Below are 54,928 nucleotides of genomic sequence, written 5' to 3' on the forward strand. Positions count from 1 at the left end.
GAACGCGCCCGAGATACTGAAGAACGCCGCCGCGCATGTGCGCTACGCGCCCTGGCTGGTCGCCAACATCCACCTGCGCGGCCCGCTGGCCGACCGGCCCGGTGCCGCGCCGAGCTGGGACAACGTGATCTACGGCACCAGGGGCCTGGGCTACGTGGACGCGCGCCATCAGACGCTGGACCCCACGCCGCGCGGCACCGTGCTGAGCTGGTACCGCCCGCTGGGACCGAGCGGCTACGACACCGCCGACGGCCGCAAGCTGCTGCTGGAGCGCCCGTGGACCGGCTGGCGCGACGACCTGCTCGCCGAGCTGTCGGTGCCGCACCCCGACCTGCCAGCGCTGGTCTCGCGCATCGAGATCACGCGCTACGGGCACGCCATGTCCATCCCCAGGCCCGGCCTGCTGGCGCAGATCGCCTCGCAGCGCAGCGCACCCGATGCGGAGCATCGCGGCAGCGTGGCGGCGGGCCGGTTGTCGTTCGCGCATGCGGACTGGTCGGGCTATTCGATCTTCGAAGAGGCGTTCACGCGCGGGCACGTTGCCGGAACGGACGCGGCGGCGGCAGCATGAAGACGCTGGTGCTCGGCGGCTATGGCAACTTCGGCGCGCGCATCAGCCGCGCGCTGGCCGGCAGCCCCGGCATCGAGCTGCTGGTGGCGGGGCGCGATGCGCAGCGCGCGTCGGCTTTCGCTTCATCGCTGGGCGCGGCCGCCAGCGGCGTGCGCATCGACGTGCAGGCCGCTGATCTCGCCGGCACTCTGCGTGGCCTGGGCGTGGAGCTGGTGATCCACACCGCCGGCCCCTTCCAGAACCAGGACTACCGCGTGCCGCAGGCCGTCGCTGCGGCGGGCGCGCACTACATCGACCTGGCCGACGGGCGGCGCTTCGTGTGCGACTTTCCCGCAGCGCTGGGCGCGGCGTTTCGCGCCGCCGGCCGCACTGCGGTGAGCGGCGCCAGTACGGTGCCCGCGCTGTCCTCGGCCGTCGTCGACCATCTCGCGGCCGGCTGGCAGGGCATCCGAAGCATCGACATCTGCATCGCCCCCGCGCAGGGCGCGCCGCGCGGCGAGGCCACTCTGGCTGGCGTGCTCGCGTACTGCGGTGAGCCGATCCGCGTCTGGCAGGGCGGCCGCTGGATCGAGCTGCCTGGCTGGGCTGATCCGGTGAAGGTGGAGTTCGCGCGCATGAAGCCGCGCCGTGGTGCGCTCTGCGACATTCCCGACCTGGAGCTCTTTCCGGCGTGCTACGAAGGCGTGCAGTCGGTGATGTTCCGCGCCGCGCTCGAGGTCGGGTTGACACAGCGCGCCTTCGCCTTCCTGGCCTTCATGCATCGCGCGGGCCTGCTGCCGGCGCCGCAGAAGCTCGCGCCGCTGCTGCATGCCACTGGCGGCATGTTCGATGCACTGGGCACGGCGCTGGGCGGCATGGTCGTGCGCGTCGAAGGCACCGATGCTCAGGGCCGGCCGTCGCGGCGCGCCTGGCACATTGCGGCCGACGACAGCCACGGGCCGGAGATTCCATGCATGGCTGCGATCCTGCTGGCGCGCCGGCTTGCGAACGGCGACACGGCGCTGCCCGTCGGCGCGCATGCCTGCATGGGACTGCTCTCCTTGCCCGAATTCGAACCCGAGTTCGCGCGCTGGGGCATGGTGACCGACGTGGTCGACGAAGAGAGAAGCGCAAGCCCCCTCGCCAGATGACCCGCCCCGCCGACGAGACCGATCGCCTGCTGCGCTACAGCCTCGTCGCCGTATGGCTGTTCACTGCCGTCGCCAGCTTCGTCGAACTGAACGGCCAGAGCCGCGAGGTGCTGGCCGCCGCCGGCATTGCATCGCCGCAATGGCTGGTGCAGGGGCTGATCGTCGGCGGCGCGGCGGCCGATCTTGCGGTCGGCATCGCGCTGTGGCGATGGCCCGGCCGCGCCAGCTATGTGGCGGCGCTGGCCCTGATGCTCGTCATGACCGTGGTGGCGACGGTGCTGCAGCCGGGGCTGTGGCTGCATCCGCTCGGCCCGCTGCTCAAGAACATCCCCATCGCCGCCCTCCTCTGGCACCTGTACCGGCGCCGCACCGTGACATGAACACCTATCTCGTCCTCAAGTGGCTGCACATCGTCTCCAGCGTGCTGATGGTCGGCACGGGGCTGGGCTCGGCCTTCTACCTGTTCTTCGCCAACCGCAGCGGCAGCGTGCCCGCGCAGGCGGTGGTAAGCCGGCTGGTGGTGCGTGCGGACTGGTGGTTCACCACGCCCACCGTCATCCTGCAGCCGGCCACCGGCTTCGCGCTGGCGCACATGGCGGGTTGGCCGCTGTCCACGCCGTGGCTCGCGGTCTCGCTGGCGCTGTTCGTTTTCGCGGGCGCCTGCTGGCTGCCGGTGGTGTGGCTGCAGATCCGCATGGCGGCGATCGCGGCGCAGGCGCATCGCGATGCGGCGTCGCTGCCTCCGCTCTACGCGCGCTACCAGCGCTGGTGGGAGTTGCTGGGCTATCCGGCCTTCGCGGCCATGGTGGTCGTGTTCTACCTGATGGTGAACAAGCCCCAGCTATGAATCGTTGAATGCGGCCCGGCGCGGGCCTGTGCGGTTTTCACGAAGACTTCACACACAGCGCGATTGCTTCACAGATGGCTCGCACACTCGCGGGCGCCAACAAAAACAGTGGGGAGTTTCCATGCTTCAAGTCGCCAACAGAAAACTCGCGTCGATCAGCGACGTGTTCTTCACCGGGCTGGGCCGCGCGCTCGGCTTCCTGCGGCCATTGGCCCGCGGGCTCATCGGTTCCTGGCGACCGCCGGGTTGGCTGCGAATCCTGGGCGCCTTCCTTCTTCTGGGATTTCAATGGCTGCAGAAGCGGCTTGCATGGCTGGTGCTGCTTGCACTGCTGGTGCTGGCCGGCTGGGTTGCCCATCCCCATGTCATGAAGTGGTGGCATGGCCTCACGCCCGATCGCGTCGAGCCCGTGGTCGCCACCGCGAAGACCGACTCGCCGCAGCGCACGCAGATCGAGCTCGACAGGGGCCCGAACCCCTTCGTCATCAATTTCTCGGCCTCGGTCGCGCCCATCGCGCGCGTCGGACAGGAGGCCACCGGCGTCAGCATCGAGCCCGCCATCGCCGGGCGCTGGACGTGGACCAAGCAGAACCGCCTCGAATTCCTGCCCACGCAGGACTGGCCCGTCGGCCAGCCCTACAAGGTGCAGCTGGCCGACAGCGCCCTCGCGCCGCACATCGAGCTGGCGCAGCGCAAGTACGAGTTCAGCTCGCCGGAGTTCACCGCGCAGTTCATCGGCGCCGAGTTCTACCAGGACCCGGTCCAGGCCAACGTGCGCCGCGCGCTCTACCAGGTGCGCTTCTCGCACCCCGTCAACACGACCGAGTTCGAGAAGCGGCTGGTGCTGACCTACGACCAGCCCTGCAGCAGCTCCTTCTTCAGCGTGGGCAAGTGCGCGAGCGAGAAGTTCACCGTCAGCTACGACAAGCTGCGCCTCATCGCCACGCTGCAGTCGGAGCCACTGCCCATTCCCGAGAAGACGCGACCCGCGATCCTGAGCCTCACGGCCGGCACGGTCGCGCAGAAGGGCGGACCGGCACTGCGCAACGACCAGTCGCGCGCGGTCGACATCCCCGGCCTCTACAGCCTGGCCATCGCGGGCATCGAGCCCACCATCGTCACCGGCGAGAACGGCGAGCCCGAGCACGTGCTGCAGGTCAATGCCTCCATGCCGGTGCACGAGCGCGAGATGGCCCGTGTGGTGCAGGCCTGGCTGCTGCCCGCCACGGAAGAAGCCAAGGGCGACCCCGAGGAGAAGTTCGACTGGTCCGCCGATCCGGCGAAGATCACCGACGCCGTGCTGCGCCGCGCGAAGAAGCTCAACCTGCAGCCGATCGCCAGCGAGCGCGAGGTGACCGAGATGGTCAGCTTCCGTATGCCGCAGGCCGAAGGCGGCCGCTACCTGCTGGTGCGCGTGGCCAAGGGCCTGAAGACGCCGGGCGGCTACCAGCTCGGCGCCGCGCGTCAGGACGTGCGCCTGCTCAAGACCTTCGCGCCCGAGCTCACCATCATGAGCCAGGGCTCGCTGCTCGCGCTCTCGGGCGAGCGCAAGTTGCCGATCCTGGTGCGCGACCTGCCCGGCATCCGCCTCGAGATCGGCCGCCTGCTGCCGCAGCAGCTGCAGCACCTGGTGACGCAGACCAACGGCGACTTCGCCCATCCGCAGTTCTACGGCGGCCTGCAGTCTGACAACCTCGTCGACCGGTTCCAGAAGGAGATTCCGCTGAGCATCCCCGCCGGCAAGGCGCACTACGAGACCGTCGACTTCGCCGAATACCTGCGCAGCGACGCGACCGACCGCCGCGGCGTGTTCCTGCTCAAGGTGCAGGGCTACGACCCCAAGGCGAAGAAGAAGCCCGAGGGCGAGGCCCAACCCGAAGAGGCACAGCAGCAGGAAGAGCAGTCTTCCGAAGAGGAAGGCAGCGGCGACAACGGCGAGGGCGGCAGCCCCGATCAGCAGATCGACCAGCGCCTGGTTCTCGTCACCGACCTGGGCATCGTCGCCAAGAAATCGCTCGACGGCACGCGCGATGTGTTCGTGCAGAGCATCGCCAGCGGCCAGCCGGTGGCGGGCGCGATGGTCGAGGTGTGGGGCCGCAACGGCATGATCGTCGCGTCGCAGGCCACCGACGCCACGGGCGCGGCCAAGCTGCCCAACCTCGCCGGCTACCAGCGCGAGAAGGCGCCGGTGGTGCTGGTCGTGCGCAAGGACGGCGACCTGAGCTTCCTGCCCTTCAATCGCAGCGACCGCACGCTGGACATCTCGCGCTTCGACGTCGGCGGCCTGCGCGCGGCCGGCGTGCCGAACCAGATGACGGCTTACGTCTTCAGCGACCGCGGCATCTACCGGCCCGGCGACACCATGCACATCGCGATGATGGTGAAAGCCGGCAACTGGGCCACCTCGCTGCGCGACCTGCCGCTGGAGGCCGAGATCATCGACGCGCGCGGCCTCAGCGTGCGCCGCGAAAAACTCAGGCTCGGCCCGGGCGGCGCGGCCGAGATCGCCCACACCACGCAGGACACCTCGCCCACCGGCAACTACGCCGTCAACCTCTACCTGCCGCGACAGTCGTCGCCCGGTGCGCCGGAGGTAGAGAGCCTTCTGATCGGCAGCACCACGGTGAAGGTGCAGGAGTTCCTGCCCGACCGCACCAAGGTCACGGCCAAGCTCAGCAGCGAAGTGGCCGAAGGATGGGTGAGCCCCAAGGACCTGAAGGCGCAGATCGACGTGCAGAACCTCTTCGGCACGCCCGCGCCCGACCGCAAGGTGGAAGGCACGCTCACGCTGAGCCCCGGCTTCCCGGTGTTCCGCGCCTTCACCGACTACGCCTTCTTCGACCCGCAGCGCGCCACCGAGAAGCAGGTGGACGACCTGGGCAGCGTGCAGACCAGCGCCGACGGCAAGGCCGAGTTCGACCTGCGCCTCTCGCGCTTCGACGCCGCCACCTACCAGGTGCACGTGCTGGCCAAGGCCTTCGAGCCCGAGGGCGGGCGCAGCGTGTCTGCCGAGGCGCAGACGCTGGTGAGCGACATGCCTTACCTCGTCGGCGTGAAGGTCGACGGCGACACCAGCTACGTGAGCAAGGGCGCCGCGCGCAACGCCACGGTGATCGCCATCGACCCGCGCGCAAAGAAGACGGCCGTGGCCGACCTGAAGATCGAGCGCGTCGAGCGCAAGGTGCTGTCGGTGCTCATCAAGCAGGACAACGGCCTGTACCGCTACGAGTCGCGTCGCAAGGAGATCGTGCTCGACGAGAAGCCCTTCGCCATCGCGGCCGCGGGCAACAACGTGGTGCTCGACACAGCCGCGCCCGGCAACTTCGCCTACGTGGTGCGCAACGCGCAGGGGCTGGAGCTCAACCGCGTGGAATACAGCGTGGCGGGCAATGCCAACGTGTCGCGCTCGCTCGACCGCAATGCCGAGCTGCAGCTCACGCTGGACCGCAAGGACTACGAGCCGGGCCAGGAGATCTCGGTGAGCATCCGAGCGCCGTACGTGGGCGCGGGCCTCATCACCATCGAGCGCGACAAGGTCTACGCGCATGCGTGGTTCAAGGCCGACAAGACCGCCTCGGTGCAGAAGATCACCGTGCCGAAGGACTTCGAGGGCACCGGCTACATCAACGTGCACTTCGTGCGCGACCCGGCCTCCGACGAGGTCTACATGAGCCCGCTGTCGTACGGTGTGGTGCCCTTCGCCACCGCGCTGACCAAGCGCACCGCCAACCTGCAGCTCACCAGCAGCGAGCTGGTGAAGCCGGGGCAGACGGTGAAGATGAAGCTCACCAGCGACAAGCCCACGCGCGCCGTGGTGTTCGCGGTGGACGAAGGCATCCTGCAGGTGGCGCGCTACAAGACGCCCGACCCGCTGAAGCACTTCTTCCAGAAGCGCGCGCTCGAAGTCGGCACGCTGCAGACGCTCGACCTGATCCTGCCGGAGTTCAAGAAGCTCATGCAGGGCGCCGCACCCGGCGGCGACGGCGAAGGCGAGCTCGGCAAGCACCTGAACCCGTTCAAGCGCAAGCGCGACAAGCCGGTGGCCTACTGGTCGGGCCTGGTCGACGTGAACGGCAGCCGCGAGTTCAGCTACACCGTGCCCGAGAGCTTCAACGGCAGCCTGCGCGTGATGGCCGTGGCCGTGAACGACGAGACCACCGCCGCCAAGAGCACTCGCACCGTGGTGCGCGGCGACATGGTGATATTGCCGAACGCGCCGCTGGCGATGGCGCCCGGCGACACCGTCGAGGTGGGCGTGGGCCTCGCCAACAACATCGTCGGCTCGGGCAAGGAGGCGCCCATCGCGCTCACGCTCACCGCCTCGGGCGGACTCGAAGTGGTGGGCGATGCCACGCAGACGCTCAAGGTCAACGAGCGCGGCGAAGCCAGCACCAGGTTCAACGTGCGCGCCAAGCCGGGCGAGCAGGCGGTGCTGGGCTCCTCGGCGCTGGTGTTCACCTCCACGCACAAGAACTACAGCGCGCGCTTGTCGACCGAGGTGAGCGTGCGGCCCGCATCGCCCCTCGTCACGCTGGTGCAGGCCGGCAGCTTCCAGCGCTCGGGAGAAATCTCGAGCCAGGCCGACCTATACCCGAACTTCCGCCAGAGCGACGTGGCCGTGTCGGCCGCGCCCTGGGCCTTCGCGACCGGCCTGATGCAGTACCTGGAGGCCTATCCGCACGGCTGCACGGAGCAGATCACCAGCCAGACCTTCCCGGCGGTGCTGCTGTCGGGCCGACCCGAGCTGGTGAAGGAAATGTCGCGCGGCCGCACGGCCGAGCAGGGCCCGCTGCCCGAGGCGCGCAAGACCTTCGAGCGCTACCTGGTGCAGCTGCGCGCGCGGCAGACGGCCGACGGCGGCTTCTCGCTGTGGCCCGGCGCCGGCACCGACGCTTTCGCGACGCTGTATGCGGTGCAGCTGCTGGTCGAGGCCAAGGATCACAAGCTGCCCGTGCCGCAGGACCTGCTGCAGAAGGCCAACACCTACCTGCAGGGCTGGCTGGGCAGCGGCGACAACACGCTCGACGGCTGGCGCCAGCGCACGCAGGCGGCCTACCTGCTGACGCGCCAGGGCATCGTCGCGCCGGCCGCGCTCGCCAACCTGCGCGAAGCGCGCCGCAATCAGCTGTCGCGGCAGACTGTGGGCTGGGGCGACGACCTCGGCGCCGTGTACCTCGCCGCAAGCTACCAGCTCGTGAAGCAGGAGCAGGTGGCCAACGAGCTGCTCGACCCGGTGTGGGCCGACCTGCTCGCGCGCACCGAGAAGAAGCAGCGCCGCAACGTCTGGGGCGCCTACTACGACCCGCTGGTGCACGACAGCATGACGCTGCACCTGGTGGGCCGCCACTTCCCCTCGCGCCTGAAGACGCTGAAGCCCGCGGTGTGGGAAGGCATGGCGGCGATGGTGCGCGACGGTTGGTACAACAGCCTGTCGTCGGCCTCGATGCTGCTGGCGGTCGACTCCTACTTCGAGGCCGTGGGGCAGAACGTGGAAGGCAAGCTCTCGGCGAGCACCGTCAATGCCCAGGGCCAGGCCGCGGCGCTTGCGCTGGGCGCAGTGAACCCGATCACGCGCGCCTCGGTGCCGGCCGGTACCGCGAAGCTGAAACTGTCGAACGACAGCGACTTCAATCTCTACTACAGCTGGGCCGAACAGGGCTTCGAGCGCAACGTGCCAAGCACGCCGGTGAACAAGGGCCTGGAGATCTTCCACGAGGTGCTCGACGCCAAGGGCAACCCGATCACCAAGGCCAAGCTCGGCGAGGAGGTCACGGTGCGGGTGCGCGTGCGCAGCCTGGAGCGCGCGCAGATCAACGACGTCGCGCTGGTCGACGTGCTGCCCGGCGGCCTGGAGCCCGTGCTGCAGGCCGTGGGCGACGACGACGATGCAGCCAACGCTGACGCGCCCATCTGGAAGAAGCGCCTGGGCGGCGGCGGTTCGTGGAAGGTGCAGTATGCCGACATCCGCGAGGACCGCGTTGTGTTCTACGGCGGCGTCAACAAGGACCTGCTCGAAGTGACTTACAAGGCACGCGCCACCAACGTGGGCGACTACGTGGTGCCGGCGGCCTACGGCGAGGCGATGTACGACCGGCGCGTGTTCTCGCGCTCGGCGGGGGCGCGCTTCCAGGTGGTGGCGAATTGGTCGTGACGCGCTCTTGCCTTGTCCCCTCTCCCGCTTGCGGGAGAGGGTTAGGGTGAGGGTGCGGCGCTTCCTATGACCTCCGCGCTCGATCCATCGCCGACGCCCTCACCCCAGCCCTCTCCCGCAAGCGGGAGAGGGAGGAAGGCCGTCATCGCCCTTGCGGTCTTCGTCGTGCTGCTTGTCCTTCTTCGCCTGTGGCCCCACGCCCCGCTGAGCGAAACCGTCGGCAGCTCGCGCGCCGTCTATGCGCAAGGCGGCGAGCTGATGCGGCTCACGCTCGCGGCCGACGAGCAATACCGGCTCTGGGTGCCGCTGGAGCGCATCTCGCCCACGCTGGTCGATGCGGTGCTGCTATACGAAGACCGGCGCTTCCACGCACACCCCGGTGTCAACCCCGCAGCGCTGTTGCGAAGCGCATGGCGCATCGCCAGCGGCGAGCGCAGGCAGGGCGGCTCCACGCTCACCATGCAGCTCGCGCGTCGCGTGTACGGTATCGACAGCCGCACGCCCACCGGCAAGGTCGCGCAGATCTTCGCGGCGCTGTGGCTGGAGGCACGCTTCAGCAAGCACGACATCCTGGAGGCGTACCTCAATACCGCGCCCTACGGCGGCAACATCGAGGGCGTGCAGGCCGCGAGCCTCATCTACTTCCGCAAGGACGCCGCCAAGCTCAGCCTGCCCGAGGCGCTGACGCTCGCGGTGATTCCGCAGAACCCCGTCAAGCGCATCGCCGAGCGCGGGCGCAATGCCGAGCTGCAGGCCGCGCGCGAGCGGTTGTGGGCACTGTGGGCCGAGCGCGATCCGGCCGCGAGGCAGCATGCACCCGATGCGCAGCTTGTGCTGTCCGCGCAGTCGCGCGGCAGCCTGCCCTTTCTCGCGCCGCACGCCACCGACATGCTGCTCGCGCAGGAGCGCGGCGTGCAGGAGGTGCACACCACCATCGACCTGCGCATGCAGGCCACGCTCGAGCGCGTGATGGCGCAGTACCTGCGCGCGCATGCCGACGTGGGCATGAACAACGCGAGCGCGCTGCTGCTCGATGCATCGACGATGCAGGTGCGCGCGATGATCGGCTCCGCCGACTTCCGCAATGACGCCATCTCGGGCCAGGTCAACGGCGTGCTGGCCAAGCGCTCGCCGGGCTCCACGCTCAAGCCCTTCATCTACGCGCTGGCGCTCGACCAGGGGCTGCTGCATCAGAAGACGATGCTGAAGGACGCGCCCACCTCCTTCGGCCCCTACACGCCCGAGAACTTCGACCACCGCTTCGCCGGCCCGCTGCCGGCGCAGGAGGCGCTGATCCGCAGCCGCAACGTGCCCGCGGTGGCCGTGGCGGCGAAGCTCTCGAAGCCGGGCCTCTACGACTTCATGCGGCTGGCGGGCGTGCAGAAGTTGCAGAGCGAGCAGCACTACGGCCTTGCGCTGGTGCTGGGCGGCGGCGAGGTCACGCCCGAGGAACTGGCCGGCATGTACGCGGCGCTGGCCAACGGCGGCATCTCGCAGCCCATCCGCTACACGCAGCCAGAGCCCGACGAGAAGCCCGTGCAGCCGCTGCGCCTGCTGAGCGAGGAGGCCTCGTTCATCACGCTCGACATGCTGCGCCACACGCCGCGCCCCGACACCACGCTGCCCGCGCGCCCGGCCATCGCATGGAAGACGGGCACCTCCTGGGGCTTTCGCGATGCATGGACCGCGGGCGTGTTCGGCCGCCACGTGCTGGTGGTGTGGGTCGGCAACTTCGACGGCAGCAGCAACCCCGCGCTGGTGGGCGTGGATGCCGCGGCGCCGCTCTTCCTGCGCATGGTCGATGCGCTGCGCGCCGAGCGGCTGGACCCGGGCGAGATGGCATCGCGCCGGCCGCCCGACCTGCGCCAGGTGGAGGTATGCGCGGCGACGGGCGGCCTGCCCGACGCGCTTTGCCCGGTGCGCACCATGACCTGGTTCATTGCGGGCAAGTCGCCCATCCAGGTCAGCAACCTGCATCGCGCGGTTTGGGTCGACGAGACCACGGGCAAGGTCGTCTGCGGTCCGCAACCCAACGCGCGGCAGCAGGTGGTGGAGCAATGGGGCAGCGACATGCGCCGGCTGTTCCGGCAGGCCGGCCTGCCGCGCGCTAGCGCGCCCTCCGACGGTTGCGAGAAGGCGCAGGGCGGCGAAGGCGATGCGTCTTCGGACAGCGCGCCGCTCATTACCTCGCCGCTGCGCGGCGTGCGCCACACGCTGCGCGCGAAGAAGCCCGAGCCGCTGGTGCTGCGCGCCGAGGCCGCGGCCGGCACGCAGGCAATCTACTGGTTCGCGGACGACGCACTCATCGGCCGCGCCGCGCCGGGCGAAGGCATCACCTGGATGCCTGACCTCGCGAGCTCGGGCCGGCGCTATCTGCTGCGCGCCGTCGACGACCAGGGACGGGCGGAGTCGCGGGAAGTGACGGTCGACATCGCTCCCTGAAGGGGGGGCTTGGGGGGCTGATGCCGTGGGCGATGTCATGGTTGTGTCATGCCCTGTGGGCATGGTCACGCGTTTTCCACTTGAAGACTTTCCCGCTCATGACGCGCCTTGCCTCCCTGTCATTCGTCGCCCTTGCCGCAGCCTTCGCATGCGGCACGGCCGCGGCGCAGACCGCCTTTCCCGCCACGCTCGCCGGCCACGCGGTGCTGCCAGCGCAGAGTTTCGTCGCGGCGCCCAAGGACGCACCGGCCGACCTGCAGGTCAGCGGCAAGTTCACCAGCGGCAAGCGCGTCGAGGCCGTGGGCTCGGTCGAAGGCCTCTCGGGCGGCCGCGGCACCGGCGTGTCGCTGCCCTTCAAGGGCCAGCCGCTGCAGGGCCATTCCGGCATCAAGAAGATGGACGACGGCAGCTTCTGGATCCTCACCGACAACGGCGCCGGCGCCAAGGCCAACTCGCCCGACTTCATGCTCTACCTGAACCACTACAAGGTGGACTTCAAGAGCGGCAAGTTCAACCGCATCGAAACCGTCTTCCTGCACGACCCCGACAAGAAGGTGCCCTTCCGCATCGTCCATGAAGGCACCAGGCAGCGCTACCTGACGGGCTCCGATTTCGACCCGGAGAGCTTCCAGTTCGCTGGCGGCGCACTGTGGATCGGCGAGGAGTTCGGCCCCTTCCTCATCAAGGCCGACCTCAAGGGCAAGGTGCTCGCCGTGTACGACACGCTGGTCGACGGCAAGGCCGTGCGCTCGCCCGACCATCCGGCCGTGACCACGCCAGGCGCCCCGGGCGGCGCGGTCGACTTCCAGATCAAGCGCTCCAAGGGCTTCGAGGGCATGGCCTCGTCGAAGGACGGCAGCAAGCTGTACGCGCTGCTCGAAGGCCCGGTGTGGAACGCCGAAGCCAAGGACTACGAGAAGGTAGAGGGCAAGGAAGCGCTGCGCGTGCTCGAGTTCGACGTGGCCACCGAGAAGTGGACCGGCCGCCACTGGCAGTACGTGCTCGAAGCCAACGGCAACGCCATCGGCGACTTCAACATGATCGACGGCAGCACGGGCCTCATCATCGAGCGCGACAACGGCGAAGGCACCAGCGACAAGGCCTGCCCCGAAGGCCAGAAGCGCACCGACTGCTTCCACGATATCGCGAAGTTCAAGCGCGTCTACAAGGTCGAACTCAGCGACGCCAACGTGGGCGGCCCGGTGCGCAAGATCGGCTACGTCGACCTGCTGAACATCGCCGACCCGAACAAGCTCGCACGCAAGCCCCTGAACGACGGCGTGCTGAAGTTCCCCTTCTTCACCATCGAGAACGTCGACGTGGTCGACGCCACGCACATCGTGGTCGGCAACGACAACAACCTGCCGTTCTCGAGCAGCCGCGAGCCGAACAAGGCGGACGACAACGAGCTGGTGCTGCTGGAGGCTGCGGCGCTGCTGCAGGCGAAGTAAGGCTACGGCTGGAACGCGATGTCCGCGACGATGCGGGCGACCTGGCGTTCCACCAGCCTGTGTTCCGCCGCCAGGGCCCGCACCGACTTGCCCGTGCTGAAGTCGGTGCGGATGCGTTCGTTGCGGATCGCGTCAAAGGCCCGCTTGGCCTTCGGCAGCACGAAGCGCAGGCCGATGCCGTCGACGGCGTACTCGTCGCTCAGCGCGCGCAGCTTGTCGAAACCGATCAACCCCGCCAGCGGATGGTCCGGCGCCGGATGGGCCGGGATGTAGATCCGCAGGCCGCCGTAGCGCTCGATCAGCCGCAGCGTCGCGGGCAACCCGATCAGGCGCACGAACTCGCGCAGCCGGGGCGGCAGCAGTTCGCTCGCCAGCGCGGTGGCTGCCTGCCGGAAGCTGCTCGAAGCTCGTGACGACGGGGCTGCATCGATCCTGTTCGACGGAAACGGTGCGCTGCTGACGAATTCGTGGGCGTGCATGGTCGTGTGTTCCTCTGATCCAGATAGGGGCGTGTTGTTGTTGTCTGCGTTGTTCCTCAAGCTGCTGTCGGACAGCTTGCGTGCGCCTGATTCGAGCCGCCCCAGTAGTCGCTGCGATGGCCCAGCAGCAGGCTCGGGATGCGCGCGAAGTCCATGGCACCCGGCCTGATGACCGGGACGACCTCGGGCTCGTAGACGCTGGAGTCGAGCAGCATCACCCGGCGGCCCTTGGCGACGCGCCCGGCCACGGGGCCGGGGCCCTGCTTCCAATGCGGCGTGCCGCCGACGGCCACGCTGTGGACGTGGCCGCTGCTGGCCAGCTTCGCCAGGTGCTGCCGCAACGCAACGTTGCCGGGCTCGGGCCGATAGCCCTCGACGCGCTGCGCCAGCATGTTGTCGAGCTCCTTCGCGGACGCGGCTTCGGTGGCTTCGAGATGCGCGGCGACGGCGCGCTGAACTTCGCCGGCGAGGTCTCGATCGGGTGTGACGCTCATTCGGTGGCTCCTTCTTCCGTTTCGTTCGTCGGGGTGGTGCCGAAGGTGTCGAGCACCCGGCGGGCGATGCGATCGGTGCTGGCCTTGCCGGCCCCGTACTTGCCGCTGCCGTTCAGGACCTGGCTGATTGCGGCCGCGCTCAGGTGCAGCCGCGCCGCGATCTCGGAGCGTCGGTGGGCGATGCAGGCATCGCGCAGCAGGGCGAACCAGGCTTCCTTCATGTATGAGGGCGGCGCACTGGTCACGAGGTGCAGCCTCCGCGCGGTGCCGGGGGCGTGGCGCCGATGTCGCGCAGCAATGCATAGCGCTTGAGCCCGTCCACCCGCCGCGCTTCCACGCGCACGGCCCGTGGGCATTGCCGCGACCAGGACAGCATGAGCGCGCCGGCCTGGCGGCGGCCCTGGGTGAGGTCGTCGTCCTCGCCGGCCAGCAGGGCCGCGGCTTCGTCGGCCGTCAGCGCGCGCCGGATGCGCAGCAGGTTCCACAGGCGCTCGGCGAACGGGTCTGCATCGCGGACCATTGCGTCGGGCGCGGGTTCGGAGGCGGCCGATGCTTCCTGCCCAGCCTCGGTGCGGCGCTGCGCGAGCGCCATCAGCGCCTTGGCGACGAACCATTCGAAAGTCGTGTTTTCCTGCATCACTCGCCCCCTTGCTGGCGCGCCGGGGCGCTGGTCCTGGCTTGGTCTCTTCTCACAGTACGTTCCTCCTCGCTCGTGGCACTGCTGCTCGGTTTGCCGGTGTCGACGCGCGTGCTCTGGTGTCTTTTCAAACCGGATCGGGTTGTTTTGACCAGCTGCACACACGCCTTTAACCCAAACGGGGTGTTAGTTCATATGAATACCCTGTTTTGTGTTTGTTGCCTCGATTATGCACATCGTGTGAGTTTTTGCAATCAAGAAAAACATGAAAACGAACTTTTTGAAATTCTTTAACCTGAAATGGGTTGCAAAAGTGCTTCCAGATGTCTAGCATCTGCGCGTTCACACAAACCAGAGTTACCGTGACGCCGCAAATCAACACTCCACCCGACGACACCGAGGTGAAGGCTCGTGTCGGTGAACTGGCCTTGGCGCAAGGCGCGCGCGTGCGCGATCTGCGCAAGCAGAAGGGACTGACCATCGACGACCTCGCCCAGCGCAGCGGGCTCCACTTCAATACCGTGGGACGCATCGAGCGGGGCGTCAGCGATGCCAGCCTCGAGCAGCTGTACGTGATGGCCATCGCGCTCGGGGTCGATCCCGCCGAGCTCAACCCGTTTCAGTCGGCTCATCCGCCTAGCCAGCTGTCGACCGGGCTGGACGACGAGGCCTTCGTGCTGGTCGACCTGCTCGACGTCCGCGTGAGCGCCGGCAACGGCGCCGTCAACGGGTCGCAGGACCACATGGGTCGCTTTGCGTTCAGCCGTTCGTGGATGGCGCGCAAGGGCGTGAAGCCGGCGCATGCGCGCATCGTCCATGCGCGCGGCGACTCGATGGCCGACAAGATCAACAACGGCGACATCCTGCTGGTCGACACCGCGACCAAGTCGCTCGACCAGGACGGCGTGTACGTCATCCAGCTCGATGGCCACGACTACGTGAAGGTGCTGCAGCGCGACTTCTCCACCGGGGGCCTGCAGATCATCAGCTACAACCCCGCGTACAAGCCGCAGGTGCTGAGTGCCGAGCAGGCGGCGGAACTGCACATCAGCGGCCGCGTCGTCTGGCACGGCGGCGAAATCTGAAGCCTCGCGACAGGCGTCGCAGTGTAGGAAGCAACGCTTCCTGAAGCCGAGGCCGGCCGATGTCGGCCTCAGCCATTTGACCCTTGCGCCCGACGATTCGGGCCATGGGCAAAGACACTTCCCGAACACCTTTCTTCTTCATCAGGCATCGCTGCGGGCGTGAGCGGGGCCAGACCCCGCGGCAGATGCTCGCCGTGCTCGCGCTCAGTGCCGCCGGGCTCGTCGGCATCGTCGCGCGCGAGGGCTACAGCGACAGGGCGTACCCCGACCCTGTTCATGGCTCGGCCGTGCCGACCATCGGCTTCGGTACGACCGAGGGCGTGCGCATGGGCGACACCACCACACCCGTGCCTGCATTGCAACGCGCATTGCGCGATGTGCAGACCTACGAACACGCGCTGAAGCAATGCGTGAAGGTGCCGCTGCACCAGAACGAGTACGACGCGTATGTGAGCCTGGCCTACAACATCGGCGCATCCAACTTCTGCACCGGCGGCCGCAAGGGCGGCACCTCGGTGCTGGTGCAGCGCCTCAATGCAGGCGACTACGCGGGTGCGTGCGACGCGATCCTCGGCTGGAAGTATGCGGGCGGAGTCGACTGCTCCGCACCCGGCAACAAGACCTGCGCCGGTCTCTGGAAAGACCGCCTCAAGCTGCACGCGCAGTGCATGGGGAATGCGCCATGAACCTCACGGCCAGGGCCTGGGCGGGCCTGATCGCCGGCGTGCTGATTGCGCTGCTGCTGGCAGCAGCCGGCTTCGCGATCCACGGCGCCGGTCGCATGCAGGAGCGTGCGGCCTGGCAGCAGAAGGAAGCGCAGCGCGCAACGCAGCTCGCGCAAGACCTGCAGGCCGAGTACGAGCGCGGACGCGCCGCCTCGGCGCAGTACCAGCTCGGCGCGAGCGCGCTGCAGTCCAGTTACCTCTCCCTGGAAGGCCCGACCCGTGATCTACGTCAGCGCGTTTCTCTTGTCATTCCTCCTGCTGTTCCTGATCGCCGCGCTGAGCGGCCTGCCCGTTCTGCGCAGGCTGCCGCATTCGGACCGGCACCGGATGCTGCGCCGCCTGGCGACGCGCAGCGCGACGCTGTCCGCGGCCCTCATCGCCTCAGCCTTGCTGCTGTCTGGATGTGGAACAGCGCCCTCACGGGCACCGACGTACCCGCGGGTGCCTGCGGACTTGCTGACACCTCCGGCGAAGCCTGTGCTGCTGATGCCGGCCTCACCGTCGACGACGCCTGGACCAACCACGACATCAACGCCAGGTCATGCGCCGCGGACCGTCTCCGGTATCGCGCGCTGATCGAGTTCCTCACAGAAAGACCCACTCAATGAGCGATCTCCACGCACGCACTCAGGAGCTCCTGCTGCTCGGCCAGATCCACGGCCTGGTGCAGGCCCTGAAGGACGGACAGGACAGGCAGAACCGCCGCATGGACGGCTTCGACACACGCTTCGATGCGCTCGACGGGCGGCTTCGCACCGTCGAGCAGCGCGCGGCCGTGTTCGGTGCCGCATCGGGCGGCGCGATGGCCGTCGGCACCGCGCTGCTCGCCGAGGCCGTCAAGCAGTGGTTCCGCAACGCGCCCGGCATCAACTGATTTTTTTGATGCATCGATGCAAGGGGCCGGCGGATGTCGGCCTCAGCCAAACAAGCCTTCGCCGCGACAGTTCATACACCAACCAACGAAGCAATCGATGCAACTCCCCAACCGCAGTCACTCGACTTCCCACACACGCAACGGAGCCCAGGCATGAGCCGTCTCGACACCCTTCGCAGCGCCATCGTGCAGACGCTGAGCAACGTGCCCCAGATCGGCCGCGTTCACGACCGCGAGCGCTCCCTGGTCGACGAAGCCGCGCAGCGCGCGCTCTTCATGTACGACCTGCCGGGCGGCGGCCAGCAGCTGCGCGGCTGGTGGCTGCGCCGCATCGCGACAGAGGAGCGCAGCGTGAATGCCGCAGGCCGCGCGATGAGCGTCGACACCTGGACCGTGCACGGCTATCTCGCCTTCGACGATGCCGCCGCCACGGAGCTGGTGTTGGATGCGCTCGTCGAAGACATCCGCGACGCCGTGCGCGCCGACCCCACCTTCGGCGGCGCATGCGCCTCCGGCCCGCTCACCGACGACAAGCGCACCGACGGCGTGCAAGTCGACGGCACCGGCCTGGTCACCTTCTGCGGCGTGCGCTGTCACGGCGTCGCGCTGCAGCTGCGGACCTGGCGCTACCTCTGACTGCACGCAGGCAGACCTTTCCTTTCGACAACCCAAGTCAATCAACCAACCAACTGACGGAGAACGCCGACATGGCAAAACTCATGCGCAAGATGGCCATCCTGGCCAAGGCTGAAACGGTACGCGGCACCGACGCGCTGCCCACGGGCGCGGCCAACGCGATCCTGGTGAGCGAAGTCACGCTGACCCCCATCGAAGGCGACGTCGTCCAGCGCGACAACGTGCGCCCCTACTTCGGCTCGCGCGGCTCCGTGCTGGTCACGCAGTACAGCAAGATCGCGTTCTCGGTCGAGATCGCGGGCGTGGCCGCGGCCGGCGACGTGCCCGCGTACGCCGCGCTGATGCGCGGCTGTGCCATCAGCGTCAACACCGCGCCTGGCGTCAGCACCACTTTCACGCCGGCCACCGACGCGCTGGAGTCGCTCACCATCTACGGCAACGTCGACGGCACCGTCTACAAGATGACCGACGCGCACGGCAACGTGAAGGCCACCATCAATGCCAAGGGCATCCCGAAGTGGCAGTTCGAGTTCACCGGCCTGTTCGTGCCCGCCGAAGACGCACCGCTGCCCGTGGCCGACTACGCCAAGTTCATGGACCCGCTGGGCGTGAACAAGGCCAACACCACCCTCACGCTCGACGGCCTGGGCGTGGCCGCCAATGCCTTCAGCTTCGATGCGGGCAACACCGTGATCAAGCGCGACCTGATGACCGTGGATGCCGTGGACATCACCGCGCGCGTGTCGACCGGCTCGGTCACTTTCGAGAACACCTCCGTCGCCACCAAGGACTGGATCGGCATGGCCCGCGCCAGCCAGCGCGTGAACCTGGCGCTCAAGCACGGCCAGGGCCCGACCAACGTCGTCGAGTTCGTGTCGCCGCACGCGCAGATCGGCAAGCCGACCTTCAGCGACGTCGACGGCGTGCAGATGATCACCGTGCCGCTCGAGTTCGTGCCCACCGGCGCGGGCAACGACGAGTGGCTGATCGTCGTTCGCTGAGCTTCGTCGTCATCACCATTCCCACTGGACAGAGGAACAGACAGAGATGCCCCAGAAACTCAAGATCGCTGTGAAGCCGACCTTCGTCGCGCCGGTGGTGATGCGCGTGCCGGGCGACGGCCAGGTCGAGGAAGTGCGCTTCAGTGCCGTCTTCAAGCGCCTGACCAAGTCCGACAACGACACCCTGCAGTCGCGCCTCGAAGGCCGGACCCTCACCGACAGGGAACTGCTCGACATGGTGCTGGCCGACTGGAAGGGCCTGGACGGCGACGACGGCGCGCCCTTCATCTGCACCACCGAGAACCGCGCCGCGGCGGTGGAAGAGTGGCCGTCCTTCGAGGCTGCCATTGCCTACAGCTACTTCGAACACGCGTACCCGGCCGCAGTAAAAAACTGAGAGGCGCCGCGCGCCTCGTGCTCGGAGCAGCGCATCGCGTCCACGACGAGCTGGACGACGATCTCCGCAGCCAGTGCGCGTCGCTCGGTCTCGACCCGGTCAGGCTCGTCTCTTCGACGGCCAGCGGCGGCGGCCCGCCACCCTTCGAGCTATGGCCCGAACACCAGGAAGCATTCGAGGTGTTCCATGCCTGCCGAACGCAGTGGCGGGTCGTCGCGGGGGCGGCGGGCGCGTGGTTCCAGGGCCTTGACTTCGGCGCCGTCGACGTCGCCATGAAGCGCCTTGGCATTCCCCGCGCACGCCAGCGCGAAGTGTTCCTGCAGCTGCAGGTGATGGAAGACGAAGGCATCGCGGTGCTGAACGTCTAGCGGCGCCGCGAGGGCCTCCGGCCATCGAGGAAGCATGGGGCCGGCGGATGTCGGCCTCATTTTTTTCTTAGCTCACACGGACCATACAGACATGGCTGCTGAACAAACAAACGGAGCTCTTGCGGGCTCTTCGCTGGTGACCAAGGAGTTGCCTGCCGCAACGAACGCACTGAAGGAGCTTGCGGGTGCTGCCACCCAGATGACCGCTGCCCTTCGAGGTGGCACACGCATCCAGCTTGCCGCGAAGACGGCTCGCTTCGTGGCCGAAGGCGCTGTCGATGGAATGAGAGAAGACGCGACTTACTCCCGAGCAAGGACATCGAGTGGCAACTATGCCTCCGTGACGAACGACGACCTTCGGAGAATGGAAATAGAGATCGCGGGGCCCACCGGATCGCGAGCGAAAGCGGCAGAAGCCCTGAGCGGCATGGTTGCGTCGGGCCAGGTGCAACTTCAAGTCTTGCAGCAAGCGGCCAAGGCAGCCTTCGAACTCAATCGACTGGGTACTCCGATCAACGATACCGTGGGGGAGTTTCAAAAGCTGGCAAGCGATCCACTGGGGCGTTCCAAGGAGCTCAACGAAAAGAGCAACTTCCTGACTCCTCAAAATGCCAAGCAGATCGCAGACTTCGTGATTCGAGGCGATAACCAGGCCGCCGCTGTCGTCGCGCAAAGGGCGTTTGCTACAGCCTCGATCCAGAAGACCGGACAAGAGATCAAGGACATGTTTTTTCCGGATCGGGTTCTCATGCTTGCGCGTGAGCTGCGCGATCTGCCTAACGACCTCGTGCGCAATGTCGGCCGAGGGACCACGACGCGGCAAGACTACGAGCGCGCCGCAACGGCGCGTGACAACCGCATGCGCCGGGATGGCGGTGCCGGCAGTCCCATGGCCGAGACGGGAGGAGGTGCTGTCGTCGGCTTCCCGCGCAGACCCGCATCGCAGTACTGGGTCGATGAACCCGAGAGGCAGAGAGAACTGGGCCTGCTGAAAGGCAGGCAGGCGATGGCGCAAGGCGCGCGCGCAAGTGAAGCCAAGTCCGCGGTCGACGCGGCCGTGGAGGCCAAGGAAACCAGCGACGTCGAAAGAGTTGCCGATGTTTTTGTCGCCAAACTGGCGGCTCACCAGAGCAAGAGGGCTCCAGCTCCATCGGTATCCGGCTCCGCGGAGCGCTCACGCAGCTCGTCGGCAGCTCGCGGTCTGGATGCTGGCATCCAGCATGCCGAGCGCGATGGCTTGCGGTCTCGCGTCCAGGTCGTCTGCTGCGACTGCAAGGCTGGCGCAGGGGATTCGTCGAAGCAAGCTGCAGACAAAGGTCGCGCGGAAGGCGGCGAAGCGCGCACCGAGCAGTCACCGCTCGAATCCGCAAAGACGCGCCAGGGCGAGTTGCTCGAATCGATGCGCAAGTCGACTTCCAGTGTTCTTGAGCAAACGACGGCGCTGGAAGCGCAGAACGTCGCACACGGCAAAACCAAGTCGACTCTGAAAGAGCTGACGATCGCTCAACTCGAGCGCCAGTACCAGGACCTCGACAACACCGAGCAGGTCATTCCCGGCTACCTCGATGCCTTGGAGGCACGTATCGACGCGGAAAAGAAGCTGCTGACAGTCACGCGCAACGCCGAAGGCATTGAAGCCGCCGATAAGGAAAAGAAGAAGAACGAGGACAAAGCCAAGAAGATGTCTGACGACATCGGCGGCGCCTTCCGTGAGGGCTTCGTGAACCTGCTGGAAGGCAAGGACAATGCACTCGACAAGCTGGGCGAATCGCTCAAGAAGAAGATCACCGCGTCGGTTGCCGACGCGCTCTACGACGCGACGCTGAAGCCGGCCGTCGAGGCGTTCTCCAGCTGGCTTCCCGGCGCGTTCAAGGGAATCTTTTCCGGCGGCAGCGGAGGCGGCAGCACTGGTTCGAGTTCAGGCTCCGGCGGAAGCTGGTTCGGCAGTCTCGTGAGCGGCGTGCTGAGCATCTTCGGCATCGCCAGCGCCAAGGGCAACGTCTTCGCCTCCCCAGGCCTGCACGCATACGCCAACAGCGTCGTCAGCCAGCCCACGTTCTTCCCTTTCGCCAGCGGCATCGGCCTCATGGGCGAAGCCGGCCCCGAAGCAATCATGCCTCTGCGCCGCGGCGCGGACGGCCGCCTCGGGGTCAGCGCGCCTGGCGGTGGCGGCAATGCCGTGCCGACGATCCAGTTCGCGCCCTCCAACGTCTTCCATATCGACGCGCGTTCCGACCGCGGCGCGGTGATGGCCGACATGCAACGCCTGCTCGCGGAGAACAACCGCGGCCAGATGGAACAACTCAAGCGTGTGAAGGTGCTGCCCCAATGAACATCGTGACACTTCCGTCCGACCTGCCGGTCAAGCGGCAGGACTTCGGCCTCCAGGCCTACGACCTGACTTTCAGCAACAGCGAATCGGGCGCGATGCAGGTGGCGGTGCTCGGCCCGGCGCGCCGCACCTGCACGCTGGTGAGCGAGGAGCGCATTCCGCTGATGCGGGACGCCGCCGCCTGGCGCTCGCTCGTGCATTCGATGCGTGGCCAGGTGAACTTGCTGGCCGTGCACGACATGCTGCAGCCGGTGCCGCGAGGCACGGCGCGCGGTGCGTGGACCGCGGTGGCCGCTGCTGCCGGCGCCTCCGAGCTGACGATCCGCATGGGCGTGTCCGAAGCGGGCAAGAGCCTGCTGCAGGGCGACTGGATCGGCGTCAACCAGGGCTCGAACCAGCGGCAGATGTTGCACGTGCAGGCCGATGCGGTGGCCGACGCCGCAGGCGTGATCACCGTGCGGTTCGAGCCCGTGCTGCGCACGCCCGTGGTGGCCGGCAGCGCGGTCATCTGGGACCGGCCGACCTGCCTGATGCGGCGGGTCGATACCAAGACCACCTGGGCCTCGGAGTCGCGCACGCAGGGCGGCTTCAGCCTGGACCTGATGGAGTCCTGGGAACAATGACCATCCTGACCAGCTCCGGCTTTCAAGCAGCCGCGCGCTCCCAGACCTACGGCCAGCTGGCCCTCGTCGAGCTCAAGCTGCGCAGCGGCACCGCGCGCTTCACGAACTGGCCGCTCAGTCTCCAGCTGATGGGCGAGACGTGGCAGGGCGTGGGCCATCTCGGTTCCATCGGCGAGCTTCACGAGAGCGAAGACGGTGCGGCGGAGAAGCTCACGCTCACGCTGTCGCCCGTCGACATCGGCACGCGCGCGCTCGCGCTCGGTGACCCGAGCGAATACCAGGACAGGGGCGTGCGCGTGTGGATCGCGCTGCTCGACGCCGGCACCTTGCAGGTCAGCGGCGAGCCGGTGCTGCGCTTCGCGGGCGTCATGGACCAGATGAAGGTCGAGCGCGACGGCACCACCGCAAAGATCGCAATGGAGTGCCGCACGGCCTCCTACGACGTGCGCTCGAACCCCGCTTCCCTGCGGACCAACGATGCCCAGCACCAGGTCAGGCACCCCGGCGAGCGCGGCTTCGAGTACCTGAATTCCATGATCGGGTCGCCCACCGTGTGGGTCAACAAGTACCTGCAGATGGCACTGAACTACTGGGCCCGAGCACGAGGCAAATGAACATGACGAAGAACCTGGACGATTTCATCGCGGCACGAAGAGACGTGCCCTTCGAGTACTTCCGGCACGACTGCGCGCACATCGCGGCCGACTGGATCATTGCGTGCACGGGCAAGGACCCGCTGGCGGATCTGCGCGCCGCCGATGCGCCTGTCGGAAGAAAGAACCTGCTGGCTGCGATGCGTGTCGTGCGTGCGGCCGGTGGGTTCCTGTCGGCCGCCACCGCGCGGCTCGGCCCCTCCCTGCCTGGGGCGATGGCGCAGCGCGGCGACGTGGTGCTGGCGCGCAGCGGCGGCAAGGTGGGGCGTGTGTCGGGCTACAGCTTCGGGATCTGCACGGGGTCGCATATCGCGGCGCCCGCGGCGGATCGGCTGGTGTTTCTGCCACTTGGTGCGGGGGTTGCGACATGGCGTATCTGATTCGACGTGCATTTTTCGCCATCGCATTGCTCTCGGTCTGCGGCGCAGCCAATGCGGACGTCATCTCGGGGATAAGCGCGATCGTCGGACTGCTCGGCAGCGGCGCTACTGCCGCGTGGGTTGCCGTCGGACTGTCCATCGTGTCGAGCGCCTACGGCAACATGCAAGCCAAGAAGCAGGCCAAGGCCGCTGCGGCACGCAAGCTCGCCGAAGACGTCGCGAACATCAAGGAGCGCACCACCACGATCCTTGCATCCGACGCACCGCACACCGTCATCTACGGTGAGCCCGCACCGGTCGGCGGCGCCGTGGTCGCAGTGCTCACTGGCGGCGAATACAGCCACCTGAAGCACGTCGTGATGGTACTGGCCGCGCACCCCTGCGAAGCCGTGACCGACATCCAGATCGACGGTGTTTCCATCGGCGCTCTCGACGCCAACGGCTACTCGTCGAACCCGGAATTCATCGTCACCGATTCGGAATCGATCGGCGGCGGCATTCCTGGCGTCAACGTGCAGATCCACCTGTCGCCCAATGGCGTCGACACGGCCGATGCGTACATGCGTGCGAACCTCGATCCGTGGCCCGCGAGCAAGGGCCTTTGGACCGAAGCACACAAGCTCAGCGGCTACACGTACATCGTGGTCACGCTCAACCTTTTCGTCGAGCGCTTCCAGGGCGGCCTGCCAACCATCACCGCGAACGTGAAGGGCAAGAAGGTCTACGACCCGCGCACCGGCGCGACCGCGTACAGCCGCAACCCCGCGCTGTGCCTGGCCGACTTTCTGCGCTCGGAAGAAGGCTACCTGGCCTCCAACGACCAGATCGACCAGAACGCGCTGATCGTTGCCGCCAACGCCTGCGACACGGCCATCTACAACCCTGCCACTGTGGCTGCCGACCGGCCCAACTACGGCGGCAGCGTGGCGCGCTACACCTGCGACGGCATGTTCCGATCGGACCAGGACCGCGACAGCACGCGGCAGCAGCTCGAGGACACGATGGCCGGCTACAGCCTCGAGTCGGGCGGCGTATGGCGCATTCTGGCTGGCGCCTGGACCACGCCGGTGCTCTCGCTGACCGACGACGACCTGCTGGCGCCCATCACCGTGGTGCAGACCTGCAACCCCGGCACCGCGCGCTACAACGGCGCGAGGGGCACGTACGTCAACCTCACGCGCAACGGCGTGTCGGAAGACTTCAAGCAGTACCAGAACGCGGTCTTCCGCGAGAACGACCAGAAGGACAAGTTCCTCGACCTCGTGCTGCCCTTCACTACGGCTCATGCCCGCACTCACCAGATTGCGCGCGTGCTGGTGGAGCAGAGCCGCGGCGGCTTCGTGCTGCAGGTCCATCCGAAGATGCTGGCCTGGCACCTGCAGCCAGGCGACCGCATCGTGCTCACCAGTGCGCTGTACGGCTTCGCCAACAAGCCGTTCCGGGTGCAGGACTGGACCTATTCGATGAGCTCGCCGCTCTCGTTCCAGGTCATCGAGGATGAAGAGGCCTTCTACGACACTGCCGACGAGGTGCTGCGCGATCCGTCGCCCAACACTAATCTGCCCAACCCCTTCCTGCTGCCGCAGCCCCCGCTCGACCTGCAGGTGCGCAGCGGCCAGGAGCAAATGGTGCAGCAGGGCGGCACGTTGGTGATCCGCGCGCGCGTGAGCTGGTCCGCGTCGGCGGAGGATGCAGTGCGCCGCGGCGGGAACGTGCAGGTGCAATGGCGCACGACCACGCCGGTCGGCGATTGGCAGAGCGTCACCCTGCCCGGCACGGCCACCGAGACCTTCCTGCTCGGCCTGGAAGTGCACGGCGAGTACCAGGTGCGCGCGCGCTTCATGACGGCCTATGCGTCCAGCTACTGGACGATGGTCACGCACACGCTGCAGGGCGCGAGCGTGAAGCCAGGCGACGTCGAGGGGCTGAGCCTTTCGGTGGAAGCGAATGGCGTGATCGCGCGCTGGTCCGCCCCCGCAGGCATCGACCTGCTCGAATGGGGTGCGACGCGGATCTTCATCGGCCCGACCTTCGAGACGGCGGTGGAGCGCTGGACCGGCAAGGCCCTCACCGCGAACATCGGCTGGCTGCCCACGGGCACGGTGAAGGTCTGGGCGCAGCATGGCAACACGCAGGGGGTGTGGGGTGTGCCGATCTCGACCACGATCGAGATCGCGCAGCCTGCGCAACCAATCGTGCGCGGCGAGGTGTGGGGTTCGCAGATCGAGATGGCCTGGCAGCCCTGCGGCACGACGCAGCCGATCTCGGCGTACATCGTCAAGGTGGGCCCGACGCTGGCCGAGGCGACCGAGATCGGGCGCACGGGCTCGCTCAACTTCGTGCGCAACGAGCCGGTGGCTGCGACGCGGGTCTATTGGGTGACTGCGTTCGATGCGGCGGGCAATGCGAGCGATGCGGGATATGTGCAGCTTGCTTCGTTGCCTTCGATCGACGATGCGATCAAGGAACTGCAGGAGGGTCTCGACGAGCAGATCGCGGACCTGCTGAACGTCAATTCGGGCATCAGCGAGCGCCTGGTCGATGAGGCCATCGAGCGCGGCACCGCGATCACGCACGTGGAGAAGGTGGTCAGCGACACGGCCGACCAGCTGGCGCAGCGCATCGACATCGTCTCGGCGCGTGCTGTGGGCTACGTGCGCGCCAACCTGGTGTTCAACGGCGGGTTCGAGTTCGATCTCGACAAGTGGGACCAGCAAGGCAATGACTGGAATGTCGTGGAAGACGACTGGGGTACGTCGGCACGTCTGCATGGCGCGAATCCCGCCGATGGGCGATTGGCGAGCAGCAGCTTTATCGCGAAGCCCGGTACCTGGTATGCCGGCTCAGGGGACTCTGTGTTCGAGAGCGATGCAGGCAGCAGTGGTTTTGCGCTCGAGTTCTTCGATGCGATGGGTGCGTCGTTGGGCCTGACGAGCAACATGAAGGACGGCCGGCACGGCTTCATGAATGAGCAACTGCGCCGCAATGATTTCGCGGTGGAGGCACTTGCGCCAGCCAGTGCAGCTTCCGGCAGGATCGTGTTCCTGTGGAGAGGGTTTGCCGCGGGAGGAGCGATTGGCGTGCGGTTCGTGAAGGTGGAACAGGGACGTTTCCCGGTCACGCCTTTCACCTCCGAAGCCAGTGACCGAGGTGCCGTTGCAGCTATTCGGCGCGAGGCGACCGCGCGCGCCTCAGCCGAAGCCGCGGCTGCCCTCGAGCGTTCGTCTTTGTTTGCACGTGTCAACGACGCGGAGACGTCGATTCAGGAGGAAGCAGAGGCGCGCGCTACTCGAGATGGTGAGCTCTGGTCTCGATGGAGTCTGAAAGTTACTTCGGACAAGAAGGTTGCTGGCATCACGATCGGCACCGACAACCGGACGAGCAACATGACGGTGCTTGTCGACAAGTTTGCCGTGGCGCAGGAAGTCGCTGACGGCAAGATCAATTACCCATTTGTGGTGGGCTCGGTGGCCGGTGCATCGACTGTCGGCATCGACGGCACGCTGGTGGTCGACGGCAGCATCCTCGCGCGCTCGATCAGCGTGGATCGGCTGTCGGCGATCACCTCTCGTCTGGGCTACGTGAATGCGGGCCAGGTTGACATTTCCGGTGACGGAGTGGGCGGCTGGGGGTACCTGCGTAGCGCGAACAAATGGATTTACGACGGCAGCTGGGGTTGGGTGCTCGCGCGCCACACCAGCGGAGACACCTTCGTCGAGCTGAACTGCAACGGCATGGGGCTGCAGATGCAGAACGCCACCGGCCGGTTCCGGTTGTGGGGGCCGGGCTTCAACCTGCAGAACGAAGGGCTGACGATCAATCAGTTGGATGTGATCGATACGTTGAACCTGCGTGGGCAGGCCGTGACGGTGCCTTCTTTCGCATCGTCCGCGTCGAACACGGTCTCTGTCAATCACTTCATACCTGGCGGTGTGCCGTTGGAGACTTTCATCCAGGGCTCCGTCTTCGTGATGCAGACGGCCTATGTATCTCTGTACGTCGACGGTGCGTTGCGATGGCTGGGAGCTGGCATTGCCGGGACCACCGTGACCGGCGGCATTCAGGTGTCTCTGAACCCTGGCTGGCACTCGATCAGTCTCATTACTCCCGCACAGGTCGGCACCGCCGGCTCTTCCATCTACGCGCTCTCCACGCGCCGCTGAACCATGCCTCATTTCACTGTCTACAACACCCGCACCGGCGAGATCCGCTGCACTGGAACGCAAGCCACCGTCGAGTGGTGCCGTGCACAGGCAGGGCCCGGAGAGTCCGTCTATCTGGGGCCGGCAGAACCGGGTTCATACATCTGCAACGGCTCTCCCGAGCTGCTGCCTGAGCGACCGAGCGAGCGTCATGTCTTCGACTGGTCGTCGCATGCCTGGCGCGATCCGCGCACGCCGGATGACCGGAGGGCTCAGCTCAAGGCCGATCTCGCCGAGCAACGCTGGAGCGCGGAGACCGGCGGCCTGACGCTGCCTGGCGGGCTGCGCGTGCGAACGGGCCGCGAAGACCGCGCGGCGCTTGCCCAGATGCTGGTCGAGATGGACGCCGGAGCGATCGACAGCATCGACTTCAAGGCTGTCGATGGCTTCGTCACGCTTACGCGCGAAGAAGCCCAAGCCATCTCGCGCGCCATCGCCGATCACGTGCAGGCCTGCTTTTCTGCCGAGCGCGCAGCCCATGTCTTCATCGACGGGCTCGATGCCTCAGATATCCCGGCCAGCTGCAACCTGGCCGACTTCATGGGCGAACAGCCCGCCAACAACCTCTCGCTTGCATAACCAACCAACTCAAACCAGGAGCTCCGAATGGCATATTCATCCGCATCCGCCAACGCTTTCGTCAAACTGATTCTTCTCGGTACGCCGATCGCCGGGCTGGCCGACAACGCTTCCGTGAATCCGTCGACGGATCTCTACATCAGTCTTCTCACCGCTGCGCCAGGTGCCGGCGCCAACCAGAGCACTAACGAGCTCGTGTATCCGGGCTATGCGCGGATCGCCGTGCCGCGCAGCCCGGCGGGCTGGTCGGTGATCGGGAACGAGGCATTCCTCGTGAATGCGCTCGAGTTCCTGGAAGTGGCGGGCACTGCCGTGGGCACGGCCACGCACCTGGGCATCGGCACCGCGGCTGCGGGCAACGGCCTGCTGTTGCTGCACGGTGCTCTGACGCCGGTGATCCCGATCCAGGCCGGCGTGGTTCCGCGCCTGAAGACGTCGACCAAGGTCGCGTTCCTCACGGTCTGAACGGCACAGCGCGATGGCACACAAGACAGCAGACCGCATTCTGGAGGCCAGCACCACCGTGGGGCTGGGTTCCTTCGCGCTGCAGGGCGCCGTCGATGCATATCGACCGTTCTCCGCAGCTGGCATGGCAGAGGGAGACACCTGCCACTACATGATCAACGCGGTCGACTCCGTCGGCCGCCCAACCGGCCTGTTCGAACTGGGCCGGGCCACGATGGCCGGCGGCGCACTCGCGCGCACCCTGGTCATCGCATCGAGCAACGACGGCGCGAAGGTCGACTTTCCGGAGGGGCCGAAGCAGATCGGGCTGACCATCCTCTCGGCTTCCACCGAGCAGCTGAAAGCCGACTGGCAAGAGGCGCTGGGCCTCGACCAGACGGGCATGGTCTGCTACTTCGCTCAGTCGACGCCTCCTGCGGGTTACCTGAAGCGCAACGGCGCGGCGGTGTCGCGTACGACCTATGCCCGGCTCTTCGCGAAGATCGGGACGACCTATGGGGCGGGCGATGGCTCGACGACATTCAACCTGCCCGATGGGCGTGGCGTGTTCGATCGGGGGCTGGATGATGGGCGGGGATTCGATCCTGATCGAACGCTGGGCTCCTATCAGGACAGCGCAAATCTGGCGCATGCCCATGCCATCACAGACTCGGGTCATGCTCACGCAATCACCGATCCTGGTCATGCGCATGGTGTGGCTGACGCAGGGCACGTACACGGTGCCTGGACGGACCAACAGGGCTGGCATGCTCATGCTTATTCCCGTGCTCATCTGTCCGGGTTGGGCATGGGTATTGCCGGCAGCTTGGGCAATATCACGGATAGCTACGAAGGCTCGGGCACGGAAGGATCGGGCAACCACGGCCATAACGTGGGGATAGGACTGTCTGGCACAGGCATCGGCATTCATGCCGCCGCGACTGGCATCACCATCAAGAGCGTTGCTACCGGCATCACGCTGAACAGCAGCGGCGGGGGCGAAGCCCGCCCGCGTAACTGCGCCTACCTTGCATGCATCAAGTACTGACCATGAAGACCAAAACCGTCTATTCATTCGGGCCGGATCGCGTCTACATCGGCCCCGTCGAACTCGACGAAAGCGATTTGTCACCTGCTGACGAAGGCGAGGTCTGGCTTGTTCCGGGCAATTGCCTTGAGGCGGAACCACCGCCTGCAGTCGAAGGAAAGCGCTACTTCGCCGCAGCCAACGGCCTGTGGATCGAGGAAGACATCCCGGTGCCGCGGTCTCCCGTGGAGCCATCAGTTCCGCAGCCGCCTGACGAAGCGCCCGCTGCGGTCGAGCTCGAACCCCGGGTGTTGACGCTTCAGGAGCGAGCAGTTGCATTGCGCGAAGGAGTGCAGAAGTATCTCGATTTGACGGCGGCCTCATATGGCTATGCCGACATCAGCACCGCTGTGACCTATGCCGAGGAGCCCGCTGTACCGCGCTTTCAGGTGCAGGGCCGAGCATTTCGTGCATGGCGTTCGCACGTGTGGGACTTCTGCTATTCACTACAGGACAAGGTAGCGGCCGGCCAGATCGAGGAACCGACCATCGATGAGCTGCTGCCGATGCTGCCTGTGTGCGATTTCATTGCGTTCCAGCCTGCGCCCGTGCAGGAGTCCGGCTCGACGTTGCCGACGGCCGGGTCGCCAGCGGAGTAGCCCGATGTACGGCGCATTGACCTTCGGGGCCTCGACCTTCGGCGCCAAGCCGTTCTCGGGTGCGCTCGTCTATGAGGTCGCGGGCTATCTGGCCGGGGACGCCAACCTGACGGGAGCCGGTGCGAGCCGCGCTTCGTCCTCGGGTGTGTTGGAGCTGGACGCCTACGCCGCAGGCGGTCTGGCGGCCGTGCGCAGCGCCGTTGGGGCGATGATGCAGGGCGCCGCGCTCGCGGCTCCCGCATCGATTGTGTCCAACGTCTCAGGCCTGATGCCTCAGTCCGCACCGCTGCTCGGCGTTGGCGTGGGCGTGGTGTCTTCGGAGGGCTACGTCGAGGCGGCGGCGGACTTCCTCGGCTATCGCCTGCGAGCTTACGACCAGCTCTTTCCTGCGAACGTCGCCAATGGCGACATCGTCCAGATCGGATCGCGGCTGTACAAGTGGCTTGCCAACGACGGGCGCTGGCGTCCGGCGGGGCCTGCGCCCTAGCTGGAAGACGGAGCGAGGGAGGGGCGAGAAGACCCGGCCAGATATCCGCCATCAAGTCGCGGACATCATGAAGATGAGTATTATTCTCATCTTCACGGATTTCTCTTCCCTTCCTCCATGAACCTCCGAACGACCTCGCACGCCGTCCGGCGCGCGTCGTGACTGCCGGCGTTCGTCATCGCCTGGGCGTGGCTTCGCGCGCCGTGGCTGCCATCGCCGGCGGCTACGGCGTCGCGGCGCTGTCATCCGTCGTGCTCGCGCTGTGCCTGCCCGCCATCTTCGGCATGGCCCGCAGCGAGGCCACGATGACCGGCCTGCTCGCGTCCTTCGCCATCTTCGCGCTCGCGGTGATGTGGGTCTTCGCTGCGCGCACCGCATTGCGCGCTTGGTTCGGGCTTGCCGTCGTTGCGGTGGTGCTGGGGGCGCTCCTTCTGCTGCTCATGCGTACGACAGGAGCGGCCGCATGAAGGAAGGCTTCCGCCAGTCGATGGCTTGGCTTCACACCTGGTCAGGCCTGCTGGTCGGCTGGGTGCTGTTCATGGTGTTCGCGGCCGGGACGGCTTCCTACTTCAAGGACGAGATCACCTTCTGGATGAAGCCCGAACTGCACGCGGCAGCCGCACGCACGGAAGTTCCGCCGGTACAGGCGGCCGAAGGCGCGGTGGCCTACCTGCAGCAGCACGGCGCGGGCAGCCCGCGCTGGTTCATCAACCTGCCGACCGAGCGCCAGCCGTCGACCGACGTGCTGTATCTCGCGACGCCCGGCGCCACCACCACTTCCGCTGCTTCAGGCGACAAGCCTCGCCGCCGCTTCGACCGCGCCTCGCTCGACCCCGCCACCGGCGAGGCCCTCTCCGCGCCGCGTGTCACGCGCGGCGGCGAGTTCTTCTATCGCCTGCACTTCGACCTGCACTACATGCCCGCGCTGTGGGCGCGCTGGATCGTCGGCTTCTGCGCGATGTTCATGCTGGTGGCGATCTTCAGCGGCATCGTCACGCACAAGCGCATCTTCAAGGACTTCTTCACCTTCCGGCCAAAAAAAGGCCAGCGCTCGTGGCTCGACGCGCACAACGTGACGGCGGTGCTCGCCCTGCCCTATCACCTGATGATCACGTACACGGGCCTCGTCACGCTGATGTTCATGTACATGCCCTGGAGCCCGCAGGTGGCCTACAAGGATCGCGGCGGCGAGCAGGCCTTCTTCTCCGAGGTGTTCCCCGGCGGCGGCCGCGACCAGGTCAAGGCCTCGGGCAACAGGGTGCCGCTGGCGCCCATCGCGCCGATGATGGCGCGGGCCTCCGCGCACTGGAACGGCGCCGCCGTGGGCCGCGTCACCGTGCACCAGCCCAACGACGCCAACGCGGTCGTCGCGCTCACCCGCGCCGAAGGGCCGCAGCTCTCGTACGACAAGCCGTCGATGCTTTTCAACGGCACCACCGGCGCGCTGATCGGCGCCTACGGCGACGTGCCCAAGCCCGCGGCGGAGACGCGCGGCGTGCTCTATGGCCTGCACATCGCGCGCTTCGGCGATCCGTTGCTGCGCGCGCTTTTCTTCCTTTCGGGGCTCGCGGGCTGCCTGATGGTGGCGACGGGGCTCCTGCTGTGGGCCGTGAAGGAGCGCCAGAAGTTCGCGAAGACGCTCAAGCAAGGCGGACGCATCGGCTTCGGCCTGCGGCTCGTCGACGGGCTGAACCTCGGCGCCATCGCCGGCCTGCCCCTCGCGATGGCTTCCTTCTTCTGGGCCAACCGCCTGCTGCCGGTGGGCATGGCCGAGCGCGGCGAGGCGGAAATCCGCTGGTTCTTCATCGTCTGGGGGGCGGCCGCGGTGCTCGGCCTGCTGCGGCCTACGCTGCGCATGTGGCAGGCGCAGCTTGCGGCCGGTGCGCTGTTGTTCGTGCTGTTGCCCGTGCTCAATGCGTTAACCGGCCCGGCGCCGTTGACCGTCAGCCTGCGCGCCGGACCAAGCGTGGTGGCAGGCTTCGATCTGGTCGTGATCGCGCTGGGCCTCGGGCTCGCGGGCGCGGTGTGGATCGTCGAGCGCAAGCGGCGCAAGTCGATGGCTGCCAAGCCGCAGGCAGAGAAGAAGCCGCCGAGCTCGCCTCAACAGCCGTCGTCGACGCTCGCCCCGTCGGGCCAGGGCTCGTGACGTCGATGGATTCGTCCCTGCTCTCCCTCGTGTTCGCCGCATCGCTCGCGGGTTTCTGCGCGCTGAGCCTCGCGATGGACCGCCACAGCGAGGATGTCTACGGCCGTGGCAGCACGCCCGGCCCTTGGCGGCGTTGGCTGCAGCTCGGCGGTGCGGTGCTGTTGTGCCTGTCGCTGGGCGCCAGCCTGCGCGCGGCGGGCAGTGCCGCCGGCTGGGTGCTCTGGCTGGGCGCGCTCACGGCTGCGGCGTTGTCCACGGTGGGGCTGCTCAGCTATGCGCCGCGCCGCTTTCACTGGATCGCATTCGCGGCCACGGCTGTCGCGCTGTGCAGCCTGCTGATGAGTCTGCTGTCGCCGTCGTCGGTCACGCCGTGACGATGGCAGCGTGCAGTGCCGGCCCGCTACAGCTCGCGCGCAGCGCGGGGCAGCCGCTCGCCCAGGATAGTGACCAGTGAGTGCGCCTCGGCCTCGTCGAGCGAAGGCGCGATCCTGAAGGTGCGCTGCCCGTAGTCGAACGCGATCGGGCCCACTCCCGCGCCGAAGAGCGGCGGCATCACGGTGCGTTGATTGCGGAAGACATCGAACGAGAACTCGACGACCCGCAGGCGTGCAATGGCGTGGCCTGCATAGGCGCGCGTGCGCCCCAGGCCCCAGATTTCCACGCGATGAACCAGCGACCCCTCTTCGACCGAAATCAGTTCGCGGCCGAACAACTGCCACAGCAGGCAAAGGAACGCCCACGCACCACCCACGGTCCAGCCCGCGAACCAGAGCATGAGGAACCACCGGTCGTTGTCGCGGCGGCTCGGGTGCAGTAGCTGGTTCGCTGCCGTGAACTCGCCGAAGCACCAGCCGGCCAGCCACAGGCCCATGAAGATCAGGAACAGCCAGTGCTTGCGCGCGGGCACCACGGCCCGAAGCCCGCCGCCGGGCGTCGTCTCGATGGCGTAGCGGGCGGGCAGCGGCTGGACGTTCATGGACGGCGGCCGGGCCGTCAGGCCCGCATCAGCGCCTCGATCTCGTCCGCCTTCACCGGCACGCCGCGCGAAATGAGCTCGCAGCCGGTGGCGGTGACGATCGCGTCGTCCTCGATGCGGATGCCGATGTTGTGGAACTGCTCGGGCACGCCGTCGGCGGGGCGCACGTAGATGCCGGGCTCCAGCGTCAGCACCATGCCGGGGTGCAGGATGCGGCTGGGGCGGTTCTTGATGACTTCGTTCGACAGCGGGTCCTTGCGCTCGCTCACCTCGCCCACCTGGGTGGGCTCGACGTAGCTGCCGCAGTCGTGCACGTCCATGCCGAGCCAGTGGCCGGTACGGTGCATGTAGAACTGGAAGTAGGCGCGCGTATCGATGACGTCGTCGACGCTGCCGACCTTGTTGGCGTCGAGCAGGCCGAAGTCGAGCATGCCCTGCGCCAGCACCCGCACCGCGGCGTCATGCGGGTCGTTGAAGCGGTTGCCGGCCTTGGTGGCCGCTGCCGCCGCGTCCTGGCTGGCGAGCACGAGGTCGTACAGCGCGCGCTGCGGGCCGCTGAACTTGCCGTCGGCCGGGAAGGTGCGGGTGATGTCGCTGGCGTAGCCGTCGAGCTCGCAGCCCGCGTCGATCAGCACCAGCTCGCCCTTGCGCACGGGTGCGGCGTCGGCGCGGTAGTGCAGCACGCAGGCGTTGGCGCCGGCCGCGACGATGGAGTAGTAGGCGGGGTACTGCGAGCCGCCGAGGCGGAATTCGTGCAGCAGCTCGGCGTCGAGGTGGTACTCGCGCGCGTCCTTGCCCTCGCGCAGCATGCGGGCCGACAGCTGCATCGCGCGCACGTGCGCGCGGGCGCTGATCTGCGCTGCGCGGCGCATGATGTCCTGCTCGTGCGCGTCCTTGACCAGCCGCATCTCGTCGAGCGGGCCGCACAGGTCGCGCTGCTCGTCGGGGCACAGCGCGCCGTAGCGCACGCGTGCGCGCACTGACTGCAGCCAGCCGTCGACGCGGCTTTCCAGGCCCTTGTGGATGGCGAAGGGAAACCACACTGTGGCGCGGTTCTCCAGCAGCTTGGGCAGCTTCGCGTCGAGTTCGGTGACGGGGAACGCCTCGTCGACGCCGAGCGCCGCGGGCGCCGCGTCGGGGCCCAGGCGGTAGCCGTCCCAGATCTCGCGCTCGATGTCCTTGGGCGCGCAGAAGAGCGTGGCGCGGCCGTCGCCCGCCAGCACCAGCCAGGCATTGGGCTCGGTGAAGCCGGTCAGGTAATAGAAGTAGCTGTCGTGGCGGTAGAGGAAGTCGGTGTCGCGGTTGCGCGGCCGCTCGGGTGCGGTCGGGATGATGGCGATGCCGTCCTTGCCCAGTTGCGAGGCGAGGCGCGCGCGGCGCTCGGCGTAGATCGTGGTGGCGATGTCTGCTGCGGTCATCTTGTTGGCGTGTTCAGTTGGGCGAGCCGTTCGGGGGTTCCCACATCGGCCCAGGGGCCGGTGTAGAGCTCTGCGCTCACGAGTTCATTGTCCATCGCGGCGCGCAGGATCGGCGCCAATGGGGCCTTGCGGCCGGCCGGGTTGCCGCTCGGGATGTCGCAGTAGGGCGGCGCGAAGAGCGCGGCGCGGTACAGGCCGATGGTCGAGAAGGTGTACTTCTCGGCCGCCGCGTTCAGCGCGAGGCCGTCCGCCGAGAGGCCGAAATCGCCCTTCGCGTTGTGCGCGGGGTTCGGCACCAGCCAGAGATGCGCGAGCCTGCCGCTGGCCATGAAGCGGTCGACGCAGGCCTGCGTGAAGGTGAAGCCGGGCGCGAACACGTCGCCGGCGGCGACCCAGAACACGTCGCCCAGCAGGGGCAGTGCGCGCACGATGCCGCCGGCCGTCTCCAGCGCGCCGCCGAAGTCACGGCCCTCGTCGGAGTATGAAATCGATAGCGCGACAGGCCCGTCCAGCTTGGGATTCGCGCCGAAGCGTCCGGAAATCTGTGCACCCAGCCAGTCGGTGTTGACGACCAGTTCGGTGAAGCCTCCGGTGGCCAGCGCCTCCATCGGCCATTGCATCAGGGGCTTGCCGCGCACCTCCAGCAGGGGCTTGGGGCAGGAATCGGTCAATGGCCGCATGCGTTCGCCGCGCCCGGCGGCCAGGATCATGGCCCGTACTGCGCTGCTGTTGCCGTTCACGCCGCGATCCGCCCGCGCTGAAGCTCGTTGCGCTCGCTGTGCCGCGGCTGGAACACCGACACCAGGCACTCCATCAGCGCGTGCGCCTTGGCCGAGTGGTCGCCGCTGAAGTTGCAGACGTACACGTCCAGCGTCACGCCGCGCTGCTCGGGCCAGGTGTGGATGCAAAGATGCGATTCGGCCAGCAGCACCGTGGCCGTGACCCCGCCCGGGCCCTGCGGCGTGGCCGGAAAACCATGGATCAGCTTGCCCACCGCCTGCAGCCCGGCGGCCGCCACCGCCTTGAGGCAGACGGCCCCCAGCGCGTCGCGGTCGGTGAGCCATTGGAGGCCGCATTGGCAGTCGTGGAGGTCGGCGGTGAGGTGCAGGCCGTGCATGGGTGGCAACTCTAGCAGTCCGTCTGGCGGGCCAGCGCACAGGAACATCGGAAGGGTGTTCGGGCCGTATCGGGAGCGTCCGGGGCTCGCCCGGTAAAATCGCGGGTTCTCCCCACCCCAACCCTCCTTTTCCCTCCGAAAGCCCACCGCACATGGCAAACCACGCCCTGATGGCCAACGCAATCCGCGCTCTGGCCATGGATGCCGTCCAACAAGCAAATTCCGGACATCCGGGCGCACCGATGGGCATGGCCGACATGGCCGTCGCACTCTGGGGCGATCACCTGCGCTACAACCCTGCCAACCCGCACTGGTTCGACCGCGACCGCTTCGTGCTCTCGAACGGCCACGCCTCGATGCTGCTTTACTCGGTGCTGCACCTGACCGGCTACGACCTGCCGATCGGCGAGCTCAAGAACTTCCGCCAGCTGCACAGCAAGACCGCCGGCCACCCCGAAGTGGACGTGACCCCGGGCGTCGAGACCACCACCGGCCCGCTGGGCCAGGGGATTACCAACGCCGTGGGCTTCGCGCTGGCCGAGAAGCTGCTGGCCGCCGAGTTCAACCGAAAGGACCACGCCGTGGTCGACCATCACACCTACGCCTTCCTGGGCGACGGCTGCATGATGGAAGGCATCAGCCATGAAGCCTGCGCGCTGGCCGGCGCCTGGCACCTGAACAAGCTGATCGCGCTGTACGACGACAACGGCATCAGCATCGACGGCCAGGTCAAGCCCTGGTTCATCGACAACACCGAAGAGCGCTTCAAGGCCTACGGCTGGAACGTCATCGGCCCGATCGACGGCAACGACGCCGAGGCGGTGTCCAAGGCCATCGCCAAGGCCAAGAAGGAAGAGACCAAGCCCACGCTGATCGTCTGCAAGACCGTCATCGGCAAGGGCAGCCCGAACCGCGCCGGCACCGCCAAGGCGCACGGCGAGGCGCTGGGCGCGGAAGAAATCGTGCTCACCCGCGAAGCCATCGGCTGGCCCTACCCCGCATTCGAAATCCCCGCCGAGGTGTATGCCGACTGGGACCACAAGGAAGCCGGCGCCAAGACCGAAGCCGAGTGGAACGACAGGTTCGCCGCCTACGCCGCCGCCTATCCGGAGCTGGCCGCCGAGTTCACCCGCCGCATGAAGGGCGAGCTGCCCAAGGACTTCCACCAGGTTGCGTTCGACACCGTGGTCGCCGCCCACACCAAGGCCGAGACCGTCGCCAGCCGCAAGGCCAGCCAGCTCGCGCTGGAATCCTTCACCGCCGCGCTGCCCGAGCTGCTCGGCGGCAGCGCCGACCTGACCGGCTCGAATCTCACCAACACCAAGAGCACTGCCGCCCTGCGCTTCGACGCGAAGACCGGCGCCGTGGTCATGAACGTGCCGGCCGTCCCTGCCAAGCAGGGCGCTGAAGACGAAGCCAAGCCCGAAGCCCCGGCCGAAGCGCCGCACGGCACCATCGGCCGCCACATCAACTACGGCGTGCGCGAGTTCGGCATGGCCGCCATCATGAACGGCGTGGCGCTGCATGGCGGCTACATCCCCTACGGCGGCACCTTCCTCACCTTCAGCGATTACAGCCGCAACGCCATCCGCATGGCCGCGCTGATGAAGCGCCGCGTGGTCCACGTGTTCACGCACGACTCCATCGGCCTCGGCGAAGACGGCCCGACGCACCAGTCGATCGAGCACGCCGCCTCGCTGCGCCTGATCCCGAACCTCGACGTCTGGCGTCCGGGCGACACGGCCGAAACGGCCGTGGCCTGGGCCGTGGCGCTGCAGAACCAGTCGCGCCCGACCGCGCTGCTCTTGAGCCGCCAGAACATCGCCTACGCTCCGAAGAGCGAGCTCGGCGACATCAGCCGCGGCGCCTACGTGCTCTCCGAGCCCGAGAACGTCGGCCTCAAGAACAAGAAGACGGCGGCCGTCATCATCGCCACCGGCTCCGAAGTGCAGCTCGCGCTGGCCGCCCAGAAGCTGCTGGCCGAGAAGAAGATCGCCGTGCGCGTGGTGTCGATGCCCTCGACCACCACCTTCGACCGCCAGGACCTCGCCTACAAGAAGGCCGTGCTGCCGAAGAAGCTGCCGCGCATCGCCGTGGAAATGGGCTGCACCGGCGGCTGGTGGAAGTACGGCTGCGCCGCCGTCGTCGGCATCGACACGTACGGCGAATCGGCGCCCGCGCCGGTGCTGTTCAAGCACTTCGGATTCACGGCGGAGAACGTGGCCGCCACTGTGGAAGCGGCGCTGCGCGACTGAGCCTTTCTTCGCCGGATCACGACAGACAACAGTTTTTCAACCTTAGGAGCAAGTCAGATGGCTATCAAACTCGGTATCAACGGCTTCGGCCGCATCGGTCGCAACGTGCTGCGCGCAGCCGTGCAGAACTTCAAGAACGACATCGAAATCGTTGCCATCAACGACCTGCTCGAGCCCGACTACCTGGCCTACATGCTCCAGTACGACTCGGTGCACGGCCGCTTCAAGGGCGAAGTGACGGTTGAAGGCAACACGCTGATCGTGAACGGCAAGAAGATCCGCCTCACGCAGGAGCGCGACCCCGCGCAACTGAAGTGGAACGAAGTCGGCGCCGACATCGTGCTGGAGTCGACCGGCCTTTTCCTGACGAAGGAAACCGCCCAGAAGCACATCGACGCGGGCGCGAAGAAGGTGATCCTGTCGGCACCGTCGAAGGACGACACCCCCATGTTCGTCTACGGCGTGAACGACAAGAAGTACGCCGGCGAAGCCATCATCAGCAACGCCAGCTGCACCACCAACTGCCTGGCTCCGCTGGCCAAGGTGCTGAACGACAAGTGGGGCATCAAGCGCGGCCTGATGACCACCGTGCACGCCGCCACCGCCACGCAGAAGACCGTGGACGGCCCGAGCAACAAGGACTGGCGCGGCGGCCGCGGCATCCTGGAAAACATCATCCCGTCGTCGACGGGCGCGGCCAAGGCCGTGGGCGTGGTGATCCCCGAGCTCAACAAGAAGCTCACCGGCATGAGCTTCCGCGTGCCGACCTCCGACGTGTCGGTGGTCGACCTGACGGTCGAACTGGTGAAGGAAGCCACGTACAAGGAAATCTGCGCCGAGATGAAGGCACAGAGCGAAGGCGCGCTCAAGGGCGTGCTGGGCTACACCGAAGACAAGGTGGTGGCCACCGACTTCCGCGGCGACCCGCGCACCTCGATCTTCGACGCCGAAGCCGGCATCGCGCTCGACGGCACCTTCGTGAAGCTCGTGAGCTGGTACGACAACGAATGGGGCTACTCGAACAAGTGCCTGGAGATGGTGAAGGTCGTCTCGAAGTAAGCAGCAAGGCTTCTTCGACGCTTCAACGAAAAACGCGCCCTCGGGCGCGTTTTTTCATTGGGCTTTTGCTCGCTGCTATCGCAGCCTCTCGTTCCTGCGAACCTCGCTGCTCAGCTGCGAAGTCAGCCGCGTCGCGGCCCTTCTCGCTGCCAGCCCGAAGTCGCCCTTGAACTCCCCGAACTCGGCCGTGCCGTTACCCACGGCACGCACGCGCGCGACTTCGGCACCATTGGCATCGGTCACCACGCACGAGACCTCGGCCGTGAAGGAGGTCGGCGGCCAGCTGATCCACGACGACGAGCTCGAATCGGTCTTGATGCGCGGCGAGAACACCAGCGATACGCCCGCCGCCTCGTTGGCCTTCGCGTCGCCGGCGGTGCGCAGCACGACCACGTCGCGGTACACGGCACGCAGCGCGTCGCGGATCGACTTCTCGAGGTCGCGGTACGGGTAGTAGCTCACGCGGTCGCCGCTGCCGCCGGGGGTGACCACTTCGAGGTCGCGGTCCGCGTCGGTCATCACGTAGGCGACCTTCTTCGCAACGAGGTTCGCTTGCGAACGCGCCGGGGCGGTCTCGGTGATCATGGTGATCGGGTGCACGCAGCCGGCGAGCAGCAGCAGTGCCGACAGTGCCATGGTCAGCGGGAAAGAAAAGAACTGCATCGAAGCGCCTCCTGATCTCCGGGGATCAACGGCCGATGGCGGCCACGAACTGCGGGTCGGCGTACACCTGCCGCAGCAGCGCACGCACGAGGCGCGGGTACGCGGCCTGCCCGGCAGGCACGGCGACGATGCTCGCGTAGCTCGAATCGAAAGCGGTCTCGGCGCGGTAGGTCTTGCGCAGGCGCTGCGTGGCGTCGCGCGTGACGGTGATCTCCACGTCCATGCGGCCGGTACCGTTGATCACGCCGAGGTCGATCTCGTTGACCAGCACGCGCGCCGCGATGCGCGTGGGCGCCTTCGGGTCGTAGACGGAGATCTCGCCGAGGTCGCGCATCATCGCGTCCTGCAGGTACTGCGCGAAGCTGCCGCTGGGCGACAGCAGTCGGGCGCTGCGCAGGCGCACGGTGTTGACCTTGTCCTCGGCACCGGTGGGTTGCGCCTTCGCGAGGGCCACCGGGCCGGGGCGCGTGGCCTCCAGCTTGTCGAGAGTCTCGTAGTCGGCCGCGTAGGGCGGTGCGAGCAATGGCGCGCAGCCGGTGGCCAGGACGGCGGCTGCCAGCGCGCCGGGCAAGAACAGGCTGCGCAAACGCCAGCCCTGCTGCGAACTAAAGATCGCCATCCCTTCGGTCCCCTCTCTGCATCTTCACGAGGCCCGCGATGCATGCATGGTGCATCGGTGGCGCGTGCTCCCGGCGCGACGGTAGCACGCATCGCGCGGCGTGCGAATGCGTGATGCCGCGAAACCGGAAGGTGCCAAGAGGGACGAAGAGGGACGAAGGCGAACGTCAGACCGCTCAGACCGGCTCGAGCACGTGGATCAGCTTGCCCGCGGTGAGCTCCTTGGTCTTCTCGCTGTGGGCCTTCATGTGCGGCGCGACCGCGTGCGCCTGCAGGTGCGCCAGCGTTTCCCACTTCTCGATCACGACGAAGGTGTCGGGGCCGAAGCTGGCCTTCGACGCCGGGATGCCCTGCGCATCGACCGTGGCGCCGTACTCGATGCAGCCTGCTTCGGCCAGCACGGCCGCACGGTTCTCTGCGAAGGCTTCGAGCAGCTTGGCGCGCTGGCCCGGCTTGGCGGTGATGACGGCGACGACGTGGATCATTGAAAGAGTCTCCGGTTGAGTGTGGTTGGTGAATCGGGTGCGACGGTCGAATCTAAGAGATTTGGCGCGGGCATGCAGGTCAGGTCCGCGACAACGCCGGCCTTGTCCCTATCATCGCCCGCATGTTCTTTCCCCTGCCCCGCACGGCCACGGCGCCTTTCTGCCCTTCCGAAGTCAAGGGCAGCGTGGCCGTCCCGCAGGAGCTGCCCTTTTTCAAGAAGCTGATGCGCTACGCGGGCCCGGGCCTGCTGGTGTCGGTCGGCTACATGGACCCGGGCAACTGGGCGACCGACATCGAGGCCGGCTCGCGCTTCGGCTACGGGCTGCTGTTCGTGGTGCTGCTGGCGAGCCTCTCGGCGATGCTGCTGCAGACGCTGTGCGTGCGGCTGGGCATCGTCGCGCGCAAGGACCTGGCGCGCGCCTGCCGCGAGCACTACTCGCCGCGCGTCAACCGCTTCCTGTGGCTGGGCGCCGAGCTGGCCATCGTGGCCTGCGACCTCGCCGAAGTGCTGGGCAGCGCGCTCGCTTTGCACCTGCTGTTCGGCGTGTCGATTCCGGTGGGCATCGGCATCACGGCCTTCGACACGCTGCTGGTGCTGGGCCTGCAGGGCGCGGGCTTCAGGCGCGTGGAGGCCATCGTGCTGGGGCTGGTGGGCACCATCGCGGCCTGCTTCGTCGTCGAGCTGGCGATGTCGCCGCCCAACTGGTTCGGCGTGGCGATGGGCTTCGGGCCCAGCCTGGAGCGGCTGCACCAGCCGGGCGCGCTGTACCTGGCCATCGGCATCGTCGGCGCGACGGTGATGCCGCACAACCTGTACCTGCATTCGTCCATCGTGCAGACGCGCCTGATCGCCGACACCGAGCCCGCGCGGCGCGAGGCGGTGCGCTTCTGCACGCTCGACGCGGTGGTGTCGCTGTCGCTCGCGCTGCTGGTCAACGCGGCGATCATGGTGCTGGCGGCCAGCGCCTTCCACGCCACCGGCCACCGCGAGGTGACGGAGATCGACGATGCCTACCGGCTGCTGGAGCCCATCGTCGGCAGCGCCGTCGCGGCCACGCTGTTCGGCATCGCGCTGCTGGCCTCGGGACAGAGCTCGACCTTCACGGGCACCATCGCGGGCCAGATCATCATGGAAGGCTTCCTCGACCTGAAGATCCCCTGCTGGCAGCGCCGCCTCATCACGCGCGCGCTGGCGCTGGGCCCGGCATGGCTGGGCGTCTGGTGGTTCGGCGACGGCGGCGTGGGCAAGATGCTGGTGCTCAGCCAGGTGGTGCTGAGCTTCCAGCTGCCTTTCGCGATGTGGCCGCTGATCCGCTTCACGAGCAGCCGCGCTCTGATGGGGAGCTTCGCCAACGGCGCGGTCGTGAAGTCGCTGGCCTGGCTGCTCTTCGGCGTGATCGGCTGCGCCAATGTGTGGCTGATCGCCTCCGTGGCCATGGGCAACTAAGGAGGGCCAGCGTCCTTCCAAAGGTGCACCAGCGCTTCGGGTGCCTCGGCTTCCGGCACTTCGAAGCTCACGGAGACTTCCTCGGTGCCTTGCACCAGCACCTCGACGCGATAGAAGCGCTGGTCGCCGCCGCTCACCGTTGCGCCGGGCTGGCCGGCATGGGGCACGGCGCTTTGCAGCGCGTCGCCGATCTGGCGGCGCAGTTCGTCGTTGCAGTCGCCGAGCTGGAAGCTGCGCGGCCGCGACAGGCCCGGCAGGTAGGCCAGCCCGCCCTCGCGCGTCACGCGCACGACGGTCGCTTCATCGAGCGGCGGCAGGCGGATCATGGCTCGGTCACTCCGGTGGCCAGCCATGCGTCGGCCACGGCCTTGTGCACCGCGCTGCCCGAGCCGAAGCGCTTCGACGCGATCTCGATGCTGAGCGTGGCGAAGGCCGCGAAGTCGGCATCCGCGCGCAGTCGCTTGTCGCGCAGGGTCTCGTACCAGACGCGGCCCGCGCCTTCCCACGCCGGTCCTTCCACGGCAACGGCAGCCAGGTGGAAGGCGCGGTTCGGAATGCCCGAGTTGATGTGCACGCCGCCGTTGTCCTGCGTGGTGGAGACGAAGTCCTTCATGTGCGCGGGCTGCGGGTCCTTGCCGATCACCGGGTCGTCGTAGGCGGTGCCGGGCTCGGCCATCGAGCGCAGGGCCTTCGCCTTCACGCCCGGCATGAACAGGCCGGCGCCGATGAGCCAGTCGGCCTGCTGCGCGGTCTGCTTCAGCGTGTGCTGCTTCACGAGCACGCCGAACACGTCGCAGATCGATTCGTTGAGCGCGCCGGGCTGCCCCTGGTAGATGAGCGCGGCCTCGTGGTCGATCACGCCGTGCGTGAGCTCGTGGCCGATGATGTCCACCGCGATGGTGAAGCGGTTCATCACCTCGCCATCGCCGTCGCCGAACACCATCTGCGCGCCGTTCCAGAAGGCGTTGTCGTAGTTCCTGCCGTAGTGCACGCTGCCGGTCAGCGGCATGCCCGCGCCGTCGATGGAATCGCGCCCGTAGACGTCGTGATACAGGCGCCATGTGGCGCCCAGGTGCTCGTAGGCCTCGTCGGCCGCGATGTCGCCGGTGGCGGGCTTGCCCTCGGTGCGCACCAGCCTGCCGGGCAAATCTGTCTTGTGGCCCGCGTCGTGGATGGCGCGCTCGGGCGAGCCGGGCCGCGCGGGGCGCACGGGCGTGCCCGTGACCTTGGAGATCACCGCCGGCGGCACGAAGCCGCGCAGCGCGCGGTGCTCGCGGTCGATGGTCAGCGTGTTGGCGGCGCATTCGCTCAGCGGCGGGCTGGCGTGCTCCGCAAGCCTGCTCAGCAGGTACGGCGGCACGAAGGCGGGCGGCAGGATCTGCGGGTTGCGCGAGGGCATGGGCAGGCCTTTCTCCAAGTGTCTTCCACGGGTGTCGACGGGTTCGGAACACCGTAGCAGAAACACAGGCTCGCGCCTGTCGGATCGGGGCTCAAGCCCTGGGCGGCATGTCGTCTTTGCCCAGCGCGGCGGCCATGAAGTCGACGAAAGTTCGCACGCGCGCCGACAGCTGGTGGCGCTGCGGATACACCGCGTAGATGTCGGCATCGGGCGTGCGGTAGCTGGCGAGCACCTGCACCAGCCGGCCGCTGCGCAGATAGCGCGCGATGTCCCACTCGGCGCGCATCAGGATGCCGTGGCCGTCGAGCGCCCAGTTGACCGCGATCTCGCCGTCATTGGTGCTGAGCATCCCGCGCGTCTTCACCGCCTCGGTGCGCTGCGCGGTGCCTCGCCCGCTGCTCAGCCGCCAGATGCCATAGGCCTCATCGCCCTGGCGGATGCCGATGCAGCGGTGCCGCGTGAGGTCGTTGGGCACCTTGGGCAGCCCGGCGCGCGCGATGTAGGCCGGCGAGGCGCACAAGAGCCGTCGGTTCGACGCGATGCGCCGGGCGATCACGCGGGCCTCGGGCGGCGCGCCGAAGCGGATGCAGACGTCGAAGGCGTCGTCGGTCAATGGTGGCGGGTTGACCGAGAGCTGCAGTTGCACTTCGACCTGCGGATGCTTCTTCGCAAACTTCGAGATCAGCGGCGCCACGTGGCTGCGCCCGAAGCCCAGCGTGGCGTTCACGCGCAGCAGTCCCTGGGGCTCGCCCTTCGCGCCGCCCAGCAGCTGCGCCATGTCGTCGATCTCTCCGAGGATGCGGCGCGCGTGCGCCACGTAGAGCTCGCCCTCGGGCGTGAGGCTCATGCGCCGCGTGGTGCGGTTCACCAGCGTGACGCCCAGGCGCGATTCCATCTGCGCGAGCCGCTTGCTTACCGCCGGCGTGCTGATGCCGAGCTCGCGCGCGCCGGCGCTCAGGCTGCCGCAGGCCGCGAGCGTGGAGAAGAAGCCGAGGTCGGCGGGCTGGACCGGAGCGGCCATGGAGGTCGTGCCTTCGATTGTTGAACTGAGGTTAACGATGGATTCACTTCCGGCGTGAATTGTTCGCCGTGACGGATCCTACAGTGGGCACTCCGCAGCACACCTGCATGCGGGCAAACCACCACAGGACATCGACGATGAGCAGCAGCTACAGCATTGCCACCATTCCCGGCGACGGCATCGGCAAGGAAGTGATACCCGCAGGACGCCAGGTGATGGAGGCGCTGGCCGAGGCCTCCGGCGGCGCGCTGAAGTTCAGCTTCGAGGACTTCGGCTGGGGCGGCGACTGGTACCGGGCGCACGGCGAGATGATGCCGGCCGACGGCCTCGACGCGCTGCGCGGCAAGGACGCCATTCTTTTCGGCTCCGCGGGCGATCCGCACATTCCCGACCACATCACGCTGTGGGGCCTGCGCCTGAAGATCTGCCAGGGCTTCGACCAGTACGCCAACGTGCGGCCCACGCGCATCCTGCCCGGCATCGACGCGCCGCTGAAGCGCTGCAAGGCGGAAGACCTGAACTGGGTGATCGTGCGCGAGAACTCCGAGGGCGAATACGCCGGCGTCGGGGGCCGTGTGCACCAGGGCCATCCGATCGAGGCCGCCACCGACGTGAGCATGATGACCCGCGCCGGCGTGGAGCGCGTCATGCGCTTCGCCTTCGGGCTGGCACGCTCGCGGCCGCGCAAGCTGCTCACGGTGGTCACCAAGAGCAACGCGCAGCGCCACGCGATGGTGATGTGGGACGAGATCGCGCTGCAGGTCTCGAAGGAGTTCCCCGACGTGAGCTGGGACAAGGAACTGGTGGACGCGATGACCGCGCGCATGGTCAACAGGCCCGCCACGCTCGACACCATCGTCGCCACCAACCTGCACGCCGACATCCTCAGCGACCTTGCGGCCGCGCTCGCGGGCAGCCTGGGCATCGCGCCCACCGGTAACATCGATCCCGAGCGGCGCTACCCGTCCATGTTCGAGCCCATCCACGGCTCGGCCTTCGACATCATGGGCAAGGGGCTCGCCAACCCTGTGGGCACCTTCTGGTCGGTGGTGATGCTGCTGGAGCACCTGGGCGAGACCGAGGCCGCGCGCCGCGTGATGGCCGCGGTGGAGCACGTCACGGCCAACCACGCGCTGCACACGCGCGACCTCGGCGGCAACGCGACCACCGAGCAGGTGACGCGCGCGGTGTGCGCGCACATAGCGGCCGAGCCGCTGCGGCTGGCGGCCTGACCGGGCCCTGAGCGATTCCACGGTTTCCGCGCGCCTCGATGCGCGCACCACGACAACGAGCCGGAGACAAGACCATGAACGCTTTTCCGAAAGCGCGCCGCCAGCGGCGCACCGTGCTGCGGGCCGCAGCTGTCGTGCTGGGGCTGGGCACTACCGCCCTCGCCTTCGCGCAGCAGGCGCAGCCCACTCCGGGCTGGCCAGCAAGGCCGATCAGCCTCGTCGTGCCCTTTCCCGCCGGCGGCACCACCGACGTGCTCGCTCGCGCGTTGGCCGACAGGCTCTCGCAGTCGCTGGGCCAGCCGGTGGTGGTCGAGAGCAAGCCCGGTGCCGGCGCCACGCTGGGCGCCGACTACGTGGCCAAGGCCAGGCCCGATGGCTACACGCTGCTGATGGGCGCGGTGCACCACACCATCGCCACCAGCGTCTACAGGAAGCTGCCCTACGACTTCCAGAAGGACCTGGCGCCCATCACCGTGGTGGCGATGGTGCCCAACGTGCTGGTGGTCAACGCGGCGAACACGCCCGCGAAGAACGTGGCCGAACTGGTCGCGCTCGCCAAGGCGGCGCCCGAGAAGCTGGCCTACGGCTCGAACGGCAATGGCACGGCGCAGCACCTGATCGGCACGCAGTTCCAGGCCAGCACCGGCGCGAAGCTGCTGCACGTGCCCTACAAGGGCAGCGGGCCGTTGACCACCGACCTGCTCGGCGGGCAGGTGGCGATGTCCTTCGACACCATCACGCCGGTGCTGCAGCACATCAAGGGCGGCAAGCTGCGCGCGCTGGCCGTGACCACCGCACGGCGCTCGTCGGTGCTGCCCGAGGTGCCGACGCTGGAGGAAGCGGGGCTCAAGGGCTTCGACATCGGCACCTGGTTCGGCGTGCTCGCGCCGGCGGCCACGCCGAAGGAGATCGTGGCGCGGCTGAACGCCGAGATGGTGAAGATCATCCATTCGCCCGATTTCGCGCAGCGCATGCAGGCCATCGGCGCCGAGCCGCTGGGCGGCACGCAGGAAGAAATGGCGCGGCAGATCCGCGAGGAGACGGCGAAGTTCGCGAAGCTGGTGAAGGAAGGCGGCGTGGCGATCGAATAGGCCAGGCCGGGATAGTCGGCGCCGGTGTGCAGTCGGTTACGCACGCGCACACCTGCGCCCGGCGGGCACGCCGCCGAGGCCATAGGATCGAGGCTTCCGAATTCACCGCCATCCCGCCCATGTTCATCGTCACCCTCACCTACGTCCGCCCGCTCGAGGAAGTCGACGCGCTGATGGATGCGCACATGGTCTGGCTCAAGAAGCACTACGAAAGCGGCCTTTTCGTGGCTTCGGGCCGGCAGGTGCCGCGCCAGGGTGGAGTGATCCTCGCGCGCTCGGGCGACCGCGAGGGCCTGGAGGCGGTGCTGGCGCGCGACCCCTTCGTGCAGGGCGGGGTGGCGCGCACCGAGGTCATCGAGTTCGTGCCGCGCATGACGGCGCCGAGCGTCGAGATCCTCAAGACTTTCTAGGCCGGCTTTCCAGCCGCTTCCACCGGCAGCTCCTCGCGCCCGCCGGGATGCCGGGCGAAGCGCGGCGTGCCGTGCCCATGCACCGGCGCCGGGTCTTCCCAGGGCCAGCCGCCGAACTGCGTGCGGCGGTAGTCGGCCATGGTCTGGCTGATCTCGGCCTGCGTGTTCATCACGAAGGGGCCGTACTGGGCCACCGGCTCGGCGATCGGGCGGCCCTGCAGCACCAGGAACTCCGCGGCTTCCGCGTCGCCGTTGGCGATATCGACGGCCGTGTCCGCGCGCAGCTCGATGGCAGCCGGGCCCTGCACGCTCTCGCCGCCGACCAGCGCCGTCGCTCCCTTGAAGAAGTACAGCATGCGCCGCGTGCCCTCGCCGGTGGCGGCGGGCAGCGTCCATTGGGCGCCGGGCGTCATCTTCAGCGTCCAGATCGCCACGTCGGCATCGGCCTGCGCGGCCCAGGAGTCGGGCGGGGGCGCCAGCGGCTGGATCGGCGCGCGGCCGTTGGCGGCGTCGTCGCCGAGCCGGCCCGCGATCACCGCGACCTCGGTGCGGCCGCCCTTCGCGTCGTCGGAGACGAAGCGCGGAATGGCCTCCGACCAGAACATCGTGAAGTGCGGCTCGGCCATCTTGCTCTTCGCCGGCAGGTTGAGCCAGATCTGGAACAGCTCCAGCGGATTCGCCGAGGCGGAATCGAGCAGCGGGAACATCTCCGAATGCACGATGCCCTTGCCGGCGGTGAGCCACTGCACGTCGCCGCCGCCGAAGCGCGCGGTGGCGCCCAGCGAGTCCGAATGGTCGACAAGGCCCTTGCGCACGATGGTCACGGTCTCGAAGCCGCGGTGCGGGTGCGAGGGAAAGCCCGGCACCGTCTCGCCGTGGTACATGCTCCAGCCGTCCTTGCGGCTGAAGTCCTGGCCGATCTGGCGGCCGGCCAGCGAGGCCTCGGGGCCCATGCGGCCGTTGGCCTTCGGGTAGGCGTCGTCGTGGTAGACGCAGAAGAGGAACGGGTCGATCGTCTGCCACGGAAAGCCCAGGGGGGCGATCCGCACGATGGGGCTCTTGCTGTTGCTGTCGGTCATGGCGCTGCTATTCCTTTCCAGGTGGGGCGCGGCCGATGATGCCGCGCCAGTGCCTGGAATATCGGGGCGCCGCCGCCTTGCGGTAGGTGCCTTGCGTGCAACGGTGAAGAGCGCGTATGGAACGATGGGCATCGGTCGTCCTCCTCTTCCGGCGGCCTGCCGGAGCCTTACTGCTTCGGCATCTCGGCGTTCGGGTCCATGTAGACCAGCTCCCACAGGTGGCCGTCGATGTCCTGGAAGCCGTGGCCGTACATGAAGCCGTAGTCCTTCGGCTCGGTCGGCGTGGTGCCGCCGGCGGCCTTGGCCTTGGCCACGAGTTCGTCGACCTCGGCGCGGCTCTCGCACGAGAGGCACAGCAGCACTTCGGTGCTCTTCGCGGTGTCGGTGATGCTCTTGGTGGTGAAGGTCTTGAAGAACTCCTCGACCAGCAGCATCACGTGGATGCTGTCCTTCTGGACGACCATGCACGCGGCATTGGCGTCGGTGAACTGCTCGTTGAAGGTGTAGCCCAGGGCGGCGAAGAACGCCTTGGTCTTGTCGAGGTTCTTTACGGGGAGGTTCACGAAGATCTGCTTGGTGGCCATGGTGTCGTCCTTGTCGATGAAGAAAAAAAGAGTGGATGTGGAGGTGTTTTCCGGCATCTTGTGTACGCCGTCCACAAACGATATCAAATCAAATGGACGGCGTCCACATCTTTTTCGACGCCGGGAAATTCCGGCGATGCGACCGCGATTGCAAGAGGTGAAATGAACGGGGCATCATGGTCGCCATGGAAATCGAGTTCAAGTTCTGCATCCCTCCCGGTCGCCTGAAGGCCGTCGAAGTCGCCCTCAAGCGCGGCACTGTCGTGCGCACCCGTCTGCAGGCCCGCTATTTCGACACCGCCGACCAGCGCCTGGCCGCCGACGGCATGGTGCTGCGGCTGCGCAAGGAGGGGCGGCGCTGGGTGCAGACCGTCAAGGCCACCGGCGACAACGCCCTGCACCGGCTGGAGCACAACGTCGACCTGGGCACCACGGGCCCCGCGCCCGGCATCGATCCGCAGCGCCACCAGGGCACGCCCGTGGGCGAGCGGCTCGCGAAGCTGCTGGCCGAAGGCGGCGGCGCGGCGCTGGTCGAGCGCCAGTCGACCGATATCGTGCGGCTCACACGCGACGTGCGCGTCACCGGCCCCGGCGGCGCGGTGGTCGAGATGGCGCTGGACGTCGGCAAGGTCGTCGCCCACGCTGGCACGCCCGAGCAGCGCGAATCGCCGGTGTGCGAGCTCGAACTGGAGCTCAAGCGCGGCGATGTGCAGGGGCTGGTCTCGCTCGCGCGGCGCTGGTCGCAGCAGCACGGGCTGTGGTTCAGCACCGTCTCGAAGGCCGAACGCGGCGCGCGCCTGCTGGCCGCGCAGGAAACCGTGGAGGCAGTGAAGGCCGAAACGCCGCGCTTCGCCGGCCAGCACCCGGACGGCATGGCCATCCGTCAGGCCGTGGTGGCCTCGTGCCTCGCGCAGATGCTGCCGAACGCGAGCGAGATCGCCGCGGGCAGCACCGACGAGGAGCAGATCCACCAGCTGCGCATCGGCATCCGCCGCCTGCGCACGGCCCTGCGCGAACTCGCGCCGCTCGATCCCGCCTCGGGCGTAGCCGAAGCCGCCGAATGGGAGCCCCCGCTGGTCGATGCCTTCCGCGCCCTCGGCGCACTGCGCGACCGCGAGCAGGTCGTGAAGCTGGCCCAGCCGCGCCTGCGCGAAGCCGGCGCGCCCGATTTCGACCCGCTGGCCGCCGGCGAGGCCGCTGCTGCCGATGCGCCCTCGCCCGCCGACATCGTGCGCGCTCCGGCCTTCCAGAACGTGCTCGTCTCGCTGATCGGCTTCACCGCAGCCGCCAGGCCGGCAGAACCCGCGCCCGCCCCTGTCGCGGAAGACACCCCGTCATCAGTACCGATCGGCGCCAACGCCGCCCGCCGCCTGCTGCGCAAGCGCCTGCAGCGCCTCCACAAGCAGGTGCTGCGCGACGGCGAACGCTTCGAGTCGCTCGACACCGAAAGCCAGCACCGCGTGCGCAAGCGCCTCAAGCGCCTGCGCTACCTCGCCGAGTTCGTGGCGCCGCTGTTCGATGAGAAAGAAGAAGGCGGCACCGCCGGCCGCTACCTGAAGGCCCTTCGCCCCGCGCAGGACGCGCTGGGCGAATTCAACGACGAGGCCGTCGCGCTCGCCCTGTACCGCGAGGCCACCGCGCGCGATGCGCGTGCATGGTTCGCGGTTGGATGGTTCACAGCGCGGCACGCGGCCGGGGCGAAGGCCTGCCGCAAGGCGCTGGAGAAGATCGAGGATGCGCCGAGGTTCTGGAAGAAGAACTAGCCAGCCGCCAGCCATGGGGCCGGCACTGGCTCAGTGATGATGCCCATGCGCCCCATGAACATGCCGGTGCTCGATCTCCACCGGCTGCGCCGCGCGCACATCAGTCACTTGCAGGCTGAACTTCAGCGCCTTGCCGGCCCAGGGATGGTTGCCGTCGAGCAGCACGACCGGGCCCTTGATCTTCATCACGGTGAAGACGTGCTCGCGGCCGTCGTCGAGGCGGCCCTGCAGCTGGCCACCGACCTTCACGCCTGGCGGGAAGTCGGTCTTTGGGATGCTGCGCACCAGCGACTCGTCACGCTCGCCGAAGGCGTCTTCGGGGGCGAGGTTCAGCACGGTCTGGTAGCCCTTTTCCTTGCCGTCGAGCGCTTCCTCGATCTTGGGCAGCGTGTTCTGGTAGCCGCCATGCAGGTAGGCCATCGGCTCGGGGCTCGCCTCGATGAGCTTGCCCTGGGCGTCGGAGACCTTGTACTTGATGGTGACGACGGTGTCTTTTTCGATTTTCATGGGCTCGCATTCTCAGCCGAAACCCGAAGGCGCAGGCGGCAGTGCGGCTACTTCAGCGCGTCCATCTGGTCGAGCTTGCCCATCACCAGCCCGATGAAGGCCGACACCGCCAGCGGCAGGTGCTTGCGGCTCGGGTACACGACGTTGAGCCCCCGGCCGGCGTACTCGTACTGAGGCAGCACGCGCACCAGCTGGCCGGCCTGCTCGTCGCGCGTGGCCATGGCGGGCGGCAGCTGCGCGATGCCCAGCCCGGCGAGCGCGGCCCTGCGCAGCGCCTGGGCGGTGTTGCCGGTGAAGCGGCCGGTGACCTGCACTTCCTCTTCCACGCCATCGGGGCCGGTGAGGCGCCAGATGGTGTGGCCGGTGGGGGTCGAGGGCGTCACGCAGTCGTGGCCGGCCAGGTCCTGCAGGCTCTGGGGTTCGCCGCGCCGGGCGATGTAGGCGGGGCTCGCCAGCAGGCCGGCGCTGCTGGTGGCCAGCCGCCGGCCCACGTAGCCCGAGTCGCGCAGCACGCCGCCGCGGAAGGCCACGTCGATCCGCTCGGCGATCAGGTCGGCGGCCGCGTCGCTGAGCACGAAGTCGAGCTTGACCAGCGGATGTTCGGCCAGGAAGCCGGCCACCCATTCCATCGGGAAGAAATCGAAGAAATCCGCCGGCGCGGCCACACGCACGAGGCCGCTGGGCTCCTGGCCACCGGCCGCCAGCGCCTGCCCGGCGGCGGCCAACCCGTCGATCAGGCCGGCGCACCGGTCATGGAACTCCTGCCCGGCGCTGGTGAGCGTGAGCTTGCGGGTGGAGCGCTGCATCAGCCGGGTGCCGAGCTGCGATTCGAGCTGCTGGATGCGCCGGCTCACGGTGTTGGGCGGCAGGCCCAGCCGCCGGGCCGCCTCGGCAAAGCTGCCGTGGCGCACCACCTGGACGAAGACGGCGACGTCGTTGAGGTCGAACATGGCGGCTGATTCCTTCAATTCATGGACAAGTGCAATCCGACTCTACCGCCTAGTCGATCAATGGGTGCGTGCCTAACCTTCTGCCCATGACTTCCACATCACTGACTTCTCCCACGCAACGCCGCATTGTCTGGGGCGTGCGCATCCTGCTGGCCCTGGCTTTCGGCGCCGCCGGAGCCGCCAAGCTGGCCGGCGCGCCGCAGATGGTTCAGGTGTTCGACGCCATCGGCTTCGGCCAGTGGTTCCGCTACGTGACCGGCCTGGTCGAAGTCGGCGGCGCCGTGCTGCTGATCGTGCCCGCGACCGGCTTCCTCGGCGGCCTGCTGCTGTTTGCGACCATGGTCTGCGCCGTCGCCACGCACCTCGCGCTGATCGGCGGCAACCCGGCGCCGGCCGTGGTGCTGGCGGCGCTGTCGGGCTTCGTCGCCTGGCGGCTGTGGCCGGTGCCGCAGCAGGCCACGGCCGCCTGAGCTTCTCTTCCTTCTTCTTCTTCTTTTCCAACCCCCACGGAGTACCTCATGACCGCACAACAACCCCGCATCGGCATCATCCTCGGCTCCACCCGCGAAGGCCGCTTCGGCGAGAAGCCCGCGCAGTGGATCCATGACATCGCGAAGCAGCGCACCGACCTGGCCTTCGAGCTGGTCGACCTGCGCGACCATCCGCTGCCCCTTTTCAATGAAGCCGGCGCGCCGGCCTGGGGCCCGGTGAAGAACGAGGCCGCGCAGCGCTGGCAGGCCAAGCTGGCCAGCTTCGACGGCCTGATCGTGGTCACGCCCGAGTACAACCACGGCCCGAGCGCGGTGCTGAAGAACGCGATCGACTGGGCCTACAAGGAATTCATCCGCAAGCCGATCGGATTCGTGGGCTACGGCGGCGTGGGCGCGGCGCGCGCCATCGAGCAGCTGCGGCTGGTGGCCGTCGAGATGCAGATGGCGCCGGTGCGCCACGCGGTGCACATCGGCATGGTCGAGTTCCTCGGCATCTGGCAGCAGGGCAAGAGCTTCGCCGACTTCCCGCACCTCGCGCAGGCGGCCACGGCGCTGCTCGACGACATCGCGTGGTGGACCAGGGCGCTCAAGACGGCAAGGGAGGCAGCATGAACGCCGCAGCAGCAGAAACGCAAACGCAGGCCCGCGCCATCGTCTACCGCACGCGCGGCTCGCGCCACGGCGGCATCACGCGGCTGATGAGCCCCGGCGATCTGGGCGAGTTCCTCAAGCCCTTCGTGTTCCTGGACCTCTTCGGCTTCGACGTGACCGGCGGCCACAAGGGCTTCGGCCTGCATCCGCACTCGGGCATCGCCACGCTGACCTGGCTGATGGAAGGCGACACGCAGTACGAGGACACCACCGGCGAGAAGGGCACGCTGCACGGCGGCGGCGTCGAATGGATGCGTGCCGGCAACGGCGTGTGGCACACCGGCGCCCCCGCGCCCGGCGTGGAACGCGTGAGCGGCTTCCAGCTGTGGGTGGCGCTGCCGCCTTCGGAAGAGAACGCGCCCGCGCAGAGCATGTACCTCGCGCCCTCGCAGGTGCCGCAGGAAGGCCCGGCGCGCGTGCTGCTCGGCCGATACGGCGCGGCGCGCAGCCCCATCGCCGCGCCCTCGCCGATGAACTACCTGGCCGTGAAGCTGAAGGACGGCGAACGCTGGAGCTACGTGCCTCCGGCCGGCCACACCGTGGGCTGGGTCGCGCTCAGCGCGGGCCGGCTCGAGGCGGGCGACGACACCGGCGGCCCCATCGCCGCCGGCGAGCTCGCGGTGTTCGAGGAGTCAGGCGCGGCCATCGACTTCGTGGCGCACGGCGACACGGCCTTCGTGCTGGGCTCGGCGCAGAAGCATCCGCACGAGCTGGTGATGGGCTACTACTCGGTGCACACCAGCAAGGCCGCGCTCGAGCAGGGCGAGGCCGAGATCCGGCGCATCGGCGCGAAGCTGCGGCAAGAGGGGCGCCTCGCGTAGTCAGGTCAGCAAGCAACCCGGCGTGCGCCGGGCGGGCGGCTGCGCCAGAATCGTTCGCTTCATCCTTCAT

General features: G+C 67.8%; 56 protein-coding genes (1 of these 56 only partly in view). 38 read left to right on the forward strand and 18 right to left on the reverse strand.

The window, feature by feature from the left end; genetic code table 11:
- The 7 genes from AC1VNX_RS01350 to AC1VNX_RS01380 all read left to right on the forward strand — a co-directional run.
- A protein-coding gene (locus tag AC1VNX_RS01350; protein WP_483155133.1) for an FAD-dependent oxidoreductase crosses the window boundary here: on the forward strand, positions 1–571 show its end. It extends 1,076 nt beyond the left edge of the window; the window shows 571 of its 1,647 coding nt (coding positions 1,077–1,647); its start codon lies off the left edge, out of view; its stop codon occupies positions 569–571.
- The gene (locus AC1VNX_RS01355) at positions 568–1,701 is read left to right on the forward strand and encodes a saccharopine dehydrogenase family protein (protein ID WP_483155134.1); all 1,134 of its coding nucleotides are present in this window, start codon (positions 568–570) and stop codon (positions 1,699–1,701) included. Before AC1VNX_RS01350 ends, AC1VNX_RS01355 begins: the two co-directional genes overlap by 4 nt.
- Positions 1,698–2,081, forward strand: coding sequence for a DoxX-like family protein (locus AC1VNX_RS01360; protein WP_483155135.1), 384 nt, complete (start codon positions 1,698–1,700; stop codon positions 2,079–2,081). Before AC1VNX_RS01355 ends, AC1VNX_RS01360 begins: the two co-directional genes overlap by 4 nt.
- A complete protein-coding gene (locus AC1VNX_RS01365; RefSeq protein WP_483155136.1) occupies positions 2,078–2,548 on the forward strand; it encodes a DUF2269 family protein in 471 nt (156 codons plus the stop codon). Before AC1VNX_RS01360 ends, AC1VNX_RS01365 begins: the two co-directional genes overlap by 4 nt.
- A 121-nt stretch (positions 2,549–2,669) precedes the next feature.
- Positions 2,670–8,699 (forward strand): alpha-2-macroglobulin family protein, encoded by a 6,030-nt coding sequence (locus AC1VNX_RS01370; protein ID WP_483155137.1) that lies wholly within the window; start codon positions 2,670–2,672, stop codon positions 8,697–8,699.
- 66 nt (positions 8,700–8,765) lie between these two features.
- On the forward strand, positions 8,766–11,141 hold the full coding sequence (gene pbpC / locus AC1VNX_RS01375) for a penicillin-binding protein 1C (protein WP_483155138.1): 2,376 nt from the start codon (positions 8,766–8,768) through the stop codon (positions 11,139–11,141).
- 98 nt (positions 11,142–11,239) lie between these two features.
- Entirely contained in the window at positions 11,240–12,592 is a 1,353-nt protein-coding gene (locus AC1VNX_RS01380) for an esterase-like activity of phytase family protein (RefSeq protein WP_483155139.1), read from the forward strand.
- 2 nt (positions 12,593–12,594) lie between these two features.
- Here the strand turns inward: AC1VNX_RS01380 and AC1VNX_RS01385 are convergent, their stop codons facing one another.
- Genes AC1VNX_RS01385 through AC1VNX_RS01400 form a run of 4 tightly spaced genes read right to left on the reverse strand, consistent with a single transcriptional unit; the run spans position 12,595 to position 14,202 of the window.
- On the reverse strand, positions 12,595–13,071 hold the full coding sequence (locus AC1VNX_RS01385) for a Mor transcription activator family protein (RefSeq protein WP_483155140.1): 477 nt from the start codon (positions 13,069–13,071) through the stop codon (positions 12,595–12,597).
- Positions 13,072–13,127: 56 nt separating this feature from the next.
- Complete coding sequence (locus AC1VNX_RS01390) at positions 13,128–13,565, reverse strand: hypothetical protein (protein WP_483155141.1); 438 nt, start codon at positions 13,563–13,565, stop codon at positions 13,128–13,130.
- Positions 13,562–13,786, reverse strand: a complete 225-nt coding sequence (locus AC1VNX_RS01395) for a hypothetical protein (protein ID WP_483155142.1) — start codon at positions 13,784–13,786, stop codon at positions 13,562–13,564. Before AC1VNX_RS01395 ends, AC1VNX_RS01390 begins: the two co-directional genes overlap by 4 nt.
- A 20-nt stretch (positions 13,787–13,806) precedes the next feature.
- Complete coding sequence (locus AC1VNX_RS01400; RefSeq protein WP_483155143.1) at positions 13,807–14,202, reverse strand: hypothetical protein; 396 nt, start codon at positions 14,200–14,202, stop codon at positions 13,807–13,809.
- 362 nt (positions 14,203–14,564) lie between these two features.
- On the opposite strand from AC1VNX_RS01400, the gene AC1VNX_RS01405 reads away from it, so the two are divergent.
- The 21 genes from AC1VNX_RS01405 to AC1VNX_RS01505 all read left to right on the forward strand — a co-directional run bounded on the left by AC1VNX_RS01405 (position 14,565) and on the right by AC1VNX_RS01505 (position 33,194).
- On the forward strand, positions 14,565–15,287 hold the full coding sequence (locus AC1VNX_RS01405; RefSeq protein WP_483155144.1) for an XRE family transcriptional regulator: 723 nt from the start codon (positions 14,565–14,567) through the stop codon (positions 15,285–15,287).
- A 104-nt stretch (positions 15,288–15,391) separates the two neighbouring features.
- Entirely contained in the window at positions 15,392–15,973 is a 582-nt protein-coding gene (locus tag AC1VNX_RS01410; protein WP_483155145.1) for a lysozyme, read from the forward strand.
- The gene (locus AC1VNX_RS01415) at positions 15,970–16,620 is read left to right on the forward strand and encodes a hypothetical protein (RefSeq protein WP_483155146.1); all 651 of its coding nucleotides are present in this window, start codon (positions 15,970–15,972) and stop codon (positions 16,618–16,620) included. Before AC1VNX_RS01410 ends, AC1VNX_RS01415 begins: the two co-directional genes overlap by 4 nt.
- Positions 16,617–16,886 (forward strand): hypothetical protein, encoded by a 270-nt coding sequence (locus tag AC1VNX_RS01420; RefSeq protein ID WP_483155147.1) that lies wholly within the window; start codon positions 16,617–16,619, stop codon positions 16,884–16,886. The genes AC1VNX_RS01415 and AC1VNX_RS01420 overlap by 4 nt, the downstream gene beginning before the upstream one ends.
- 153 nt (positions 16,887–17,039) lie before the next feature.
- Positions 17,040–17,522, forward strand: coding sequence for a hypothetical protein (locus AC1VNX_RS01425; protein ID WP_483155148.1), 483 nt, complete (start codon positions 17,040–17,042; stop codon positions 17,520–17,522).
- Between the two features lie 71 nt (positions 17,523–17,593).
- Positions 17,594–18,523, forward strand: a complete 930-nt coding sequence (locus AC1VNX_RS01430) for a hypothetical protein (protein WP_483155149.1) — start codon at positions 17,594–17,596, stop codon at positions 18,521–18,523.
- 46 nt (positions 18,524–18,569) lie between these two features.
- Positions 18,570–18,920 (forward strand): hypothetical protein, encoded by a 351-nt coding sequence (locus tag AC1VNX_RS01435; protein WP_483155150.1) that lies wholly within the window; start codon positions 18,570–18,572, stop codon positions 18,918–18,920.
- Between the two features lie 17 nt (positions 18,921–18,937).
- Positions 18,938–19,288 (forward strand): DUF1799 domain-containing protein, encoded by a 351-nt coding sequence (locus tag AC1VNX_RS01440; RefSeq protein WP_206169142.1) that lies wholly within the window; start codon positions 18,938–18,940, stop codon positions 19,286–19,288.
- Between the two features lie 91 nt (positions 19,289–19,379).
- Complete coding sequence (locus tag AC1VNX_RS01445) at positions 19,380–21,620, forward strand: phage tail length tape measure family protein (protein WP_483155151.1); 2,241 nt, start codon at positions 19,380–19,382, stop codon at positions 21,618–21,620.
- Complete coding sequence (locus tag AC1VNX_RS01450) at positions 21,617–22,243, forward strand: hypothetical protein (RefSeq protein ID WP_483155152.1); 627 nt, start codon at positions 21,617–21,619, stop codon at positions 22,241–22,243. Before AC1VNX_RS01445 ends, AC1VNX_RS01450 begins: the two co-directional genes overlap by 4 nt.
- On the forward strand, positions 22,240–22,857 hold the full coding sequence (locus tag AC1VNX_RS01455) for a hypothetical protein (RefSeq protein WP_483155153.1): 618 nt from the start codon (positions 22,240–22,242) through the stop codon (positions 22,855–22,857). The genes AC1VNX_RS01450 and AC1VNX_RS01455 overlap by 4 nt, the downstream gene beginning before the upstream one ends.
- Entirely contained in the window at positions 22,854–23,276 is a 423-nt protein-coding gene (locus tag AC1VNX_RS01460; RefSeq protein WP_483155154.1) for a DUF6950 family protein, read from the forward strand. The genes AC1VNX_RS01455 and AC1VNX_RS01460 overlap by 4 nt, the downstream gene beginning before the upstream one ends.
- Positions 23,264–27,439 carry a phage tail tip fiber protein gene (locus AC1VNX_RS01465; RefSeq protein WP_483155155.1) on the forward strand — a complete coding sequence of 1,392 codons (4,176 nt, stop codon included), beginning with the start codon at positions 23,264–23,266 and terminating at the stop codon, positions 27,437–27,439. The genes AC1VNX_RS01460 and AC1VNX_RS01465 overlap by 13 nt, the downstream gene beginning before the upstream one ends.
- Positions 27,440–27,442: 3 nt before the next feature.
- Entirely contained in the window at positions 27,443–28,057 is a 615-nt protein-coding gene (locus AC1VNX_RS01470; protein ID WP_483155156.1) for a DUF4376 domain-containing protein, read from the forward strand.
- Positions 28,058–28,084: 27 nt separating this feature from the next.
- Positions 28,085–28,522 (forward strand): phage tail fiber protein, encoded by a 438-nt coding sequence (locus tag AC1VNX_RS01475; protein WP_483155157.1) that lies wholly within the window; start codon positions 28,085–28,087, stop codon positions 28,520–28,522.
- A 13-nt stretch (positions 28,523–28,535) separates the two neighbouring features.
- A complete protein-coding gene (locus AC1VNX_RS01480) occupies positions 28,536–29,549 on the forward strand; it encodes a phage tail protein (RefSeq protein ID WP_483155158.1) in 1,014 nt (337 codons plus the stop codon).
- A gap of 2 nt (positions 29,550–29,551) precedes the next feature.
- The gene (locus tag AC1VNX_RS01485; RefSeq protein WP_483155159.1) at positions 29,552–30,187 is read left to right on the forward strand and encodes a hypothetical protein; all 636 of its coding nucleotides are present in this window, start codon (positions 29,552–29,554) and stop codon (positions 30,185–30,187) included.
- Between the two features lie 4 nt (positions 30,188–30,191).
- Positions 30,192–30,674 carry a hypothetical protein gene (locus AC1VNX_RS01490; protein WP_483155160.1) on the forward strand — a complete coding sequence of 161 codons (483 nt, stop codon included), beginning with the start codon at positions 30,192–30,194 and terminating at the stop codon, positions 30,672–30,674.
- A 158-nt stretch (positions 30,675–30,832) separates the two neighbouring features.
- The gene (locus tag AC1VNX_RS01495; protein WP_483155161.1) at positions 30,833–31,141 is read left to right on the forward strand and encodes a DUF3649 domain-containing protein; all 309 of its coding nucleotides are present in this window, start codon (positions 30,833–30,835) and stop codon (positions 31,139–31,141) included.
- Positions 31,138–32,820, forward strand: coding sequence for a PepSY-associated TM helix domain-containing protein (locus AC1VNX_RS01500; RefSeq protein WP_483155162.1), 1,683 nt, complete (start codon positions 31,138–31,140; stop codon positions 32,818–32,820). The genes AC1VNX_RS01495 and AC1VNX_RS01500 overlap by 4 nt, the downstream gene beginning before the upstream one ends.
- Positions 32,821–32,825: 5 nt before the next feature.
- The gene (locus AC1VNX_RS01505) at positions 32,826–33,194 is read left to right on the forward strand and encodes a DUF3325 domain-containing protein (protein ID WP_483155163.1); all 369 of its coding nucleotides are present in this window, start codon (positions 32,826–32,828) and stop codon (positions 33,192–33,194) included.
- 26 nt (positions 33,195–33,220) lie between these two features.
- On the opposite strand, the gene AC1VNX_RS01510 is transcribed toward AC1VNX_RS01505, so the two are convergent.
- Genes AC1VNX_RS01510 through speD form a run of 4 tightly spaced genes read right to left on the reverse strand, consistent with a single transcriptional unit; the run spans position 33,221 to position 36,331 of the window.
- Entirely contained in the window at positions 33,221–33,796 is a 576-nt protein-coding gene (locus tag AC1VNX_RS01510) for a hypothetical protein (protein ID WP_483155164.1), read from the reverse strand.
- 17 nt (positions 33,797–33,813) lie between these two features.
- Positions 33,814–35,214 carry an aminopeptidase P N-terminal domain-containing protein gene (locus AC1VNX_RS01515; RefSeq protein ID WP_483155165.1) on the reverse strand — a complete coding sequence of 467 codons (1,401 nt, stop codon included), beginning with the start codon at positions 35,212–35,214 and terminating at the stop codon, positions 33,814–33,816.
- Positions 35,211–35,924: a nucleotidyltransferase family protein gene (locus tag AC1VNX_RS01520; RefSeq protein WP_483161855.1), complete on the reverse strand. Its 714-nt coding sequence runs from the start codon at positions 35,922–35,924 to the stop codon at positions 35,211–35,213. The genes AC1VNX_RS01515 and AC1VNX_RS01520 overlap by 4 nt, the downstream gene beginning before the upstream one ends.
- Before the next feature lie 26 nt (positions 35,925–35,950).
- The gene (gene speD, locus AC1VNX_RS01525; protein WP_301504876.1) at positions 35,951–36,331 is read right to left on the reverse strand and encodes an adenosylmethionine decarboxylase; all 381 of its coding nucleotides are present in this window, start codon (positions 36,329–36,331) and stop codon (positions 35,951–35,953) included.
- A gap of 152 nt (positions 36,332–36,483) precedes the next feature.
- On the opposite strand from speD, the gene AC1VNX_RS01530 reads away from it, so the two are divergent.
- Together AC1VNX_RS01530 and gap are read left to right on the forward strand one after the other, a co-directional pair.
- Complete coding sequence (locus tag AC1VNX_RS01530; protein ID WP_483155166.1) at positions 36,484–38,586, forward strand: transketolase family protein; 2,103 nt, start codon at positions 36,484–36,486, stop codon at positions 38,584–38,586.
- A 57-nt stretch (positions 38,587–38,643) separates the two neighbouring features.
- Positions 38,644–39,645, forward strand: a complete 1,002-nt coding sequence (gap, locus tag AC1VNX_RS01535) for a type I glyceraldehyde-3-phosphate dehydrogenase (protein WP_176665341.1) — start codon at positions 38,644–38,646, stop codon at positions 39,643–39,645.
- A gap of 75 nt (positions 39,646–39,720) precedes the next feature.
- Here the strand turns inward: gap and AC1VNX_RS01540 are convergent, their stop codons facing one another.
- The 3 genes from AC1VNX_RS01540 to AC1VNX_RS01550 form a co-directional block, all read right to left on the reverse strand.
- On the reverse strand, positions 39,721–40,308 hold the full coding sequence (locus AC1VNX_RS01540) for a hypothetical protein (protein WP_483155167.1): 588 nt from the start codon (positions 40,306–40,308) through the stop codon (positions 39,721–39,723).
- A gap of 25 nt (positions 40,309–40,333) precedes the next feature.
- A complete protein-coding gene (locus tag AC1VNX_RS01545; RefSeq protein ID WP_483155168.1) occupies positions 40,334–40,927 on the reverse strand; it encodes a hypothetical protein in 594 nt (197 codons plus the stop codon).
- A 175-nt stretch (positions 40,928–41,102) separates the two neighbouring features.
- On the reverse strand, positions 41,103–41,411 hold the full coding sequence (locus AC1VNX_RS01550; protein ID WP_295984766.1) for a putative quinol monooxygenase: 309 nt from the start codon (positions 41,409–41,411) through the stop codon (positions 41,103–41,105).
- A 122-nt stretch (positions 41,412–41,533) separates the two neighbouring features.
- Here AC1VNX_RS01550 and AC1VNX_RS01555 point away from each other — a divergent pair, with 122 nt between their 5' ends.
- Positions 41,534–42,859, forward strand: coding sequence for an Nramp family divalent metal transporter (locus tag AC1VNX_RS01555; RefSeq protein ID WP_483155169.1), 1,326 nt, complete (start codon positions 41,534–41,536; stop codon positions 42,857–42,859).
- On the opposite strand, the gene AC1VNX_RS01560 is transcribed toward AC1VNX_RS01555, so the two are convergent.
- The 3 genes from AC1VNX_RS01560 to AC1VNX_RS01570 all read right to left on the reverse strand — a co-directional run bounded on the left by AC1VNX_RS01560 (position 42,856) and on the right by AC1VNX_RS01570 (position 45,279).
- Positions 42,856–43,185 (reverse strand): protealysin inhibitor emfourin, encoded by a 330-nt coding sequence (locus AC1VNX_RS01560; RefSeq protein ID WP_483155170.1) that lies wholly within the window; start codon positions 43,183–43,185, stop codon positions 42,856–42,858. The two genes, AC1VNX_RS01555 and AC1VNX_RS01560, sit on opposite strands and share 4 nt — an antisense overlap.
- The gene (locus tag AC1VNX_RS01565) at positions 43,182–44,258 is read right to left on the reverse strand and encodes a M4 family metallopeptidase (protein ID WP_483155171.1); all 1,077 of its coding nucleotides are present in this window, start codon (positions 44,256–44,258) and stop codon (positions 43,182–43,184) included. The genes AC1VNX_RS01560 and AC1VNX_RS01565 overlap by 4 nt, the downstream gene beginning before the upstream one ends.
- Before the next feature lie 91 nt (positions 44,259–44,349).
- A complete protein-coding gene (locus tag AC1VNX_RS01570) occupies positions 44,350–45,279 on the reverse strand; it encodes a LysR family transcriptional regulator (RefSeq protein WP_483155172.1) in 930 nt (309 codons plus the stop codon).
- 137 nt (positions 45,280–45,416) lie between these two features.
- Between AC1VNX_RS01570 and AC1VNX_RS01575 the strand changes: the two genes are divergently transcribed.
- The 3 genes from AC1VNX_RS01575 to AC1VNX_RS01585 all read left to right on the forward strand — a co-directional run bounded on the left by AC1VNX_RS01575 (position 45,417) and on the right by AC1VNX_RS01585 (position 48,012).
- On the forward strand, positions 45,417–46,511 hold the full coding sequence (locus AC1VNX_RS01575; protein ID WP_483155173.1) for a tartrate dehydrogenase: 1,095 nt from the start codon (positions 45,417–45,419) through the stop codon (positions 46,509–46,511).
- A 74-nt stretch (positions 46,512–46,585) separates the two neighbouring features.
- Entirely contained in the window at positions 46,586–47,602 is a 1,017-nt protein-coding gene (locus tag AC1VNX_RS01580) for a Bug family tripartite tricarboxylate transporter substrate binding protein (RefSeq protein ID WP_483155174.1), read from the forward strand.
- Positions 47,603–47,721: 119 nt separating this feature from the next.
- Positions 47,722–48,012, forward strand: a complete 291-nt coding sequence (locus AC1VNX_RS01585; protein ID WP_483155175.1) for a YciI family protein — start codon at positions 47,722–47,724, stop codon at positions 48,010–48,012.
- On the opposite strand, the gene AC1VNX_RS01590 is transcribed toward AC1VNX_RS01585, so the two are convergent.
- Positions 48,009–49,091 carry a pirin family protein gene (locus tag AC1VNX_RS01590; protein WP_483155176.1) on the reverse strand — a complete coding sequence of 361 codons (1,083 nt, stop codon included), beginning with the start codon at positions 49,089–49,091 and terminating at the stop codon, positions 48,009–48,011. The two genes, AC1VNX_RS01585 and AC1VNX_RS01590, sit on opposite strands and share 4 nt — an antisense overlap.
- A gap of 167 nt (positions 49,092–49,258) precedes the next feature.
- On the reverse strand, positions 49,259–49,675 hold the full coding sequence (locus AC1VNX_RS01595) for a VOC family protein (RefSeq protein ID WP_184639211.1): 417 nt from the start codon (positions 49,673–49,675) through the stop codon (positions 49,259–49,261).
- Positions 49,676–49,851: 176 nt separating this feature from the next.
- Between AC1VNX_RS01595 and AC1VNX_RS01600 the strand changes: the two genes are divergently transcribed.
- Positions 49,852–51,438: a CYTH and CHAD domain-containing protein gene (locus AC1VNX_RS01600; protein WP_483155177.1), complete on the forward strand. Its 1,587-nt coding sequence runs from the start codon at positions 49,852–49,854 to the stop codon at positions 51,436–51,438.
- 30 nt (positions 51,439–51,468) lie between these two features.
- On the opposite strand, the gene AC1VNX_RS01605 is transcribed toward AC1VNX_RS01600, so the two are convergent.
- Both AC1VNX_RS01605 and AC1VNX_RS01610 read right to left on the reverse strand, forming a co-directional pair.
- A complete protein-coding gene (locus AC1VNX_RS01605) occupies positions 51,469–51,945 on the reverse strand; it encodes an FKBP-type peptidyl-prolyl cis-trans isomerase (protein WP_483155178.1) in 477 nt (158 codons plus the stop codon).
- Between the two features lie 47 nt (positions 51,946–51,992).
- The gene (locus AC1VNX_RS01610; protein WP_483155179.1) at positions 51,993–52,895 is read right to left on the reverse strand and encodes a LysR family transcriptional regulator; all 903 of its coding nucleotides are present in this window, start codon (positions 52,893–52,895) and stop codon (positions 51,993–51,995) included.
- 86 nt (positions 52,896–52,981) lie between these two features.
- On the opposite strand from AC1VNX_RS01610, the gene AC1VNX_RS01615 reads away from it, so the two are divergent.
- Genes AC1VNX_RS01615 through AC1VNX_RS01625 form a run of 3 tightly spaced genes read left to right on the forward strand, consistent with a single transcriptional unit; the run spans position 52,982 to position 54,858 of the window.
- Positions 52,982–53,365, forward strand: a complete 384-nt coding sequence (locus tag AC1VNX_RS01615; protein WP_483155180.1) for a DoxX family protein — start codon at positions 52,982–52,984, stop codon at positions 53,363–53,365.
- A 48-nt stretch (positions 53,366–53,413) separates the two neighbouring features.
- On the forward strand, positions 53,414–53,998 hold the full coding sequence (locus tag AC1VNX_RS01620) for an NADPH-dependent FMN reductase (protein WP_483155181.1): 585 nt from the start codon (positions 53,414–53,416) through the stop codon (positions 53,996–53,998).
- Positions 53,995–54,858, forward strand: coding sequence for a pirin family protein (locus AC1VNX_RS01625; protein WP_483155182.1), 864 nt, complete (start codon positions 53,995–53,997; stop codon positions 54,856–54,858). Before AC1VNX_RS01620 ends, AC1VNX_RS01625 begins: the two co-directional genes overlap by 4 nt.
- The last annotated feature ends 70 nt before the right edge of the window (positions 54,859–54,928 follow it).

The sequence above is a fragment of the Variovorax sp. TLI9-5A genome (genome assembly GCF_056867935.1).

Bases quoted from the DNA above. Each gene is read 5' to 3' on its own strand.
- AC1VNX_RS01355 (WP_483155134.1), top strand. From the start codon at position 568: ATGAAGACGCTGGTGCTCGGCGGCTATGGCAACTTCGGCGCGCGCATC.
- AC1VNX_RS01360 (WP_483155135.1), top strand. From the start codon at position 1,698: ATGACCCGCCCCGCCGACGAGACCGATCGCCTGCTGCGCTACAGCCTC.
- AC1VNX_RS01365 (WP_483155136.1), top strand. From the start codon at position 2,078: ATGAACACCTATCTCGTCCTCAAGTGGCTGCACATCGTCTCCAGCGTG.
- AC1VNX_RS01370 (WP_483155137.1), top strand. From the start codon at position 2,670: ATGCTTCAAGTCGCCAACAGAAAACTCGCGTCGATCAGCGACGTGTTC.
- pbpC (WP_483155138.1), top strand. From the start codon at position 8,766: ATGACCTCCGCGCTCGATCCATCGCCGACGCCCTCACCCCAGCCCTCT.
- AC1VNX_RS01380 (WP_483155139.1), top strand. From the start codon at position 11,240: ATGACGCGCCTTGCCTCCCTGTCATTCGTCGCCCTTGCCGCAGCCTTC.
- AC1VNX_RS01385 (WP_483155140.1), bottom strand. From the start codon at position 13,071: ATGCACGCCCACGAATTCGTCAGCAGCGCACCGTTTCCGTCGAACAGG.
- AC1VNX_RS01390 (WP_483155141.1), bottom strand. From the start codon at position 13,565: ATGAGCGTCACACCCGATCGAGACCTCGCCGGCGAAGTTCAGCGCGCC.
- AC1VNX_RS01395 (WP_483155142.1), bottom strand. From the start codon at position 13,786: ATGAAGGAAGCCTGGTTCGCCCTGCTGCGCGATGCCTGCATCGCCCAC.
- AC1VNX_RS01400 (WP_483155143.1), bottom strand. From the start codon at position 14,202: ATGCAGGAAAACACGACTTTCGAATGGTTCGTCGCCAAGGCGCTGATG.
- AC1VNX_RS01410 (WP_483155145.1), top strand. From the start codon at position 15,392: ATGGGCAAAGACACTTCCCGAACACCTTTCTTCTTCATCAGGCATCGC.
- AC1VNX_RS01415 (WP_483155146.1), top strand. From the start codon at position 15,970: ATGAACCTCACGGCCAGGGCCTGGGCGGGCCTGATCGCCGGCGTGCTG.
- AC1VNX_RS01420 (WP_483155147.1), top strand. From the start codon at position 16,617: ATGAGCGATCTCCACGCACGCACTCAGGAGCTCCTGCTGCTCGGCCAG.
- AC1VNX_RS01425 (WP_483155148.1), top strand. From the start codon at position 17,040: ATGAGCCGTCTCGACACCCTTCGCAGCGCCATCGTGCAGACGCTGAGC.
- AC1VNX_RS01430 (WP_483155149.1), top strand. From the start codon at position 17,594: ATGGCAAAACTCATGCGCAAGATGGCCATCCTGGCCAAGGCTGAAACG.
- AC1VNX_RS01435 (WP_483155150.1), top strand. From the start codon at position 18,570: ATGCCCCAGAAACTCAAGATCGCTGTGAAGCCGACCTTCGTCGCGCCG.
- AC1VNX_RS01445 (WP_483155151.1), top strand. From the start codon at position 19,380: ATGGCTGCTGAACAAACAAACGGAGCTCTTGCGGGCTCTTCGCTGGTG.
- AC1VNX_RS01450 (WP_483155152.1), top strand. From the start codon at position 21,617: ATGAACATCGTGACACTTCCGTCCGACCTGCCGGTCAAGCGGCAGGAC.
- AC1VNX_RS01455 (WP_483155153.1), top strand. From the start codon at position 22,240: ATGACCATCCTGACCAGCTCCGGCTTTCAAGCAGCCGCGCGCTCCCAG.
- AC1VNX_RS01460 (WP_483155154.1), top strand. From the start codon at position 22,854: ATGAACATGACGAAGAACCTGGACGATTTCATCGCGGCACGAAGAGAC.
- AC1VNX_RS01465 (WP_483155155.1), top strand. From the start codon at position 23,264: ATGGCGTATCTGATTCGACGTGCATTTTTCGCCATCGCATTGCTCTCG.
- AC1VNX_RS01470 (WP_483155156.1), top strand. From the start codon at position 27,443: ATGCCTCATTTCACTGTCTACAACACCCGCACCGGCGAGATCCGCTGC.
- AC1VNX_RS01475 (WP_483155157.1), top strand. From the start codon at position 28,085: ATGGCATATTCATCCGCATCCGCCAACGCTTTCGTCAAACTGATTCTT.
- AC1VNX_RS01480 (WP_483155158.1), top strand. From the start codon at position 28,536: ATGGCACACAAGACAGCAGACCGCATTCTGGAGGCCAGCACCACCGTG.
- AC1VNX_RS01485 (WP_483155159.1), top strand. From the start codon at position 29,552: ATGAAGACCAAAACCGTCTATTCATTCGGGCCGGATCGCGTCTACATC.
- AC1VNX_RS01490 (WP_483155160.1), top strand. From the start codon at position 30,192: ATGTACGGCGCATTGACCTTCGGGGCCTCGACCTTCGGCGCCAAGCCG.
- AC1VNX_RS01500 (WP_483155162.1), top strand. From the start codon at position 31,138: ATGAAGGAAGGCTTCCGCCAGTCGATGGCTTGGCTTCACACCTGGTCA.
- AC1VNX_RS01505 (WP_483155163.1), top strand. From the start codon at position 32,826: ATGGATTCGTCCCTGCTCTCCCTCGTGTTCGCCGCATCGCTCGCGGGT.
- AC1VNX_RS01510 (WP_483155164.1), bottom strand. From the start codon at position 33,796: ATGAACGTCCAGCCGCTGCCCGCCCGCTACGCCATCGAGACGACGCCC.
- AC1VNX_RS01515 (WP_483155165.1), bottom strand. From the start codon at position 35,214: ATGACCGCAGCAGACATCGCCACCACGATCTACGCCGAGCGCCGCGCG.
- AC1VNX_RS01520 (WP_483161855.1), bottom strand. From the start codon at position 35,924: ATGATCCTGGCCGCCGGGCGCGGCGAACGCATGCGGCCATTGACCGAT.
- speD (WP_301504876.1), bottom strand. From the start codon at position 36,331: ATGCACGGCCTGCACCTCACCGCCGACCTCCACGACTGCCAATGCGGC.
- AC1VNX_RS01530 (WP_483155166.1), top strand. From the start codon at position 36,484: ATGGCAAACCACGCCCTGATGGCCAACGCAATCCGCGCTCTGGCCATG.
- gap (WP_176665341.1), top strand. From the start codon at position 38,644: ATGGCTATCAAACTCGGTATCAACGGCTTCGGCCGCATCGGTCGCAAC.
- AC1VNX_RS01540 (WP_483155167.1), bottom strand. From the start codon at position 40,308: ATGCAGTTCTTTTCTTTCCCGCTGACCATGGCACTGTCGGCACTGCTG.
- AC1VNX_RS01545 (WP_483155168.1), bottom strand. From the start codon at position 40,927: ATGGCGATCTTTAGTTCGCAGCAGGGCTGGCGTTTGCGCAGCCTGTTC.
- AC1VNX_RS01550 (WP_295984766.1), bottom strand. From the start codon at position 41,411: ATGATCCACGTCGTCGCCGTCATCACCGCCAAGCCGGGCCAGCGCGCC.
- AC1VNX_RS01555 (WP_483155169.1), top strand. From the start codon at position 41,534: ATGTTCTTTCCCCTGCCCCGCACGGCCACGGCGCCTTTCTGCCCTTCC.
- AC1VNX_RS01560 (WP_483155170.1), bottom strand. From the start codon at position 43,185: ATGATCCGCCTGCCGCCGCTCGATGAAGCGACCGTCGTGCGCGTGACG.
- AC1VNX_RS01565 (WP_483155171.1), bottom strand. From the start codon at position 44,258: ATGCCCTCGCGCAACCCGCAGATCCTGCCGCCCGCCTTCGTGCCGCCG.
- AC1VNX_RS01570 (WP_483155172.1), bottom strand. From the start codon at position 45,279: ATGGCCGCTCCGGTCCAGCCCGCCGACCTCGGCTTCTTCTCCACGCTC.
- AC1VNX_RS01575 (WP_483155173.1), top strand. From the start codon at position 45,417: ATGAGCAGCAGCTACAGCATTGCCACCATTCCCGGCGACGGCATCGGC.
- AC1VNX_RS01580 (WP_483155174.1), top strand. From the start codon at position 46,586: ATGAACGCTTTTCCGAAAGCGCGCCGCCAGCGGCGCACCGTGCTGCGG.
- AC1VNX_RS01585 (WP_483155175.1), top strand. From the start codon at position 47,722: ATGTTCATCGTCACCCTCACCTACGTCCGCCCGCTCGAGGAAGTCGAC.
- AC1VNX_RS01590 (WP_483155176.1), bottom strand. From the start codon at position 49,091: ATGACCGACAGCAACAGCAAGAGCCCCATCGTGCGGATCGCCCCCCTG.
- AC1VNX_RS01595 (WP_184639211.1), bottom strand. From the start codon at position 49,675: ATGGCCACCAAGCAGATCTTCGTGAACCTCCCCGTAAAGAACCTCGAC.
- AC1VNX_RS01600 (WP_483155177.1), top strand. From the start codon at position 49,852: ATGGTCGCCATGGAAATCGAGTTCAAGTTCTGCATCCCTCCCGGTCGC.
- AC1VNX_RS01605 (WP_483155178.1), bottom strand. From the start codon at position 51,945: ATGAAAATCGAAAAAGACACCGTCGTCACCATCAAGTACAAGGTCTCC.
- AC1VNX_RS01610 (WP_483155179.1), bottom strand. From the start codon at position 52,895: ATGTTCGACCTCAACGACGTCGCCGTCTTCGTCCAGGTGGTGCGCCAC.
- AC1VNX_RS01615 (WP_483155180.1), top strand. From the start codon at position 52,982: ATGACTTCCACATCACTGACTTCTCCCACGCAACGCCGCATTGTCTGG.
- AC1VNX_RS01620 (WP_483155181.1), top strand. From the start codon at position 53,414: ATGACCGCACAACAACCCCGCATCGGCATCATCCTCGGCTCCACCCGC.
- AC1VNX_RS01625 (WP_483155182.1), top strand. From the start codon at position 53,995: ATGAACGCCGCAGCAGCAGAAACGCAAACGCAGGCCCGCGCCATCGTC.